Annotated in this window: 55 protein-coding genes (1 of these 55 cut by a window edge); 34 read left to right on the top strand and 21 right to left on the bottom strand. The window is 58.5% G+C overall.

Annotation, left to right across the window (positions count from 1 at the left end; translation table 11 throughout):
- Positions 1-244: 244 nt before the first annotated feature.
- On the top strand, positions 245-1,666 hold the full coding sequence (locus OQ460_RS19510) for an amino acid permease (RefSeq protein WP_410019004.1): 1,422 nt from the start codon (positions 245-247) through the stop codon (positions 1,664-1,666).
- Positions 1,667-1,748: 82 nt separating this feature from the next.
- On the opposite strand, the gene OQ460_RS19505 is transcribed toward OQ460_RS19510, so the two are convergent.
- Both OQ460_RS19505 and OQ460_RS19500 read right to left on the bottom strand, forming a co-directional pair.
- A complete protein-coding gene (locus OQ460_RS19505; protein WP_410019003.1) occupies positions 1,749-2,033 on the bottom strand; it encodes a putative quinol monooxygenase in 285 nt (94 codons plus the stop codon).
- An 834-nt stretch (positions 2,034-2,867) separates the two neighbouring features.
- Positions 2,868-4,487, bottom strand: coding sequence for an FMN-binding glutamate synthase family protein (locus OQ460_RS19500; protein ID WP_410019002.1), 1,620 nt, complete (start codon positions 4,485-4,487; stop codon positions 2,868-2,870).
- A 229-nt stretch (positions 4,488-4,716) separates the two neighbouring features.
- Here OQ460_RS19500 and OQ460_RS19495 point away from each other — a divergent pair, with 229 nt between their 5' ends.
- Positions 4,717-4,992, top strand: a complete 276-nt coding sequence (locus OQ460_RS19495) for a type B 50S ribosomal protein L31 (protein ID WP_410019001.1) — start codon at positions 4,717-4,719, stop codon at positions 4,990-4,992.
- A gap of 124 nt (positions 4,993-5,116) precedes the next feature.
- Here OQ460_RS19495 and OQ460_RS19490 read toward each other — a convergent pair whose 3' ends face one another.
- Positions 5,117-9,301, bottom strand: a complete 4,185-nt coding sequence (locus OQ460_RS19490) for a dermonecrotic toxin domain-containing protein (RefSeq protein WP_410019000.1) — start codon at positions 9,299-9,301, stop codon at positions 5,117-5,119.
- A 189-nt stretch (positions 9,302-9,490) separates the two neighbouring features.
- On the opposite strand from OQ460_RS19490, the gene OQ460_RS19485 reads away from it, so the two are divergent.
- The 3 genes from OQ460_RS19485 to OQ460_RS19475 are packed head-to-tail and all read left to right on the top strand — an operon-like array spanning position 9,491 to position 11,068.
- The gene (locus OQ460_RS19485) at positions 9,491-9,901 is read left to right on the top strand and encodes an NUDIX hydrolase (RefSeq protein WP_410018999.1); all 411 of its coding nucleotides are present in this window, start codon (positions 9,491-9,493) and stop codon (positions 9,899-9,901) included.
- 25 nt (positions 9,902-9,926) lie between these two features.
- On the top strand, positions 9,927-10,565 hold the full coding sequence (locus tag OQ460_RS19480; protein ID WP_410018998.1) for a LysE family translocator: 639 nt from the start codon (positions 9,927-9,929) through the stop codon (positions 10,563-10,565).
- Entirely contained in the window at positions 10,562-11,068 is a 507-nt protein-coding gene (locus tag OQ460_RS19475; RefSeq protein WP_410018997.1) for a GNAT family N-acetyltransferase, read from the top strand. The genes OQ460_RS19480 and OQ460_RS19475 overlap by 4 nt, the downstream gene beginning before the upstream one ends.
- An 8-nt stretch (positions 11,069-11,076) precedes the next feature.
- Here OQ460_RS19475 and metR read toward each other — a convergent pair whose 3' ends face one another.
- Complete coding sequence (gene metR, locus OQ460_RS19470) at positions 11,077-11,994, bottom strand: transcriptional regulator MetR (protein ID WP_410018996.1); 918 nt, start codon at positions 11,992-11,994, stop codon at positions 11,077-11,079.
- Positions 11,995-12,187: 193 nt separating this feature from the next.
- On the opposite strand from metR, the gene OQ460_RS19465 reads away from it, so the two are divergent.
- The 8 genes from OQ460_RS19465 to OQ460_RS19430 all read left to right on the top strand — a co-directional run bounded on the left by OQ460_RS19465 (position 12,188) and on the right by OQ460_RS19430 (position 19,158).
- Entirely contained in the window at positions 12,188-13,207 is a 1,020-nt protein-coding gene (locus OQ460_RS19465) for an alpha/beta fold hydrolase (protein WP_410018995.1), read from the top strand.
- Between the two features lie 61 nt (positions 13,208-13,268).
- Complete coding sequence (locus tag OQ460_RS19460; RefSeq protein ID WP_410018994.1) at positions 13,269-13,922, top strand: DsbA family oxidoreductase; 654 nt, start codon at positions 13,269-13,271, stop codon at positions 13,920-13,922.
- A 275-nt stretch (positions 13,923-14,197) separates the two neighbouring features.
- Positions 14,198-14,923, top strand: a complete 726-nt coding sequence (locus OQ460_RS19455; protein ID WP_410018993.1) for an IclR family transcriptional regulator — start codon at positions 14,198-14,200, stop codon at positions 14,921-14,923.
- A 21-nt stretch (positions 14,924-14,944) separates the two neighbouring features.
- On the top strand, positions 14,945-15,883 hold the full coding sequence (gene hutG / locus OQ460_RS19450) for a formimidoylglutamase (protein ID WP_410018992.1): 939 nt from the start codon (positions 14,945-14,947) through the stop codon (positions 15,881-15,883).
- 58 nt (positions 15,884-15,941) lie between these two features.
- The gene (gltS, locus tag OQ460_RS19445; protein ID WP_410018991.1) at positions 15,942-17,150 is read left to right on the top strand and encodes a sodium/glutamate symporter; all 1,209 of its coding nucleotides are present in this window, start codon (positions 15,942-15,944) and stop codon (positions 17,148-17,150) included.
- A 300-nt stretch (positions 17,151-17,450) separates the two neighbouring features.
- Positions 17,451-18,371: an arginase gene (locus OQ460_RS19440; protein WP_410018990.1), complete on the top strand. Its 921-nt coding sequence runs from the start codon at positions 17,451-17,453 to the stop codon at positions 18,369-18,371.
- Positions 18,368-18,748 (top strand): transporter, encoded by a 381-nt coding sequence (locus OQ460_RS19435; RefSeq protein ID WP_410018989.1) that lies wholly within the window; start codon positions 18,368-18,370, stop codon positions 18,746-18,748. Before OQ460_RS19440 ends, OQ460_RS19435 begins: the two co-directional genes overlap by 4 nt.
- Positions 18,745-19,158 (top strand): EamA family transporter, encoded by a 414-nt coding sequence (locus OQ460_RS19430; protein ID WP_410018988.1) that lies wholly within the window; start codon positions 18,745-18,747, stop codon positions 19,156-19,158. Before OQ460_RS19435 ends, OQ460_RS19430 begins: the two co-directional genes overlap by 4 nt.
- A 46-nt stretch (positions 19,159-19,204) precedes the next feature.
- Here OQ460_RS19430 and OQ460_RS19425 read toward each other — a convergent pair whose 3' ends face one another.
- Complete coding sequence (locus OQ460_RS19425; protein ID WP_410018987.1) at positions 19,205-19,969, bottom strand: MipA/OmpV family protein; 765 nt, start codon at positions 19,967-19,969, stop codon at positions 19,205-19,207.
- Positions 19,970-20,197: 228 nt separating this feature from the next.
- On the opposite strand from OQ460_RS19425, the gene OQ460_RS19420 reads away from it, so the two are divergent.
- From OQ460_RS19420 to OQ460_RS19395, 6 genes are read left to right on the top strand one after another with little or no spacing between them, the layout of a single operon-like run.
- Positions 20,198-20,902 (top strand): MtnX-like HAD-IB family phosphatase, encoded by a 705-nt coding sequence (locus OQ460_RS19420; protein ID WP_410018986.1) that lies wholly within the window; start codon positions 20,198-20,200, stop codon positions 20,900-20,902.
- Positions 20,895-22,289 (top strand): aspartate aminotransferase family protein, encoded by a 1,395-nt coding sequence (locus OQ460_RS19415; protein ID WP_410018985.1) that lies wholly within the window; start codon positions 20,895-20,897, stop codon positions 22,287-22,289. Before OQ460_RS19420 ends, OQ460_RS19415 begins: the two co-directional genes overlap by 8 nt.
- Positions 22,286-23,155, top strand: a complete 870-nt coding sequence (locus OQ460_RS19410; RefSeq protein WP_410018984.1) for an alpha/beta hydrolase — start codon at positions 22,286-22,288, stop codon at positions 23,153-23,155. Before OQ460_RS19415 ends, OQ460_RS19410 begins: the two co-directional genes overlap by 4 nt.
- Positions 23,156-23,198: 43 nt before the next feature.
- On the top strand, positions 23,199-24,323 hold the full coding sequence (locus OQ460_RS19405) for a GNAT family N-acetyltransferase (protein WP_410018983.1): 1,125 nt from the start codon (positions 23,199-23,201) through the stop codon (positions 24,321-24,323).
- Entirely contained in the window at positions 24,323-26,089 is a 1,767-nt protein-coding gene (locus OQ460_RS19400; RefSeq protein ID WP_410018982.1) for a sensor histidine kinase, read from the top strand. Before OQ460_RS19405 ends, OQ460_RS19400 begins: the two co-directional genes overlap by 1 nt.
- A complete protein-coding gene (locus OQ460_RS19395; protein WP_410018981.1) occupies positions 26,079-27,476 on the top strand; it encodes a sigma-54-dependent transcriptional regulator in 1,398 nt (465 codons plus the stop codon). The genes OQ460_RS19400 and OQ460_RS19395 overlap by 11 nt, the downstream gene beginning before the upstream one ends.
- A gap of 27 nt (positions 27,477-27,503) precedes the next feature.
- Here the strand turns inward: OQ460_RS19395 and OQ460_RS19390 are convergent, their stop codons facing one another.
- The 11 genes from OQ460_RS19390 to OQ460_RS19340 all read right to left on the bottom strand — a co-directional run bounded on the left by OQ460_RS19390 (position 27,504) and on the right by OQ460_RS19340 (position 39,943).
- A complete protein-coding gene (locus tag OQ460_RS19390) occupies positions 27,504-27,842 on the bottom strand; it encodes a GlpM family protein (RefSeq protein WP_410018980.1) in 339 nt (112 codons plus the stop codon).
- A gap of 10 nt (positions 27,843-27,852) precedes the next feature.
- The gene (locus OQ460_RS19385) at positions 27,853-29,193 is read right to left on the bottom strand and encodes a sigma-54-dependent transcriptional regulator (RefSeq protein ID WP_410018979.1); all 1,341 of its coding nucleotides are present in this window, start codon (positions 29,191-29,193) and stop codon (positions 27,853-27,855) included.
- Positions 29,190-31,091 (bottom strand): sensor histidine kinase, encoded by a 1,902-nt coding sequence (locus OQ460_RS19380; RefSeq protein WP_410018978.1) that lies wholly within the window; start codon positions 31,089-31,091, stop codon positions 29,190-29,192. Before OQ460_RS19380 ends, OQ460_RS19385 begins: the two co-directional genes overlap by 4 nt.
- A 145-nt stretch (positions 31,092-31,236) precedes the next feature.
- On the bottom strand, positions 31,237-31,971 hold the full coding sequence (locus OQ460_RS19375) for an amino acid ABC transporter ATP-binding protein (protein WP_410018977.1): 735 nt from the start codon (positions 31,969-31,971) through the stop codon (positions 31,237-31,239).
- Positions 31,968-32,639: an amino acid ABC transporter permease gene (locus tag OQ460_RS19370; RefSeq protein WP_410018976.1), complete on the bottom strand. Its 672-nt coding sequence runs from the start codon at positions 32,637-32,639 to the stop codon at positions 31,968-31,970. The genes OQ460_RS19375 and OQ460_RS19370 overlap by 4 nt, the downstream gene beginning before the upstream one ends.
- Positions 32,639-33,385, bottom strand: a complete 747-nt coding sequence (locus OQ460_RS19365; protein ID WP_410018975.1) for an amino acid ABC transporter permease — start codon at positions 33,383-33,385, stop codon at positions 32,639-32,641. Before OQ460_RS19365 ends, OQ460_RS19370 begins: the two co-directional genes overlap by 1 nt.
- Before the next feature lie 191 nt (positions 33,386-33,576).
- A complete protein-coding gene (locus OQ460_RS19360; RefSeq protein WP_410018974.1) occupies positions 33,577-34,509 on the bottom strand; it encodes a glutamate/aspartate ABC transporter substrate-binding protein in 933 nt (310 codons plus the stop codon).
- Between the two features lie 329 nt (positions 34,510-34,838).
- Positions 34,839-36,377: a glycerol-3-phosphate dehydrogenase gene (gene glpD, locus OQ460_RS19355; RefSeq protein ID WP_410018973.1), complete on the bottom strand. Its 1,539-nt coding sequence runs from the start codon at positions 36,375-36,377 to the stop codon at positions 34,839-34,841.
- A 287-nt stretch (positions 36,378-36,664) separates the two neighbouring features.
- Entirely contained in the window at positions 36,665-37,420 is a 756-nt protein-coding gene (locus tag OQ460_RS19350) for a DeoR/GlpR family transcriptional regulator (protein ID WP_076965199.1), read from the bottom strand.
- 84 nt (positions 37,421-37,504) lie between these two features.
- Complete coding sequence (gene glpK / locus OQ460_RS19345) at positions 37,505-39,010, bottom strand: glycerol kinase GlpK (RefSeq protein ID WP_410018972.1); 1,506 nt, start codon at positions 39,008-39,010, stop codon at positions 37,505-37,507.
- Between the two features lie 78 nt (positions 39,011-39,088).
- Positions 39,089-39,943, bottom strand: a complete 855-nt coding sequence (locus OQ460_RS19340; protein WP_410018971.1) for an MIP/aquaporin family protein — start codon at positions 39,941-39,943, stop codon at positions 39,089-39,091.
- A gap of 371 nt (positions 39,944-40,314) precedes the next feature.
- Here OQ460_RS19340 and ybaK point away from each other — a divergent pair, with 371 nt between their 5' ends.
- On the top strand, positions 40,315-40,785 hold the full coding sequence (gene ybaK / locus OQ460_RS19335; RefSeq protein ID WP_410018970.1) for a Cys-tRNA(Pro) deacylase: 471 nt from the start codon (positions 40,315-40,317) through the stop codon (positions 40,783-40,785).
- A gap of 52 nt (positions 40,786-40,837) precedes the next feature.
- Here the strand turns inward: ybaK and OQ460_RS19330 are convergent, their stop codons facing one another.
- Both OQ460_RS19330 and argF read right to left on the bottom strand, forming a co-directional pair.
- The gene (locus OQ460_RS19330) at positions 40,838-41,938 is read right to left on the bottom strand and encodes an ABC transporter ATP-binding protein (RefSeq protein WP_410018969.1); all 1,101 of its coding nucleotides are present in this window, start codon (positions 41,936-41,938) and stop codon (positions 40,838-40,840) included.
- A complete protein-coding gene (argF, locus tag OQ460_RS19325) occupies positions 41,935-42,855 on the bottom strand; it encodes an ornithine carbamoyltransferase (protein WP_410022058.1) in 921 nt (306 codons plus the stop codon). Before argF ends, OQ460_RS19330 begins: the two co-directional genes overlap by 4 nt.
- Before the next feature lie 462 nt (positions 42,856-43,317).
- Between argF and OQ460_RS19320 the strand changes: the two genes are divergently transcribed.
- Positions 43,318-45,426 carry a molybdopterin oxidoreductase family protein gene (locus tag OQ460_RS19320; protein WP_410018968.1) on the top strand — a complete coding sequence of 703 codons (2,109 nt, stop codon included), beginning with the start codon at positions 43,318-43,320 and terminating at the stop codon, positions 45,424-45,426.
- A gap of 102 nt (positions 45,427-45,528) precedes the next feature.
- Positions 45,529-45,867 (top strand): Grx4 family monothiol glutaredoxin, encoded by a 339-nt coding sequence (gene grxD, locus OQ460_RS19315; RefSeq protein WP_410018967.1) that lies wholly within the window; start codon positions 45,529-45,531, stop codon positions 45,865-45,867.
- Between the two features lie 101 nt (positions 45,868-45,968).
- Here grxD and bfr read toward each other — a convergent pair whose 3' ends face one another.
- Both bfr and OQ460_RS19305 read right to left on the bottom strand, forming a co-directional pair.
- Positions 45,969-46,439 (bottom strand): bacterioferritin, encoded by a 471-nt coding sequence (gene bfr, locus OQ460_RS19310; RefSeq protein ID WP_410018966.1) that lies wholly within the window; start codon positions 46,437-46,439, stop codon positions 45,969-45,971.
- 201 nt (positions 46,440-46,640) lie between these two features.
- Positions 46,641-46,859 (bottom strand): bacterioferritin-associated ferredoxin, encoded by a 219-nt coding sequence (locus OQ460_RS19305; RefSeq protein WP_003208706.1) that lies wholly within the window; start codon positions 46,857-46,859, stop codon positions 46,641-46,643.
- Positions 46,860-47,093: 234 nt separating this feature from the next.
- Between OQ460_RS19305 and OQ460_RS19300 the strand changes: the two genes are divergently transcribed.
- The 3 genes from OQ460_RS19300 (at position 47,094) to OQ460_RS19290 (ending at position 48,313) form a co-directional block, all read left to right on the top strand.
- Positions 47,094-47,696: a peroxiredoxin gene (locus OQ460_RS19300; protein WP_410018965.1), complete on the top strand. Its 603-nt coding sequence runs from the start codon at positions 47,094-47,096 to the stop codon at positions 47,694-47,696.
- A 178-nt stretch (positions 47,697-47,874) separates the two neighbouring features.
- Positions 47,875-47,979 carry a transposase domain-containing protein gene (locus OQ460_RS19295; RefSeq protein ID WP_410022057.1) on the top strand — a complete coding sequence of 35 codons (105 nt, stop codon included), beginning with the start codon at positions 47,875-47,877 and terminating at the stop codon, positions 47,977-47,979.
- 13 nt (positions 47,980-47,992) lie between these two features.
- A complete protein-coding gene (locus OQ460_RS19290; protein ID WP_410018964.1) occupies positions 47,993-48,313 on the top strand; it encodes a hypothetical protein in 321 nt (106 codons plus the stop codon).
- Between the two features lie 40 nt (positions 48,314-48,353).
- Here OQ460_RS19290 and suhB read toward each other — a convergent pair whose 3' ends face one another.
- Positions 48,354-49,169, bottom strand: coding sequence for an inositol-phosphate phosphatase (gene suhB, locus OQ460_RS19285; protein WP_003175971.1), 816 nt, complete (start codon positions 49,167-49,169; stop codon positions 48,354-48,356).
- Between the two features lie 145 nt (positions 49,170-49,314).
- On the opposite strand from suhB, the gene trmJ reads away from it, so the two are divergent.
- From trmJ to fdx, 9 genes are all read left to right on the top strand, one after another.
- Positions 49,315-50,085 (top strand): tRNA (cytosine(32)/uridine(32)-2'-O)-methyltransferase TrmJ, encoded by a 771-nt coding sequence (trmJ, locus tag OQ460_RS19280; protein WP_410018963.1) that lies wholly within the window; start codon positions 49,315-49,317, stop codon positions 50,083-50,085.
- Positions 50,086-50,087: 2 nt separating this feature from the next.
- On the top strand, positions 50,088-50,870 hold the full coding sequence (gene cysE, locus OQ460_RS19275; protein WP_410022056.1) for a serine O-acetyltransferase: 783 nt from the start codon (positions 50,088-50,090) through the stop codon (positions 50,868-50,870).
- A 300-nt stretch (positions 50,871-51,170) separates the two neighbouring features.
- Positions 51,171-51,662: a Fe-S cluster assembly transcriptional regulator IscR gene (gene iscR / locus OQ460_RS19270; RefSeq protein ID WP_410018962.1), complete on the top strand. Its 492-nt coding sequence runs from the start codon at positions 51,171-51,173 to the stop codon at positions 51,660-51,662.
- A 49-nt stretch (positions 51,663-51,711) separates the two neighbouring features.
- Complete coding sequence (locus tag OQ460_RS19265; protein WP_410018961.1) at positions 51,712-52,926, top strand: IscS subfamily cysteine desulfurase; 1,215 nt, start codon at positions 51,712-51,714, stop codon at positions 52,924-52,926.
- Between the two features lie 99 nt (positions 52,927-53,025).
- Positions 53,026-53,412 carry a Fe-S cluster assembly scaffold IscU gene (gene iscU / locus OQ460_RS19260; protein WP_003175965.1) on the top strand — a complete coding sequence of 129 codons (387 nt, stop codon included), beginning with the start codon at positions 53,026-53,028 and terminating at the stop codon, positions 53,410-53,412.
- A gap of 29 nt (positions 53,413-53,441) precedes the next feature.
- Complete coding sequence (iscA, locus tag OQ460_RS19255; protein ID WP_410018960.1) at positions 53,442-53,765, top strand: iron-sulfur cluster assembly protein IscA; 324 nt, start codon at positions 53,442-53,444, stop codon at positions 53,763-53,765.
- A gap of 8 nt (positions 53,766-53,773) precedes the next feature.
- Positions 53,774-54,295: a co-chaperone HscB gene (gene hscB, locus OQ460_RS19250; protein ID WP_410018959.1), complete on the top strand. Its 522-nt coding sequence runs from the start codon at positions 53,774-53,776 to the stop codon at positions 54,293-54,295.
- A 51-nt stretch (positions 54,296-54,346) separates the two neighbouring features.
- Positions 54,347-56,209, top strand: coding sequence for a Fe-S protein assembly chaperone HscA (gene hscA / locus OQ460_RS19245; RefSeq protein WP_410018958.1), 1,863 nt, complete (start codon positions 54,347-54,349; stop codon positions 56,207-56,209).
- Between the two features lie 3 nt (positions 56,210-56,212).
- Positions 56,213-56,397, top strand: partial view of an ISC system 2Fe-2S type ferredoxin gene (gene fdx, locus OQ460_RS19240; RefSeq protein WP_410018957.1) — the 5' portion only. Its footprint extends 157 nt past the window's final position; only the first 185 of its 342 coding nucleotides appear in the window; its start codon is at positions 56,213-56,215; its stop codon lies beyond the right edge, outside the window.

The raw sequence follows: 56,397 nt of genomic DNA, 5'->3' as shown, positions 1-56,397 counted from the left end.
GAAGGAGGGGGGTGTCGCTGGTGAGTACCGTCTCTGCACAACCAGCCTCAGCCGGGAGTTCTCGCTGAATATTGTGATTGATAGAGTGAAAAGCCCTACCGCTGGCTTTTTATACTGCACGCCCCGCTGATCTTAATGACGCGCCTGCCCATGAAGCCGGCGCGGTTTCGGCAAGCCAAGGCTTATCAGCCAACGCTTCGACACTCGGTGGTCATACCCAATAACAAAATGAGGTTGTATTCCTATGCCTGTCGGCAATCCACTGCCCCCTGACGGGACCGCTGAAGGCGGCCCGCTCAAACGCGAACTCGGCGAGCGCCACATTCGGCTGATGGCCCTGGGCGCCTGTATCGGTGTCGGCTTGTTTCTCGGTTCGGCCAAGGCCATCGAAATGGCCGGCCCGGCCATCATGCTGTCGTACATCCTGGGCGGCCTGGCGATCCTGGTGATCATGCGTGCCCTGGGCGAGATGGCGGTGCATAACCCGGTCGCCGGTTCGTTCGGCCGCTATGCACAAGACTACCTTGGCCCGCTGGCGGGGTTCCTTACCGGCTGGAACTACTGGTTCCTGTGGCTGGTGACATGCGTCGCGGAAATCACTGCCGTGGCGGTGTACATGGGCGTCTGGTTCCCTGATGTACCCCGCTGGATCTGGGCCCTGGCAGCGCTGGTCAGCATGGGCAGCATCAACCTGATCGCGGTCAAGGCCTTTGGTGAGTTCGAGTTCTGGTTTGCCCTGATCAAGATCGTGACCATCATTGCCATGGTGCTGGGCGGTATCGGCATCATTGCCTTTGGTTTCGGCAACGACGGCGTGGCCCTGGGTATTTCCAACCTGTGGGCCCATGGCGGCTTCATGCCCAACGGTGTGACCGGTGTGTTGATGTCGCTGCAAATGGTGATGTTTGCCTACCTGGGCGTAGAGATGATCGGCCTTACCGCCGGTGAGGCGCGCAACCCGCAGAAGACTATTCCCAACGCCATCGGCTCGGTGTTCTGGCGGATCCTGCTGTTCTATGTCGGCGCCTTGTTCGTGATCCTGTCGATTTATCCATGGAACGAAATCGGCACCCAGGGCAGTCCGTTCGTGATGACCTTCGAGCGCTTGGGCATCAAGACCGCTGCCGGCATCATCAACTTCGTGGTGATCACAGCGGCGTTGTCATCGTGCAACGGCGGCATCTTCAGTACCGGGCGCATGCTCTACAGCCTGGCGCAGAATGGCCAGGCACCGGCGCAGTTCGGCAAGACTTCCAGCAATGGCGTCCCGCGTCGGGCGCTGTTGCTATCGATCTTCGCCCTGCTGCTGGGGGTGCTGCTTAACTATCTGGTGCCGGAAAAAGTCTTCGTTTGGGTAACCTCGATTGCCACCTTCGGCGCCATCTGGACCTGGGTGATGATACTGCTGGCACAGCTCAAATTCCGTAAAAGCCTGAGCCCTGCCGAACAGAAGGCGCTGAAGTACCGGATGTGGTTGTACCCGGTCAGTTCCTACCTCGCGCTGGCGTTCCTGGTGCTGGTGGTAGGCCTGATGGCGTACTTCCCGGATACGCGCATTGCGCTGTATGTCGGGCCGGCGTTCCTGGTGTTGCTGACAGTCCTGTTCTACCTGTTCAAGTTGCAGCCGACCAGTGTGGCTAAAGCATCGTTGTCGTCAGCGTCCTGACCCGCGCCGCTGACGAAAAAGCCCGGCTCCATTTCATATGGGGCCGGGCTTTTTTTATGCAGAGCAGGGCAGGGGATGACGCCTAGAACGCGTCCATCAGCAGCACTTTGCAGGGCTTGGCCTGATGCTCATTGATCTGCGGCACGAGCCGGGTGAAGTGTTCGGTCCGGCAATGGGTATCCAGCGCCGCCTGGTCGGGCCATTGCTCGACAAAGATAAAGTGCCCGGGGTCTTTCTGGTCGATATACAGGTCGTAGGCAATGCATAGCGGTTCTTGCCGGGTTTTTTCCACCAGTTCGGCGTACCAGGGGCGCACGGTGTCCAGGTGTTCGGGTTTGATGAAGTCTTCTGCGATGACTTTGAGCATGAGGTCGGTCCTTGGAGTCAGCTTTTTCAAGGGTTTTGAGAGGTTGGGTGTTGTGTTGGGTTGGGGTACATATCCATTGCTGTGGTTATGGCTGATATTGGTTCCGCCCTTACGGCGGGTCACTTTGGAAAAGCCCCAAAGTAACCAAAGGGCTCTTGCCCCACCACTCGGTGCCTCGCTCAGGCTCGGCATGCCCGCAGTCCGACATTGATTCGGGGGGCCGCCGCGATGGGCCATCCATGGCCCAGCGCGGCTAAACCGGCGTCCTGCCGGTTTACCCCCCAAATCAATATCGGACTGCGGCCAGCGTGGTTTAACGGGGCGCCTAAGATCAAAGTCAAAATCAAAAACAGAGCGAGGCGGCCTGACAGCCGACCTGATCGTGAGCGTACGCGCTGTTGCCTTTACATCCTTATTCGCTGACAACGTCAGCGGTCTGTTGATCTGCTCTGGCTCTGGCTCTGGCTTTTGATTGTGATCTTGATCTTGATCTGAGGCGCCCCGTTAAACCACGCTGGCCGCAGGCAGGTATTGCGCAGTGGGCACCCCGGCAGGATGCCGGGGTAGCTGCCCCCGGCCATGGATGGCCGATGGCAGCGGGCCCACGGAGCAATGCCTGAGTGCGGGCACACCGAGCCTGAGCGAGGTGCCGAGTGGTGGGGCAAGAGCCCTTTGGTTACTTTGGGGCTTTTCCAAAGTGACCCGCCGTAAGGGCGGAACCCATATCAGCCATAACCGCAGCAACGGATATGTACCCCACGCAACCGCTTTCTTCAAAGCCCTCGACAGGTCCGGTCCCCAGAGCGGCACCTCCCACGGTAGCGCATAAGCTACTCAGGCAGCAGCCACTTCATGAGGCTCGAAACTGTCAGCCCGCGCCATCTGCCACATGCGCGAATAAAACTCGCCGTTCACCTCGCCGGTGAGCAATTCCCCAGGTTTGAGGAATACATGCAACTGCGAGAACAACTTGATCTCAGTGGCTGACATGCGACGGACCAGATGTTTGGCCGACAGTTGCGAAGGGTGATCGAGCCCCGCCGCCGCGAGCATTTCCGCCAGGGCCTTGAGGGTGTTGCGGTGGAAGTTGAACACACGCTGGGCCTTGTCCGGCACCACCAGCGCACGCTGGCGCAGGGGATCCTGGGTGGCGACACCGGTCGGGCATTTGTTGGTGTGGCAACTTTGCGACTGGATGCAGCCGATGGCGAACATGAAGCCACGGGCCGAGTTCGCCCAGTCGGCACCGATGGCCAGGACGCTGGCGATGTCGAAGGCGCTGACGATCTTGCCGCTGGCCCCCAGTTTGATCTTGTCCCGCAGGTTCAGGCCAACCAGGGTGTTGTGCACGAACAGCAGGCCTTCACGCAGCGGCACGCCGATATGGTCGGTGAACTCCACGGGCGCCGCGCCGGTGCCGCCTTCCTTGCCATCCACCACGATGAAGTCCGGGAGGATGCCGGTTTCGAGCATGGCCTTGGCAATGCCCATGAATTCCCAAGGGTGGCCCAGGCAGAACTTGAAACCCACCGGTTTCCCGCCGGACAGCTCGCGCAGTTGGGCGATGAAGTGCATCAGTTCGATGGGGGTGGAAAATGCACTGTGGCGCGACGGCGAGATGCAGTCTTCGCCCATCATGATGCCGCGGGTGTCGGCGATTTCCTGGGTGACCTTGTGTTTGGGCAGGATCCCGCCATGACCAGGCTTGGCGCCCTGGCTCATCTTGATTTCGATCATCCGCACTTGTGGGTTCTGCGCCTGCACGGCGAAGCGTTCCGGATCAAAGCGGCCATCGCTGGTGCGGCAGCCGAAATAGCCACTGCCCAGCTCCCACGTCAGGTCGCCACCGTTTTCCCGGTGATAGGGGCTGATGCTGCCTTCGCCGGTGTCATGGGCGAAGTTGCCCAGTTTGGCGCCCTGGTTGAGTGCGCGAATGGCATTGGCACTCAGGGAGCCGAAGCTCATTGCCGAGATATTGAACACCGAGGCCGAATACGGCTGCTTGCACTGCGGGCCGCCGACAATTACCCGAAAGGCGCTCGGATCGCTCAACGGCGCAGGGCGCATGGAGTGACCGATAAACTCGAAACCGGATTGATACACATCGATCAGCGTGCCGAAAGGTTTGTCGGCGGTTTCGTTCTTGGCCCTGGAATATACCAGCGAGCGTTGGGCGCGGGAGAAGGGCAGGGCGTCGCTGTCGGACTCCAGCAGGTATTGGCGGATTTCCGGGCGGATGGCTTCCACCAGGTAGCGAATGTTGCCCAGGATCGGGTAGTTGCGGCGTACCGCGTGAGGGCTTTGCAGCAGGTCGAACACACCGATCAGGCTGAGCACGCCGGTGACCAGGGTGATCGGCCACAGCCATTCGTGTTCGATAAAAGGGAGGCTGGCAAGGGTAAAAATGACGCATACGGCAAAAAACGCATAACGGCTAAGCAAGGACAAGCTCATACGTATTCCTTGGGTTCGGACTCATCAGGACCTGGGTCTTCAGGTGGTTTGCGCCTGTGTCTTGTTATATTTTTCACGGTTTACGCAGGTTTCCAGCTTAAGGGTGATCTCTCGGCGGGGGCAACCGCTATAACGTGGAGCGCTACTCTTATTGCAATCGGTTCTCGTTTGGATGATTTATTATGTTATTGTATAACACTAGAAGATCACCCAAATACCTGGAGGCTTTATGAAAGCTGGTATCCATCCTGATTACCGCACCGTGCTGTTCCATGACACTGCCGCTGATGTGTTTTTCCTGATTGGCTCTACTGCCGACACCGACCGCACCCACAAGCACACGGACGGCAATACGTACCCGTACTTCGCCCTGGACGTGTCCAGTGCTTCCCACCCGATCTATACCGGCCAGCAGCGCAAGACCCAGGCTGAGGGCCGGATTGCCGGGTTCAACAAGCGGTTTGCGTCGTTTGGGTCTTCGGCAAAAAAAGTCGAGGATGAGTGAAACGAGGGTTGAGAGTCGCGTTCACCCTGTTCCCCCGATGGGGTGCCGCGAGCGCTTTGAGACTGAAACAGGCGTAACCCTGTTTCAGGACTAGGCAGCCGCGAAAGCTATTATTGTGTACTTCTCACATCCCCCAAGCTTTTAGCTTGCTGCCGTGATAATCAATGATTCCCCTGAGGAAATAGACATCTTTGCCGTCCTCTTTCCCGTTCTGCTCAAAAGCGGCTCGCCATTTGCCTCGCCCTGCCCCGGTCTCGACTTGTGGCAAATCTACATAGGTGAAGTTGCCTATTTTTTTCCGACTGATCCGACCTGCCTGAATATCCTGAATGATTTCCTCAAGTTTAGTTCTGGCACTGTCTGGCAAGAGGGGGATTTGGGTATCTGCCAAGTCATCTGATTTGACGATGTTGATTACCGGGTCGCGTGTGGTGGTTTGCACTGAAACCGCAGGAGCGCCCGGGGTGGAGGATGGCTTTTCAATTTTGTGTGTTTGAGCCCGTGAGGGACTGAGCTCCAAAGGTGTTGAAAACTGAGAAATGTTTTTTTCAAATTCCGTAATGGTGACGCTGTCAACTATCTTTACGCCAGAGGCCGTATCGGTTTTTTTGCCATACGACAGTGCAATATAAGGGATGCCGGATTTTTTAAAATCTTCGGAAAATGACTCGATGCCTAGTTTTTTTAGGCGGTCCTTAAAACGAACGGTTATGAATGTTTCGTGAGCCTCTTGTATTTCAGGATCTGATAAAAACTTTTCCAGCGCCTGTTCGTGTGTGAGATTGTGGTCGGATGCTATTTTGTTAAGAGTTTGTTGGTGTCCTTTTTCTTTTATGAAAGCATTTGTATCGTCGTTGTGGGAGGTTTTGAGTTTGTGCTTTAGAGAAAATTTGTCAGCGATTTTTTTATGTTTTGTTGTAAAGGCGTAGCCTACGAATTCTGCTTTCGTGTCGGGGTCTGTAATTCTAATTGAAGCGTGGATGTATTTAGAAAAGTCATTGTTTTTTCCCATGAGCCTTATTATTTTTTTATGCAGGCTTGTCTTTTCAGATGCTGAGAGGGGAGTGGATAGGAATTGAGTTGATCGATTGATGTGGAAATAAATATCCGCATCGACATGCAGCCTCAATAAAGTATTACGCAATTCGGTTTCGGTCCGTTGGTTAAAACCCCACGGGGTCGATAACATACGGCGAAACTTAACCTCATTAACCCCAAGTTTTTGTCGCGCGCTATCCAGTATTTGTTGTTTCTGTAATAGGTCAATCTCTTTGATGGTGACTGCAAACTCCTTTACTTCCGCCGCTGTTGAATGAACACGGAATGCTGCGAGAATGTCATCGTCCACTTGCTGTTCTGCCGTACGCAGGCCCAGGAAGCTCATTATGGGGCCTCCACCCATTGCGCTTCTTTCAGAACGTGCCTTCCAGCTTTTCGCATCACCTGGTACCACCATGAAGTCCACTTTGTTGCCTGTCGGATCTTTTACATAGCGCGCGCCGCTCTCCATATAAGACGGGTATAGGTGATAACGGCCGTCTTGATGCCTCATCGCAATAAATTGATTGTTCTGGTTGTCAATAAAGCTGGGCGCGCCCGTCTTGCGCGACAGCTTGAAGTTATGCATCTGGGCGAACGCCTCCACGTCAAATAGTGGGTCAATGGGTGTCGGCAATCGATACTCTACAGCGTTGATCCAGGCGGGCTCCAACGGTCTGATTGAGGTTTTTCCGATTGTGATACTGGCTTTGTTATCCCCGCTGGTTTTCTTGATGAGCCCAGGGAGACCACGTCCTAACTTCTTGGCGTTATTCAATCCTTTAATGATTCCCCGACGTAAAAACGACAGCAGGCGCTTGCCCGGAAGTAGATCCACCAGGAAGTCGGCTGCCTCAACGCCAAACATCAAAGCATTCACCGCCGATTCACGTGCCACCTCTGCGTTGCTCCGTGAACGGAAATCCGCATGTGCAAGTTGAAAGCCCAACTGTGCCGAATACAGGAACTCGTGAAAGTTCCCGGTAATCGGGGTCAAGGTATAACGGTGTACGCTGCGGCTATCGCTGAAGATCTGCGCCAGCTCCTCGGTATCGTTGGTGGCCATCCGCTGGGTAAAATAGGCTTGCCATTCGGGTTTTACCGTCAGGTTGTCCAGTTCTGCCAGCCCGCTGGTCAGCTCCCTGAAAGGCATGCCATCTGGAGCATCCGGTGTATACAAAACACTGACGCCGTCGGGCTTGGTGTTTTTTCGCTGAATGACGGCGACCCCATTGACGACCTGGCCCCCTCGGCCACTTTCCAAGGCACTGCCCAGTACCAAGAGATTGGCCTCGATAACGAATCTGTCGACCGGGGGCCGAGTTGTCGAATCGGGGTGTTCTACTACCGCCTTTATCCAATCCAACCCGCTGCCGGGCGTCTTGAATGTAAACAGGTTGTAGGCGCTGGGATTCACACGGCTCTCATGGGCGTATTTTTTCATTTTCGCCGCATTGGCACGCTGCCACAGCGTGGCAAAGGTGCTTCCCTCGCCGTCCAGCGAGAAGGCTGATTGGAGATACTCCTGATATTTTTTGTCGATGTCGGCTTGCTGGGCGAGCGCGCGCAAGTCTGTGTCGCCGAGCCGACCATGTTTTTTCCCCGATGTATCGATAATGTCGGCCGTGGCGCTGGTCGTTCGGTGTATCTGGTGCACGGACCAAGCCTCGACGTTGCGTCGGGCATAACTTCCCAGGGTGCGCAGATCTACAACGGACTTGGTGTCCCAGGAGCCTTTCGTCAAGTTTTCGCCATCCAGATACTGCGGGATGTCTATCTGCGGGTCCTCGCAGATAAAAACAGTTCCGGTTCTTTCGTTGCGATATCCCGTGACCTTGACGGGCAGAGAGGATGTCACGCGCAGATGCACCAGGCTTTTATAGTGATCAATATCCACATCGGCATATGCGGGTTTCTGTATTTTCAACACTTTATCGGTTTCATCAGCGGCGAAGGATGTCAGTGTCGAAATCTGCTCCAGCAGCGGGATAAGCGCGTTATTGCTGTCAATCATTGCCGTCTCAAGTCGCTTGTACTGAGACTGATCCTGGGAGTTAACTGTTTTCAACCAGTGCGGTTCGCGCAGTTCTACCAAGCGTAGATTACGCGCCGCAAGGGCGCTGGAAAGATCCAGCTGCGGGGTCAAATCCGCCGCCAGATCAAGCTCGCCTGTCATTGGCAACGTCTCTTTGAGCAGGACATCCCGGACACTGAAGTACTGTCTGACCCGAAGTGAATGAATGCTTGTTGTGATTACATCGGCGCCGATCACCGCTGGGTTTTCCGCCAGCACGGGCATGTCGTTCAGCTCTGCGCGAGCCGATGCAGGCAAGCTGCCGACCAGCAGCTTGCCTGCCGATTCGGCCTTGGCTATACGTGCCGCGACGGTTTCATTCAAGCGCGCCAGACTGTCATATTCCTCAAACCCTTCGCCGGGGCTATAGAGCAGCACACTGCCTATGGGGGGTATCTGGTTCGTGGCACTCATGATGAATGCCGCGGCAAACTCACTGCCGTCTTCCAGCGCAAGCCGGTACACGCCGGGTCTGCGGTCAGCGGCGAAGAGCTGTTCCCGAGCCGCCGCAGTCGGGTATTTCAGTACGTTATCTGCCAGCGTTCGTCCCGCCGCCGATAACGTGCCGTCAACTGTGCGCAATGCCAATTGATGGGCCAGGGCCTGACGGCGTAGCGCGACCAATTGCTCCTCTGGGCTGGGCTGTTCGTCCTCCCTGGTTTTCCAGAAATCATTCAGGTTTTTCGTGAAGGCTATTGCCAGCACGCTGGTCAGCGTCACTACCGAACCGATGAAGGAGAGGCGTTTGTCCGCTTCCAGTGTGTCGGCTTCCCGATAGAAGGCGCCGGTCTCTTGCGTCAGATAGTTTTCATTACCTGGTTCCCGCAATTTGCTCAGCAGTGAGCTCAGGAAGTCGGAGGACAGAAGTTGTTTGCGCCCCTCGCTATCCTCACGGTAACGATTGTAAAAAATCTGGTTTGGATTGATGGGATGGGGCAAGTCAGGAAAGGCAGCGGCCAATTGCTGTTGATACACGCTCTCCAGACTTGGCTGCTTTAGCATCAGGTCGCCGATCTGGACATTCAGGTTGCCAAGTTCGCTGATGAGATGTGCCTGTTGTTCGTCAGTCGTTTGATTGGCCGCTGGTATCACAGGCAGTGTCACCGGCAATAAGGGATCAGGGGACACGCGGTTGGCCGAGGGCAGTTGCGGCTCCTCAAGCTGTGGGCCTTGGGAGGGAGGCAATGAAATGTGCATAGTAGAAACCCGTACGAATGGGGCGCTGCGCAGGTGCAGAGCGTCCGATTGAATATGAGTTTTGAGTGTATGGTTGGCGTTCGCGGGCACAGCGGTGCATGTATGTTGGACAAACGCGCGGGCCTTTCGATTGCCTGCGGCGCAGGTGCATGTGATCCTTGCGGCCTTTTAGATTGAGGCGTTTATTCCATGTCCATGACCATCCGCATCGCGGCCGCCCTGTTGATAGGCAACGACGGCCAAACCTTATTGGTGCGCAAGCGTGGCACTCAGGCATTCATGCAGCCGGGCGGCAAGATCGATGCTGGCGAACAACCCGCCGAGGCCCTGGCCCGTGAGCTGTACGAAGAGCTGAACCTGCGCATTGATCCAATCGAGGCTGTCTATCTCGGGCACTTCTCGGCGCCAGCTGCCAACGAGCCGGGTTTTACTGTGGAAGCCGAGCTGTTCCAGGTTTTCATCGATGTGGATGTGTTGCCCGCCGCCGAGATCGAGGAAGTACGCTGGATCGATCCGGCAGGCGACGGTGGCCTGCAATTGGCGCCCTTGACACGTGACCTGATCCTGCCGTTTTATCGCTCATCCCTGGCCACCGCCTGACCTGTCGGGCTCAAAGGACTGAAGCATGATCCCTCTCAATGAATTGCTGATTTTCGCCGCCGCCTCGTTGCTGCTGGTGCTCACTCCGGGCCCGAACATGATCTACCTGATCTCCCGTTCGATCTGCCAGGGACGCAAGGCCGGGGTGGTTTCATTGTTGGGCGTGGTGGCCGGGTTCTTTGTGCATCTGGTCGCCGCCGCAGCGGGGTTGACGGCGGTGTTTCTCGCGGTGCCGATGGCCTACGAAATGCTGAAGTGGGCCGGTGCTGTCTACCTGTTGTGGTTGGCCTGGCAGGCAGTAAAGCCCGGTGCGCGTTCGCCGTTCGAGGCCCGGCAACTGCCGCCGGACTCGACGCGCAAACTGGTGACTATGGGCTTTCTCACCAGTGCGCTGAACCCGAAAATCGCGGTGTTCTACCTCTCGGTTTTCCCGCAATTCATTACCCCGGAACACGGCTCGGTGTTTATCCAGAGCCTGCTGCTTGGTTTCACTCAGATCAGCGTGAGCTTTATGGTCAACCTGCTGATCTCGCTATTCGCCGCCAGCATTGCCGGCTGGTTTATCAACAACCCAGCCTGGCTGTCGGTGCAGCGCTATTTCATGGGCTTCGTATTGGCTGCGTTGGCCGTGCGCCTGATGCTTGAGCAGCGCCGCAGCGCATGATCATCCGCACGCTCAAAGCCAGGGACGCGGAGGCCTATCGGGCGCTGATGCTGGAGGCTTATGGCGCGTATCCCCAGGCGTTTACTTCCAGCGTGACCGAGCGCGCCGCGATGCCGTTGGACTGGTGGGAAAAGCGCCTGGAGAGCCCGCTGGATCACTTGCTCGGCGCGTATGTCGGCGACGAACTGGCCGGCATTGTCGGCCTTGCATTCGAGTCACGGGAACAGTCGCGGCACAAGGTGACTCTGTTCGGCATGTATGTGTCCGACGCCCACCAGCAACAAGGCCTGGGCCTGCGGTTGGTGGAAGCAGCGCTTATCGAGGCGCGCCAACACCTGCACCTCAAAGTGATCCAACTCACAGTCACCGCCGGTAATGACGCAGCCTTTGCGTTGTACCGGCGTTGCGGGTTTATCCAGTACGGCCTGGAACCACTGGCGGTGCGGGTGGGTGTCGATTACTTCGACAAGATCCACATGTGGCGCGAACTTGAGAGCAACTGAGATCGGGCTCAGCGAACTGCACTGACCCCATCCAATGTCGAAAACGACGTGTCCTTGGCCGTCAGCAAAAAATCGCGCATGTAAGGTGCATCCAGCATGTCTGCGCGGATCCCGGCATACAGCGTGGCAAACAAGCCTTTTTCCCCCAGGCGCTTGGCTTTTACATAACCCCGCGAGCTGTACTCGTGCAGCGCCCAATGAGGCATGCCGCAGACCCCGCGACCGCTGGCCACCAGTTGCATCATCATCACTGTCAGTTCAGAGGTGCGAACCTGGGCGGGTTCCACATCGGCCGGTTCCAGGAAACGGGTGAAAATGTCCAGGCGATCGCGTTCCACTGGGTAAGTGATCAAGGTTTCCTTGAGCAGGTCCTCGGGGACGATGTACGGCTTGTTTGCCAGAGCATGCTGGTTGGCCACGGCGAGCATGGCCTCGTAGGTGAACAGCGGCACATAGGTAATGCCCGCCAGTTCCAGAGGGTCGGAGGTCACTACCAGGTCCAGGTCGCCACGTGCCAGGGCCGGCAGGGGGGCGAAGGCAAAACCCGAGGCCAGGTCCAGTTCGACCTCCGGCCAGGCATCGCGGAACTGGTCGATGGTCGGCATCAGCCACTGGAAGCAACTGTGGCATTCGATGGCCATGTGCAGGCGCCCGGCAGTGCCACCGGCCAGCCGCGCGATATCCCGTTCGGCGCCGCGCAGCAAGGGCAGGGTGGCATCCGCCAGTTGCAGCAGGCGCAGGCCGGCGCTGGTAAATCGTACCGGCTTGGTCTTGCGCACGAACAGCGGCATGCCCATGCGCTCTTCCAGCTCCTTGAACTGATGGGACAAGGCGGACTGCGTCAGGTGCAGGCGCTCGGCGGCTTCCACCAGGCTGTCGGCTTCGCGCAATGCGTGCAGGGTCTTGAGGTGACGGATCTCGAGCACGTGCTCTCCATGAATAAAGTTTGTGACAAATTCAGATAGAGTGAGTCTGTCTCATGTTGTGCCTGATGTCGACACGCCGCCGCAAATGACCACTGGGCACCCTTCATCAAACTGTCACGCAACTGTGGCAGCGCGCTTGAACAAACTTCATCAGACTCGCGCTCTACTGGATTTCTGCGTTTCGGTGTTTTTCATGCGTGTGTTGCTTTTATTGGCCGCCCTGCTGTGCGGCCTGCCGTCCTTTGCGGCTTCTCGATGTGATGTCAATGTCCCGACCGAACGGGTCGACCTGGACCAGGTAAGCCTGGCGTACCAGAGCATTGGTCGTGCCTCCGACCCTGCATTGTTGTTGGTGATGGGTCTGGGTGGACAGTTGATCCACTGGCCGGACGAAGTGGTGGTCGCACTGTGCAAGCAAGGTTTGCGGGTTATCCGCTACGACAACCGCGATGTCGGGCTGTCCACCTGGCGCCGGGCGCCCGCAAGCGCCAACCTGACCTTGGAGGTACTGCGCTACAAGCTGGGCCTGCCGGTGGCAGCGCCGTACACCTTGACCGACATGGCTGACGACGGCCTGGGGCTGATGGATGCGCTGCAGGTGCGACAGTTTCATGTATTGGGCGCGAGCATGGGCGGGATGATCGCCCAGCACATGGCAGCCATGGCGCCGCAGCGGGTGGAGAGCCTGACCCTGATCATGACCAGCTCCGGTGCGCAAGGCTTGCCTGCGCCGAATGCGGCGCTGGTGCAATTGCTGTCGCGACGCAGCGCGCCCAACCGCGAAGTTGCCCTGGAGCAGCAGGCGGATCTGCTGGCAGCCCTGGGCAGCCCGCAAATCAAAGATGATCGTCAAGCGCTGTTGCAGCAGGCTGCGCAGTCTTACGACCGGGCTTTCAACCCTGAAGGCGTAAAGCGCCAGATCATGGCGATCCTCGCCGAACCGAGCCGGGTGCCTTTGCTCAATCAACTGCGTGTGCCGACCCTGGTGGTTCATGGCACGGCCGATCCGTTGTTGCCGGTGATGCACGGCGTGCACTTGGCTGCTCATATCAAGGGTAGTCAGTTGCGCCTGATTCCTGGCCTGGCCCATCGTTTTCAGGAGGCGTTCAAGGCGCCGTTGCTGGCGGCGGTGTTGCCGTATCTGCGAGCCCACCGCGAAGAAGCGGCGCATTGGGCGCAGGTTGAGCCCGCGGGACCTTCCAAGGTTTTATGAGGGCGGTCTAGGGGTGTATGGTGCGAACTTTCCGGCGTGTAATGCCTGTGAGGTTGCCTAAATGAGTACTGCCCTGAAAATCGATTTTGTCAGTGACGTGTCTTGCCCCTGGTGCATCATCGGCCTGCGCGGTCTGACCGAAGCCCTGGACCAATTGGGTGTCGAAGTGCAGGCCGAGATTCATTTCCAGCCCTTCGAGTTGAATCCGGAGATGCCTGCCGAAGGGCAGAACATCACCGAGCACATCAGCGAAAAATATGGTTCCAGCGCTGAAGAGTCACAGGCCAATCGTGCGCGTATTCGCGACATGGGTGCCGCGCTGGGATTTGCTTTTCGCACCGATGGACAGAGCCGGATCTACAACACCTTCGATGCTCATCGACTGTTGCACTGGGCCGGGCTCGAGGGGTTGCAGTACAACCTCAAGGAGGCGCTGTTCAAGGCGTACTTTACCGATGGGCAGAACCCTTCCGATCACGCTACCTTGGCGATCATCGCCGAGAGCGTCGGGCTAGATATCAAGCGCGCCGCCGAGATTCTTGCCTCCGATGAATATGCCGCTGAGGTTCGTGAACAGGAGCAACTGTGGATCTCCCGTGGCGTGAGTTCGGTGCCGACCATTGTGTTCAACGATCAGTACGCGGTCAGCGGCGGTCAGCCGGCGGAGGCGTTTGTTGGCGCTATCAGGCAGATCATCCTTGAGGCCAAGGGCTGACAAGTATTGCTGGCGGCACGTCTTTTATCTCGCGGTAACCAACTGCCTGAACTCGGCGCTCTACACCTCCTCGCGGATGGTGTACTCGCTGAGCATGCTGGTGGTGTCGGCTGGCCTGCTTGTGGCACGCCGTCGACGTATTGAGAAGTTGGGTTCAAGGAGCGCGAATAAGCGACCGCTGATCGTTATCTGCGGGGTTTTTCCCACTCAGTGGGAATCATGTTTCAGTTAATGGAAAACTCGGTGCACCATGCCCGCAAGAGCACGAGGCCGATATGAACTACAACACGCCCACTGATCGCTTGCTGCAAATCCTCGTCACCCTGGGGCAATCCGGCGAGGCGATCTCCGCCAAAGAACTGTCCGAGCAACTGGCACAGCCACTGAGCAGCACCTATCGCCATCTCAAGACCCTGCTGCGCTGGGGGCTTGCCGAAGAGAACGGTCAGGGTCGCTATTTGCCGGGGCCAACCTGTTTGCAACTGGCCAAGAAATTCGACCGCGAAGCCGTGTTGGTGACCCTCGCCAAGCCGGAACTCAAGCGCCTGGCCGAGCAAAGCCAGGAAAGCGTGGCATTGATGGTGCCCAGCAATGGCCAGGCGATTTGCATCGAGCTGGTCGACAGCCCGCAACCGCTGCGTTGCTGCTACCAAAAAGGGCTGGCCCAGCCGTTGTTGGTCGGCGCCTCTGCGAGGGTGCTGTTGGCCTACATGGATGAGGCGCAAAGCCTGTCGGCTCTTTTGGCGCAAGGCGTCGAAAGCGAAGAAGTCGCCACATACCAGCGCAGTTTTGCCGAGATCCGCGCTGCCGGTTATGCCGTGAGTGTGAGTGAGATCGACGACGGCATCTGGGGTATCAGCGCGCCGTTGCTCGACAGCCGCAATCGCCTGCTAGGTGCCATCAGCCTCATGGCGCCTACCTCCCGGGCGCACACCCGCAGTGAACGCCTGATCCGCTGGACCCAGGACGTGGCCCTGCGCCTGAGCGCCCGGCTCGACTGAATTTTGACTGGAGTTTCAAGCATGACTGTTGTTTCTGACATGCCCCTGTGGACGGGTCGTATCGACTCTGGCGAAGGGCAGGGCGCGCTGCGCTGGCATCAATGGGTCAAACCCTTGCGCGAGGATCAGCCTGCGGGTGCGGCACTGATTGGGCTGGCCTGTGATGAAGGGGTCAAGCGTAATCAAGGACGCATCGGCGCCCGTCTTGGTCCCTCAGCACTACGCACGGCATTGGCCAACCTGGCGTGGCACGGCCGTGCGCCGCTGTATGACGCGGGCGATGTGAGCTGCACCGACAGCAACCTCGAAGGCGCGCAGCAGATTTACGCGCACCACGTCAGTTATCTGCTCGACCAGAAGCATTTGCCACTGGGGTTGGGTGGCGGCCATGAAATCGCCTTTGCCAGCTTTAGCGGTCTGGCCGATCACTTGCGCCAGGCCACCCCGCATGCGCGGATTGGCGTTCTCAACTTTGATGCCCACTTTGATCTGCGCCATGGCGAACAAAGCAGTTCGGGTACTCCTTTTCGCCAGATAGCCGAGTACTGCCAGCGTGCGCAGATGCCGTTCACCTATTGCTGCCTGGGTGTCAGCCAGTCGAACAACACCCTGGCGCTGTTTGAGCAGGCGCAGCGACTGAATGTGCGTTACCGCCTCGACCGGCAAATGAACAGCTGGGACATACCCGCCTGCGAAGCGTTAATCGATGACTTCTTGCAAGACGTCGATCATCTCTACATGACCATCTGCCTTGATGTCCTACCTGCCAGCCAGGCGCCCGGTGTCAGTGCGCCGTCTGCCCATGGCGTGGACATGCAGATCGTCGAGCATCTAGTCCGTCACGCCAAGGCCAGCGGCAAATTGCGCATGGCCGACATCGCGGAGCTCAACCCCGGGCTGGATCTCGACAACCGAACCGCCCGCATTGGCGCACGCCTGCTCGCCAGCCTGATTGATTGAGTTTTTCCGTAAATTCCTGAAACCGCTTGTTGAATCATAAGAAAAAGAGAAATTCGCCATGCTGACATTCGAACTGGATGCGCTGAGCACCCTTGCTCTCGCGTTGCTCCTGCTGGGCCTGGGTGCCCAACTGAAAAAACGTAGCTACTGGCTGCGGCAACTGTGTGTTCCTGCACCGGTGATTGGAGGGTTTGGTTTTGCCTTAGTGATCTGGCTGTTACGTGATCAGCAACTGCTCAACCTGACCCTCGACACCAGCCTGCAAACCCCGCTGATGGTGGCGTTTTTCACCACTGTCGGTTTGGGCGGCAGCCTCGGCTTGCTGCGCAAGGGCGGCAAATTGCTGTTTATCTACCTGGGTGCGTGCTGGGGCCTGGCGTTGGTGCAAAACGTGGTGGGTGTCAGTGTCGCCAAGCTGCTGGGCATCGACCCGTTGCTGGGGATCATGGCCGGTGCGGTGTCCCTGGAAGGCGGTTTTGGTGCGGCGGCAGCCTTCGGGCCGATTGCTGAAAACCTCGGCGCGGTCGGTGCGACCACTGCAGCGTTGGCAGCCGCAACCTTTGGCATGGTGGCAGGCGGCTTGCTAGGTAGCCCGCTGGCGCGCTGGTTGATCGAGCGCAACAAACTGGTGGTCAAGGCGCAAGCTGTTGGCAGCCTCAAGGCGTTTGAAGAAGTGGTTCACACCCCACCATCCGCGATGGATGCCGCCACCTTGCTGCGTTTGTTGACCTGCATTGTGGTGATCATGGTGATGGGGTTCTGGCTGGGCTCCAGCTTGCAACAGCATCTGGGCATCGTGTTGCCGAGCTATGTGGGCGCCATGTTCGTCGCGATCCTCCTACGCAACCTCAATGACCGTGCCAAGGTTGTCGATATTCCCGACCATGCCGTCAGCACTATTGGCGATGTGTGCCTGGGCATGTTCCTGACCATGGCAATGATGAGTCTGAAGTTTTGGGAACTGGAGAAGCTCGGCTTGCCGCTGCTGGTGATTTTGGTGGTACAGGTGGTGATCATGATTTTGCTGTGCGTGTTCCTCCTTTTCCGCCTGTTTGGCCGCAACTACGACGCGGCAGTTTTGTGCGCGGGCTTCATGGGTCATGGGCTGGGCGCGACGCCTAATGCTGTGGCCAACATGGGCGCCATTTGTGACCACTACAAAGTGTTCTCGTACAAAGCCTTCATCATCGTGCCGCTGTGCGGCGCCGTGCTGATCGACATTGTGGCCATCCCGATGATCACCTGGTTTATCAACGCATTCAGTTGAGGATTACCTGGCTGCTTTATTGCTCAATTGCACCGAAGCCATCGCCGGCAAGACGACTCCTGCAGTGTGGGAGCCGGCTTGCCAGCGATGGTGCGCGCGCGTTCAATCACGTTGAAGCGAAGCCGTAACCGCAGCAACGGATATGCTCTCCAACCCAACCCCATTTCCGCGATCTTCCTGCCCCCCTGAAAATCTCCCTGGCCCATCCCTTGCATTCCTCCCCCAAAGCCCATTCGGCCGGTGTTCATGCGTGATGAATCCGGTGTCTGGATAGGCACAACCAAGGGGAGAAATATCAGCTTGAATATTCTTGACCTCGACCACAGTCTCACCGGTCAGGCGCCGATTGTCCGGCGTTTGGCCAGCGGCCGTGCCACACGCATAGACCTGCTGGACCTGGGCCCGAAGCTGCGCCTGTGGTCCACCGAAAAAACCTGGAAGCGCTTCACCCAACGCCTGGCGCAACGGCCCCTGCCAACCCATTTGCGCCCGGAAATTTTCTTCGTTGGCTCCGGTGACTATCACCACCTCACGCCGGCGTTTCTTGCCGACTTGAAAGAGCCCATCAGCCTGATCCACTTCGATAACCACCCCGATTGGGTACGCTTTGCGCCCAAGCGGCACTGTGGTTCGTGGGTCAATCGCGCGCTGAACATGCCGGCGATCAAGCGCATCGTTACCCTCGGCCCGTGCAGTGACGACCTGCATAACCCGCAACTGCGCGGCGGCAATCTCGGCGCCCTCAAGCGCGGGCAGTTGCAACTGTTTCCCTGGCAGCATCCACCTTCGAAAGTCTGGGGCCGGGTAGGCGATGGCGCCGGCCACCAACAGCAGGAAAATCACCTGCACTGGCGCAACCTGGCGGAGCTGGACTGGGCTGTGTTTCTCGAGCAGATGATCAGCAGCCTGCCCACCGAAGCGATCTGGATCACCATTGATAAAGACGTCCTGGCCTGTGTTGACGCCGCAACCAACTGGGATCAGGGCGGCATGCGCCTGAGCCACCTGTTGCAAGCCCTGCGCGCCTTGGCGGCGAGCAAGCGGATCATCGGCATCGACGTCTGCGGCGAGTTCGCCACACCTGCATTCAGCAATGCTTTCAAACGCTGGGAAGCCAAGTCCGACCAACCGCCGGCCGAGCGCTGGAGCGCTGAGGATTTGCTGCGCAACGCGACGACTAATGAAGCATTGATCAACCTGTTCGAGGAGCTGTTTCCGTGACGTTGACTGTGGTGTTGCTGGTGGCCGTTTCCATCGTGCTCGATGTGATTGGCCAACTGTGTTTCAAACTGGGACTGGACCGTTTGCCGGAGCTGGAAGGCGGATTTCGCTTGAATGCGTTCTGGGGGCAAGTGTTTAACGCGCCCTTGCTCTGGGCGGGCATCGGCGCCTACGTCGTCGAGTTTTTCGTCTGGCTTGAAGCTCTGTCCCGTGCGCCGTTGAGCCTACTGTTTCCTGCGGCTGCGTTGGCATATTGCGGGGTCGTACTCGCCGGCAAGCTGGTGCTTGGGGAGACTGTCAGCCGCCGTCGCTGGTTGGGCACCATGGTGATCACGGCTGGCGTGATGTTGGTGGCTGTTGCGGGGACCCAAACATGAACTCGGAAAATATCGCCCTCCGTCCTGTGGGCTGGCTGCATGGACGCCTGGGAACCGTGGTGTTGTGGGCGCTGCTGATCTGCACCGAAAGCGCCGGCCAGCTCTTTACCAAGGTGGCGGGGGACCAGTTGGGACAGATGGATTTCAATTGGCAGTGGTTGGCAGCTGTGGCGGTTAATCCGGGAGTTCTTGCAGCCATTGCCTGCTACATCGGAGCGTTCTTTGTGTGGATGCTGATCCTGCGACGCAGCAGTCTGTCCCTGGCATTCCCGCTGAGCTCACTGGTGTTTGTGGTGGTGTTGTTGGGGTCCTGGTTAGGGCTGGGGGAGCACATCAGCGTTCTGCATTGGGTGGGCGTGGTGGTAATTATTGGCGGCATTGCACTGCTGGCCGAAGGCGAAGAGAACTGAGGCCCGATTCTGTGGGAGCGAGAAGGGCGATCTCGCTCCAAGGGGTTCAATTGAAGGTGTAGCTGATTGCTGCCTGCACCTGCCCTTGATTCACTTCGCCGGTCTGCCTGACGATGCTGCTGTCTGCCGCCGAGCCCACCAGATGCACCCAACTGGCACTGGTCAGCAATGACCAGTTCGGCGCCAGGGGGATTTGCAAGCTCTGTGTCAGCGTCACGTTCTGAAAGCCCGCGCTGGCGCTGTAGGGCCGAATCCCGGAGGCCGCCGCTTCATGTTCATCCACCCCGAAAAACGTCTGGGTCTGGCGCGCATCGGCAAAGTGTGCCACTAGGCCGCTGCTGCCAATCACCCCGGCGCCCAATGGATAACCCAACTCGCCACCGACCTTGCCCAGCACGCCACTTCGCTCGCGAGCGCCGCCTACGGCCCGACCCAGTTGCGCGTAGATCCGCCAGAAGTCGGCCGGTGCGTACTGGATAAAACCGCCAGCCTCGGCCCTGTCCGAGACATCCCGCAAGCCTTTCAACGAGCCGTTGGCCGTGCGCCCTGGCAGGTAATTGAGGTACGGGCCGACGCTCAGGCCATTGTGGTTGAGCGCGCTCCAGGTCAGGCCGTCATCGGTGTCCAGGCTGACATTTCCCCAGTCCAGGTCGAAGTAGGGCACGGGCAGGGTTTGATAGCGGCTGCCACTGGGTTCGCGAGGCTGATAGCTGATGCCAAGGCCCACGTCCCCAGTAATGCCCTCTGCCAGCGCCGAACCGGCCCACAAGCCAAGTAAACCGGCGAAGACCGCCGTAGTCATCCTGCACATGGTGTTTTTTCCCTCTCTGAACATGCGCGCATGAACGCGCACGCGCAGGGGATCATGCAAGCACTCATGTTGTTTGTAGCGACCTACAAAAATTGTAGCTTCGTCGATGCCTTTTTTGCTGCATATGCCACAAGAGCCCAGTCCTGCTGGGTTTCAGCAAGTTGGCACACTCCCTGCTCTACCTCTGCTAACAGCGCAGATGTGCGCTCATCTCCAAGGTAAACGCAGATGAATGACTGGCATATCGTGTGTGACTTCGACGGGACCATCACGGCCACCGATGTCATCGACAACATCCTCCAACGCTTCGCCAGCGCAGAGTGGGAAACCATCGAACAGCAATGGCTGGATGCTCAAATCGGTTCCCGCGAGTGCCTGAGTCGCCAACTGGCCTTGATCAAGGCAACCCCGGCTGAGCTGTTGGCATATTTCGACAGTGTCGAGATCGATCCGGACTTCCCCGACTTCGTTGATCATGTCATCGGCCTGGGCGCTTCCATCGAAGTGGTCAGCGACGGTATTGAACAAGGTATCGCGCGGATTCTGTCGCGCAACTACGTGACCTTGTTGCCGATCCTCGCCAACCGCCTGCGCCAGGTTGACCAGAACAGCTGGCGCATCGATTTCCCGCATGCCAGCGATGCATGTCGCGCCGCTTCCGGCAATTGCAAATGCAAGTCCACCCCACGCCATCAGCGCGTGTTGGTGATCGGCGATGGCCAGTCCGACATGTGCGTGTCGTCCACCGCCGATTTTGTGTTCGCCAAGGGCCGTCTGGCTGAGTACTGCGAACGCAACCAGATCCCTTACGCACGCTTCGACAGCTTTGCCGAGCTGCCAGCACTGCTGGTCAGTCTGCCCCACGGCGAAGCCGCCAACGCTACCCACTTCAACAGCTCTTCCGACACTCAGGAACTCTTTCACCATGTCTGATATCCGCATCGCTACCGCCGAAGACCAGGTGCTTCTCGACAAAGAAGCCAAGTACTGCTCCTACGGCGACACCGTCCACTACATCGACCCACCGCGTATTTTCAGCCGCTGCGAAGGTTCCTACGTGTGGGACACCGAAGACCAGGCCTACCTCGACCTGCAAATGTGGTACTCGGCAGTCAACTTCGGATACGCCAACCCGCGCTTGAACAACGCATTGAAACAGCAGATCGATACTCTGCCGCAAATCGCCAGCCAATACTTGCACAAGGGCAAGATCGAGCTGTCGGAAATGATCGCGGTGGATGCCAAGAAGAAGTTCGGCCTCGACGGCCGCGTGCACTTCAACGTCGGTGGTTCGCAGTCCATCGAGGACTCGCTGAAAGTGGTGCGTAATGCCTGTAACGGCAAGAGCCTGATGTTCGCCTTCGAAGGCGGCTACCACGGGCGTACCCTCGGCGCCTCGTCGATCACCTCCAGCTATCGCTATCGCCGCCGCTATGGGCACTTCGGTGAGCGCGCCAATTTCATCCCGTTTCCTTACCACTTCCGTGGGCCCAAAGGCATGACCAAGGAAGAATACGGCAGCCACTGCGTGCAGCAATTCGCGCGGTTGTTCGAGACTGAATACAACGGCGTGTGGGACCCGAAAGTCGGCCAGAGCGAATACGCTGCGTTTTACGTCGAGCCGATCCAGGGTACCGGCGGCTACGTGATCCCGCCGATGAACTTCTACAGCGAGCTGAAGCAGGTGCTGGACCAGCACGGCATTCTGATGGTGGTCGATGAAATCCAGATGGGTTTCTGGCGCACCGGCAAGTTGTGGTCCATCGAGCATTTTGATGTGCAGCCGGATGTGATCGTGTTCGGCAAAGCCCTGACCAACGGACTCAACCCCTTGGGCGGCATCTGGGCCAAGGAAGAGTTGATCAACCCGAAACTCTTTCCGCCAGGCTCCACTCACTCTACGTTCGCCTCCAACCCACTGGGTACGGCGGTAGGCCTGGAAATGTTCAAGATGACCAGCGAGGTCGACTACGGCGCGATGGTCATGGCCAAGGGCAAATACTTCCTCGAAGGCCTGCAGGACTTACAGAAGCGTTTCCCGATGATCGGCGACGTCGACGGCCTGGGCCTGGCGCTGCGCTGCGAAATCTGCGGGCCGGACGGCTTCACGCCGGACAAGGCAGCCCTCGATTACATGGTTGAAGAAGGCATGAAGGGCGACATGGTGGTGGACGGCCAGAAACTGGGCCTGATCCTCGACGTGGGCGGTTACTACAAAAACGTGATTACCTTGGCGCCGTCCCTGGAAATCAGCTATCCGGAAATCGATTTGGGCCTCAAGTTGCTCGAGCAACTGCTGACCCGGGCGATGAAGCGGTGAGTCTCGTCGATATCGACCTCGGCGAAGGCGACGCCGGCTTCGTGCTCGGCAACGGTCCGGTCGGGGTCCTCTTGATTCACGGCCTGACCGGCACCCCGACGGAGCTGCGTCGGGTGGCCCAGGGGCTGGCCAAGGTCGGCAATTGCACTGTGTACGTGCCGACCCTGGCCGGGCACTGCGGCGATAACAGCGACCTGCAAGCCACCGGCTGGCGCGACTGGTACGAGGGTGTGCGCAAGACATTTGTCGGTGTGCAGCAACGTCATGAGCAGGTGTTTGTCGGCGGGTTGTCGATGGGCGCGGTGATGTCGATGTACCTGGCTTCGCAGTTTCCGGGCCAGGTGAGCGGCTTGTTGATGTACTCCACCACGTTGAAGTACGACGGTTGGAGCATCAACAAGATGGCCTTCATCACGCCGTTGCTGATCCGGATCCCGTTTGGTGTACGTCTGTTTCGTTTCACCGAGAAACCACCCTATGGCATCAAGAACGAACGCCTGCGGGCCATCGTCGAGCGGCAGATGAAAGAGGGCCAGAGCAGCGAAGCCGGGCTGTTGACCATGGAGGGCGTCACGGTGCGCGAGTTGCACTGGATGAACGCGGTGGTCAAGAAGCACATGCCGTCGATCAAGACCCCGGCGCTGGTGTTGCACTCCATCGAAGACGACATCACCAGCCGCTGGAACGCGGATTACGTGGAACGCCGCCTGGGTGGTCCGGTGACCAAGGTGCTGCTGGACAACTGCTATCACATGATCACCGTCGACCTGCAATACCGGCGGGTCATTGAGCTGAGCGCCGATTTCATCGAGCAGCACACAAGCTGTGTAAAGCGTCTCGATGAACCTGCGTACTGCCTGGCCTGATGCAGCTTCCTGCAGAGGGTGATATCGAGCCTAAGGAAATGCTGTGACGACTACCCAAGCTTTTTCAACTGTCCGAGCCATCGAGCGCGGTGCCTGGAATGACTGTTTCCCCTCGGCCCTGGAAGATTGGGATTACTACGTGGCCGTGGAGAACGCCGGCATCGATGATTTTCAGTGGCGCTACCTGGCGGTGTTTGAAGGTGGGCAGTTGATGGCCGTCGCCCCAGCGTTCATCACTCATTACCGCCTCGATACCACCGTTTCGGGTGTCGGCAAACGCTTAACCCAACGCCTGGAGCAATTATGGCCGGGGGCTTTGCACCTGGGCCTGTACGCCATTGGGTCGCCTGTCGCCGAACAGTGCCATGCCGGTATCGCCAGTCATGTTCCTGCGTCTCGGCGTGGGGCTTTGTTGGCGCACCTGCTTGAGGCCGCGCGTCGGGATGCCGATGAGTTCGGCATTGGTTTGCTGGCGGTCAAGGACGCACCGACGCGGGATCAGGACTGGGCCGATAGCTGCAAGTCGGCCGGCCTGAACAGCATGCCCAGCTTGCCCACCGGGCTGTTGCCCGTGCCTTACGGCTCGGTGGGTGAGTACCTTGGTTCCCTGGGTAAATCTACCCGCAAGGATCTGCGACGCAAACTTCGTGCGCCAGGGCCGCGTGTCGAGTGGCGGCGCAATATCGATGATGTGTTGCCCGACATCATGCGTTTGTACGAAGCGACCCTGGCCCGTGCCGATCTGCAATTCGAACGGCTGCCGGCAGGCTATTTCACCGAGGTCCTCACGCAGCTTGAACAGCGGGCGGTGTGTGTACTTTACTGGGTGGACGAGCAATTGGTGGCATTCAACCTGATCCTGCTGGACCCGCACCGGATGATCGACAAGTTCTTTGCCCATGACCTGGCCCACAGCCGTGAACACAACCTGTACTTTCGCAGTTGGCTGACCAACGTCGACTACTGCATTGAGCACAATATTGCGATGTATGAGTGCGGGCAGGCCGGTTATGCCAGTAAGCTGCGCCTGGGCTGCGAGTTCCAGGGCAACACGCTGTTTTTTCGGCACCGCAATCGGTTGCTCAACCTCGTGCTCAAGGTGGTAAAAGTGTTTATACGTCCGGACCGATCCGACCCTGCCATGGCTGCTGCGCTAAGCGAAACCTGATGATCAACAAGACCCGTCCCAAAGCTCGTCCGTTTGCTATTTCGCGTTGGAGCCTGCAGCGCAAGCTGGTATTGGCGTTCTGGCTGGTGACGGTGATTCCGACGATGATTGCCGCGGAACTGGCGGCAACTACCCTGTCGCAGCTTTTCGACGGCAACGTGCGTATCTGGCTGCAAGAGTCGACCCGCATCGTCAAGGACGAAGTCAGCGATATCCTGCACGACAACGCCCGTGTGGCGCAGATCATCCTGCGGTATGTGCGCCCGCCTGCCAACCCGCAGGCGGTCAGGCATGACCGCTTGATCGCGGACATTGCCAATGCCACTGATATTGATGTGGTGACGCTGATTCGCAGCAGCGACCGCAAAGTGATGTTCAGCACGGTCGGCGACGAGGTAGTGAAGCAAATCAGTCTGGCGCCCAATGCCGTGTTGCAAACCCTGCAGGTCGGCGGGGCGCCCACTGGTGTGGTGATCTCGAGTTTTGAGACCAGCCAGGATGGGGTCGACTACGAACTGTTGGTAGGCACCTATCTGGACAGCAGCTTCCTGACCAGCGTCGCGGAGGTGCATTCCCTCGATTTGCGGTTGTACTTGGCCAACAGCGATGGCTTCTCGGAAATATTCTCAACCCAACGCTTTGAGGACCATCCGGCACGTATCCCGAAAGAGATTGAGTCGCTGCTGCGTAACACCAAGCAGCCCAGTGAGCGGTTCACCGATAATTACAGCGGCTTGTACTGGCCGATCTTCAACGACACCGGCGAACTGCAAGGGGTTATCTTCAGCGGCCTGTTGCGTCACGCAGGCCTGGTGGGGCTGGTGAACCAGAGCAACCTGTTCGTGCTGATCTTTCTGGTCAGTTCAGCCTTGTCCCTGGGCGCCGGCGTGCTGGTGTCCAGGCGTTTGACCCGGCCCCTGCGGGATTTGTCCCAAGGCGTCAGTGCGGTGATCAGCGGCAACTATCAGCACCGCGTGGCTGTCAGCGGTGGCGATGAGTTGGCGCAACTGAGCAGCACGTTCAACCACATGACCGAGCGCCTCGGCGAGTTGCATCACCTGGAAGCCCAGTTGCGCCGACGCGACCGCCTGCACGCCCTGGGCGAAGTGGCGATGGGGCTGGCCCATGAAATCCGCAACCCCTTGGGGATTATCAAAACCGCCACGCAATTGCTGCATCGGCGCGCCGATCTGCCCGAGACCGACAAACGCCACCTGGAATACGTGATCAGCGAAGTCAGCCGGATCAACGACTTGATCACCGACTTTCTCGACTTCGCCAAGCCCGGTACGCCGTTGCGCAGTGTGCATCTGGCGCGGCCGCTGGTGGAGGAGATCCTGGGTTTTTGCGCACCTGAATTGTCCAACCACAGCATTGATGCGCAGATCGAAGACCTGGCTCCCGGCGCGACCCTGTATGCCGATGCCAAACAGATCAAGCAGGCCTGCCTGAACCTGATACTCAACGCGATCGACGCCATGCCCGAGGGGGGGCGACTGACGCTCGGTATCAGCCGCCAGGACGGCAATACCGTGATCAGCATCACCGACACCGGCCAGGGCATCACGACGGATATGCTCGAACGCATCTTCACACCCTTCGTCACCACCAAGGCCTCGGGGACGGGCCTTGGGCTGGCGAAAGTCTTTTCGATCATGGAGAGTCATGATGGCAGTATCGAGTGTCTGAGCGAGAAAGATGCCGGTGCTACCTTCAGCCTGTACATTCCGGCGAACGGTGAAGATGAGGACAGTCATGACGCATAACGTATTAGTGGTGGACGACGAGCCCAAACTCTGCGACCTGCTGTCGTCGGCCCTGAGCCAGAACGGTATCCAGGTATTCACTGCGGGCAATGGTTTGCACGCGCTCAAGGTACTGGAGCAGGAAGACATCGACCTGGTGATCAGCGACTGGCGCATGCCGGGCATGGACGGCCCGCAACTGCTGGCGGAAATCAAGGTGCGTTACCCGCAGGTGCCGGTGATCGTGATGACGGCCTACAGCACGGTGAAAAACGCCGTGCAATCGATGCGCAATGGCGCCTACGACTACATTGCCAAACCCTTCGATATCGATGAGCTCGACATCACTGTAGCCAAGGCCTTGCAGTTTCGCGACATCGTGCGTGACAACGCGCGATTGCGCGCCGAGCTCGATGAGCACGCGCAGATCGACAGTCTGGTGGGTGACAGCCCGGCTTTCCGGCGCGTCCTGCAGTCGGTGGATTCAGTGTGCGAAAGCAATGCAACTATTCTGCTGACCGGCGAAAGCGGCACTGGCAAGGAAATGGTCGCCCGCGCTATCCACAAACACGGCAATCGTGCCGATAAGCCTTTTGTTGCGGTCAATTGCGCGGCGATCCCGGAAGGGTTGCTGGAAAGCGAAATGTTTGGCCATCGCAAAGGCGCGTTTACCGGCGCTGTGGCCGATCGGGTAGGCCGCTTCATGCAGGCCGACAAGGGCACGTTGTTTCTCGATGAAGTGGGCGACATGCCCCTGGCGTTGCAGGCCAAGATCCTGCGTGCCTTGCAGGAGCGGGTGATCGAGCCGGTGGGTGATCCCAGGGAGCGTAAGGTAGACGTACGGGTCATCGCTGCCACCAACAAGAACCTGCTGGAAGCGGTGGCCAACAAGGAATTTCGCGAAGACCTTTATTACCGTCTCAACGTGTTCCCGATCCCGCTGCCGGCGTTGCGTGAGCGCGTGGAAGACATCGCACCCCTGGCCCGGCACTTTGCCCGGACCTTGAGCGCCAATTCGGGTAAACGCATCACCGGTTTCAGCCCCGAAGCCTTGCAGGCCATGGCCGCCTATACCTGGCCGGGAAATATTCGCGAGCTGCAGAATTGCGTGGAACGGGCGACGATTGTTGCGGCCAGTTCGGTGATTGAAGACATTGATCTGCCGGCGTACCTGTTTGCTTCAACGCCTGCCGATCGCGATGTGACGGCGATCCTCAGCGATGGCCCGGGTGTACCCCATGACTTGGATGCGGCGCTGGCGGAGGTGGAAAAAGCCTACATCATGGCGGCGCTGCAGGAGAGCAACGGCGTGCAGGCGGCTGCAGCGCAAAGGATCGGGATATCGGAGCGCAGTTTCTGGTATCGGTTGAAGAAGTTGGGGATTCAGGTGGATAAGATTGTGCGCTGAGGGGCGCCCCTGAAGCCGCGCCCAATTTCAAGCATGTACTCGCACCCAAACACTCACCAACACTGTCGCCGCCATCAACCATGCCACTGCCGCCACGGCCAGCGACGCCTCCAGGCGCATCCGATCCACCATCACATACAACGTCGCCAGGTACACAAAGTACGGAATGATCGACCACATCCCGAACACGATGGTGGTTTTCAGATCCTCCACCGAGCGGCCCTTGCCTACGATGTAATGGGCGATCAGCGCAAAAGTCGGAAACAGCGGCACAAGGCCCGCGATGTAATAGTTTCTGGTCTTGGCCAGCATCGCCAAAATCAGCACCACTGCAGCGCCGAGCGCGGCCTTGAAGACTAAATCCACGTTGCGCTCCTTAGTGGCTCAGGCCGTACTTCTTGACCTTGTCAAACAAGGTGGTCTTGGCCATTCCCAATTCCTGGCTGGCCTGGGTCAGGTTGCCACCGCTGCGTTGCAGGGCGTCACTGAGCAGGTTGCGTTCGAAAGCCTCCACTGCCTCGGTAAAGGCCAGAGCATTGTTACCGCTGCTGGCGCCGCTTCTCTTGAAGGCCGGCAGACCCAGGGCGAAGCGTTCGGCGACGTTGCGCAGTTCACGCACGTTGCCCGGCCAGTCGTGGCTCATCAGGTTGGACAGGGTCTGGTTATCGAGGTCCGGCGCGGTGCGGTCAAAGCGCAAGGACGACTGCTGCAGGAAGTGTTCGAACAGTTGCAGGATATCTTCGCGACGCTCGCGCAGGGGCGGCAGTTCGAGGGTCACGACGTTCAGGCGGTAGTACAGGTCGCTACGAAACTGGCTGGCGCGGCTCAATTCGTCGAGGTCGGACTTGGTGGCGGCAATTACCCGGCAATCCACCGCGACGCTCTGGTTGGAACCCAGCCGTTCGAGGGTACGTTCCTGCAAGACACGCAGCAGTTTGATTTGCAGGTTCATCGGCATGCTTTCCACTTCATCGAGGAACAGCGTGCCTTCGTGGGCATGTTCGATCTTGCCGATACGCCGCTTGCCTGCGCCAGTGAATGCGTTGGCTTCGTGGCCAAAAATCTCGCTTTCGAAGAGGTTTTCCGGCAGGCCGCCGCAGTTCAGGGCGACAAATTGATGAGCGTGGCGTCGACTGAAGTCATGCAGGCAACGGGCGACCAGTTCCTTGCCGGTGCCGGTTTCGCCTTCGATCAGCACGTTGGCCGAGGTATCGGCCACGTTGGCGATCAATTCCCGTAGATTTTGCATGGCCGGTGAGCGACCGATAATCCGACCTTCCAGGGAATCGCGCTCGGCCAGTTGTCGGCGCAGCGACCAGACTTCCCGAGCCAGCCCGCGTTGTTCCAAGGCTCGGCGGGCGACGTCGACCAGGCGCTCAGGGGAAAAGGGTTTCTCCATGAAGTCATAAGCGCCGTTGCGCATCGCACCCACGGCCATGGAAATGTCGCCATGGCCGGTGATCAGTACCACCGGCAGGCTTTTGTCCAGCGCCTTGAGCCGGGTCAGCAAATCCAGGCCGTCCATGCCGGGCAGGCGGATGTCGCTGATGACGATGCCGGCAAAGTTCTCGCTGACCTGCTTGAGCGCCTCTTCGGCGCTGCCCACGCCAACGCTCGGGATATCTTCCAGAGCCAGGGCCTGCTGACAGCCGAGCAATACATGGGGGTCGTCTTCGACGATCAGGACGGTCAGGTCGGTTTTGGGTTCGGTGTTCATGTCGATTCGCCGGGTGGGAGGCCTGTCAGCGGCAGGCTCAAGACAAAGGCTGTACCACCATCGGCCGGGTGTTCGACAGCGAGGTTGCCGCCGGTGGCTGCCGCGAGGCTGGCCGACAGGGTCAGGCCGAGGCCCAGTCCCTGCTCGCCGGGCTTGGTGGTGAAAAAGGGTTCGAACAAATGCTTGCGCGTCTCGGGATCAATCCCATGACCGTTGTCGCGTACCCGCAGGCGATATTTGCCATCGAAGCTGTCGCCTTCCAGCGACAGCTCGGGGGCCGGTTGCGCCTGCATGGCATCCAGTGCATTACCGATCAGGTTGACCAGGATCTGCTCCAGTCGGGTCTGGTCGATCTGCAGGTGCGCAGGGGCAAAGGCGCGGTGCAGGGTCAGTGGCAGGTTATCGAGACGACCTGCGAGGATCTGCAGCGCCGCGTCCACTGCCTTTTCCAGGCTCGCCTCGCCCTGATCATCGCCACGTTTGGCGAAAGAGCGCAGGCTGGCGGTGATACGGCCCATGCGGTCGATCAGTTCATTGATGGTCTTGAGATTGGCACTGGCGGTATCCAGGGCGCCGCGCTCCAGGAAGCGCACGGTATTGCCGGACAAGGTGCGCAGCGCAGCCAACGGCTGGTTGAGTTCGTGGGCGATGCTGGTGGACATCTGGCCGATAGCGGCCAGCTTTCCGGCCTGGACCAGCTCGTCTTGAGCGCGGCGCAGGGTTTCTTCGGCCTGGCGGCGTTCACGGATTTGCGCCTTGAGTCGTTCGTTGCTGGCCCGCAGATCGGTGGTGCGTTCGGCAATCCGCCGTTCCAGTTGGTTGTTGGCTTCTTGCAAGGCTTCCCGGGCGGCCAGGCGTGTGGCGATGACTTTACGTCGTTCATTCCAGGCAATCAGCAAGAAGGCCACCAAGGCAAACGCCACGGCAACCAGGATGCCCTGGTTGATGGCGGCCTGGCGCAGATCATTGAGCGGGGTGAGCAGCGTGAAGTTCCATGGCGTATCGCTCAGGGGACGGGTCTGGGCCAGATAGCTGACCTCCCTCTCGTCGGCCACCACTTCGCTGTTGGCGGGGAAGGTCAGTTTTTCAGCGCCTTCGTTCAGCCGTTCCCGGGCCAAGGGTTGCAGTTCGCTGAGCGTCGCCCAGTAATATTGCAGGCTGCGGGCCAGGCGTTCCTTGGTGTCGTCACTCAGGGCAAGTACGGCCTTGAGTCGGCGGGCCGGGTCGCTGGAGAGAATGATGATGCCGTTCTCGTCACTGACGAAAGCTTCCAGGCGCGCCCGCTGCCAGCGTTCTTCCAGGGCTTCCAGGCGCACCTTGACCACCGCCACGCCGATGATTTTTCCGTGTTCTTCCAGGCCGTGGGCGAGGTAATAACCCGGTTCGCCGTTGGTGCTGCCGATGCCGTAGAAGCGACCGGGATGACCGCGCACGGCGTTCTGGAAATAGGCGCGAAAGGACAGGTCTTCGCCCAGGTAGCTGTCGACGTCGCGCCAGTTGCTGGTGGCCAGGACACGGCCGGTGGTGTCCATCACATAAATAGCCCGACTGCGACTGCGCCGGTTCAGGCCTTCGAGGTAGTCATTGACCGTCTGCCGGTGCTGCGCATCGGGTGCGGCAAGCAGTTTGGAGACGCTGGATTCCAGCTCCAGCAGGCTGGGCAGGTAGGTGTATTTGCTGATCTCACTCTCGACGGTGCGCGCGTGCAGTTCCAGTTGTCGCTCGCCGTTCTCGCTCAGGGCACGTATTCCGTAATACTCGCTGGTCCAGAAACCAATAAAGCCCAGACCGATCATCAGCAGGATGATCAGGGGCGGCAGGAATAATTGGCGGATCAGACGAGGCTTCACGGCAAGTGATGGCGGTGCGGCGCGATAGAGAGTGGGGTCGCATTTCATCACAGATGCCTTGGGTCAGCTAGCAGGTCCGGTGTGGAAGCGGGGTTGCTCGCGATAGCGGTGTGTCATTCAGTATTTATGTGACTGACCCATCGCTATCGCGAGCAAGCCCGCTCCCACATTGGTCCGGCTTTTACAGCAGGGCTTAGTGCTGCAGGATTTTCTCGAGGAAGTGCTGCGCGCGTTCGGAGCGGGCGCTGATATCACCGAAGAACTCTTCTTTAGGGCAGTCTTCGATGATCTTGCCGGCATCCATGAAGATCACGCGGTCGGCCACTTTACGGGCGAAGCCCATTTCGTGGGTCACGCACATCATGGTCATACCTTCCTGGGCCAGTTGCACCATCACGTCCAGTACTTCGTTGACCATTTCCGGGTCCAGGGCCGAGGTCGGTTCGTCGAACAGCATGACGATCGGGTCCATGGCCAGAGCACGGGCAATCGCCACGCGCTGTTGCTGGCCGCCGGACAGTTGGCCCGGGTGCTTGTCCTTGTGCGCCGACAGACCCACACGCTCTAGCAGTTGCAGGCCTTTCTTCTCGGCTTCTGCCTTGCTGCGGCCCAACACCTTGATCTGCGCAACCGTCAGGTTTTCGGTGATGGTCATGTGCGGGAACAGTTCGAAGTGCTGGAACACCATGCCCACGCGTGAGCGCAGTTTCGGCAGGTTGGTCTTCGGGTCGGCAACCGAGGTGCCATCGACCACGACGTCACCTTTCTGGAACGGTTCCAGAGCGTTGACGCACTTGATCAGGGTGGATTTGCCCGAGCCGGATGGCCCGCACACCACGATCACTTCGCCTTTTTTAACTTCGGTGCTGCAATCGGTCAGCACCTGGAAGTCGCCATACCACTTGTTGATATTCTTGATAGAGATCATACGGCAAACCTTTTTTGCAGACGCTTGACCAGCAGCGAGGCGGCGAAGCTGATGATGAAGTAGACGACACCGGCAAAGATCAGGAACTCATTGGAGCGGCCAATGATGTCGCCGTTAGCACGGGCGGAGTTGAGGAAGTCCACCAGACCCACGGTGTACACCAGCGAGGTGTCTTGGAACAGGATGATGCTCTGCTGCAACAGCAGCGGGGTCATCTTGCGAAACGCCTGGGGCAGGATGATCAGGCGCATGGTCTGGCCGTAGGTCATGCCCATGGCTTGCGCCGCGGCCATCTGGCCCTTGGGGATCGACTGCACGCCTGCCCGGACGATTTCGCAGAAGTACGCGGCTTCGAACATCATGAAGGCCACGACGCAGGAGGTGAACGCACCGATCGGCGTGTCTTCACCGGTGATCCAGCGCAGCACGAACGGCACCGCCAGGTAGAACCAGGTGATCACCAGCAGCAGCGGGATCGAGCGGAAGTAGTTCACGTAGGCGCCGGCCACACTGGACAGCAGCTTGTTGGAGGACAGCCGCATCAGCGCCAGGATGGTACCGATGATAATGCCGCCGACCACGCCCATGACCATCAGCTTCAAGGTCATGACCATGCCGTTCCACAAGCCTGGAATGGCCGGGATGATACCGCTGAAATCGAATTCCATTATTTACCCCCCACGGAGATCAGGCCGGGCACAGAGACTTTCTTCTCGACCAGGCGCATCAGCAGCATGAGGCTCATGTTGAGGGTGAAGTAGATCAACGTGGCCAGGGTGAAGGCCTCGAACAGGTTCGCCGAGAATTCGGCGGTCTGCTTGGTCTGTGCCAGCAGTTCCATCAGGCCGATCAAGGACGCCACGGAGGAGTTCTTGAATACGTTGAGGAATTCCGAGGTAAGCGGCGGAATGATGATCCGGTAGGCCTGGGGCAGCAGCACGTTCCAGTAGATCTGCGACAGGCTGAAGCCCATGGCGCGTGCGGCGGCTTCCTGGCCACGGGGCAGCGCCTGGATACCGGTACGCACTTGTTCACATACGCGAGCGGCGGTGAACAGGCCCAGGCACACGACAACGCTCAGGTAGGCCGAGGTGGTCGGGTTCAAGTCTTGTTTGTACCAGTCCTGCAGGTTTTGCGGCAGCAGGTCGGGTACCAGGAAGTACCAGATGAACAGCTGTACCAGCAGTGGCACGTTACGAAACAGTTCCACATAGCAGGTGGCGATGCCGGCTACGAGGCGGTTAGGCATCGTGCGCATCACACCCAGCATCGAGCCCAGCAGCAAGGCGATGATCCACGCCACGATGGCGATGGCGATGGTCCAGCCCAAACCGGAGATGAACCAGTCGAGATAGGTCTCGCTGCCCACGCCAGTGGACTTGAAGAACACGCCCCAGTCCCAGTTGTAATTCATTAGGGTCTCCCCCGAAATCGATCGATGTACAAGCACCCGCTTGGGGAAAGTCCGTTCCCGTCTGACGTTGATCGTCAGACACACCCGATCGGCTCGAAAACCGCCCGGTCGAGTGTTCCAAATAAAGCCAGCAGGTAGTAACAGACGCTTGAGGGAGGGTTGGTCCCTCAAGCGGTAAGGTTAGTTCGCAATCAGGACTTTTTTTCGGCCGTCTTGTCGTCAGCCGCTTTGTCGGTCGGATTGGCGATCAAGGCCTTGAGCTCGTCGCTCATCGGGAACATCAGATTCAGGCCTTTTGGTGGGATCGGCGAGCTGAACCACTTGGTGTAGATGTTGTTGATTTCGCCAGACTTATAGGTGGCGACAATGGCGTCATCCACGGCCTTCTTGAACGGGGCATCGCCTTTGCGAACCATGCAACCGTAGATTTCGAAGGATTGTGGGGTACCGGTCACGGCCCAGTCAGTTGGCTTCTTGGCCTTGGCCATTTCACCTGCCAGCAGTGCGTCGTCCATCATGAAGGCAACGGCGCGACCGCTTTCCAGCATCTGGAAGGACTCGCCGTGGTCTTTGGCGGAGATGACGTTCATACCCATTTGCTTGTCGGCGTTCATGGACTTGAGGATGCGCTCGGACGTGGTGCCGGCGGTGGTGACGACGTTTTTGCCCTTGAGGTCAGCGAAGTCCTTGTAGGTCGAGTCCTTTTTGGACAGCAGGCGAGTACCGATTTCGAAGATACCGACGGAGAAGTCGACTTGCTGCTGACGCTCCACGTTGTTGGTGGTGGAACCACATTCAACGTCCACGGTGCCGTTCTGCACCAGGGGGATACGGGTCTGTGAGGTGACCAGGTTGTATTTGACCTTCAGCTCGCCTTCCTTCATGCCGAGGTCTTTCTCAACGGCTTTGACGATGGCCAGTTGGATGTCGTGGGAGTAGCCCACTGGCTTGCCGGAACCATCCGCGATGTAAGAGAACGGAATGGAGGCGTCGCGGTGGCCCAGAGTGATGGTGCCGGACTCTTTGATTTTCTTCAGTGTGCCGGTGAGTTCGGCGGCGAAAACTGGAGTGCTAATCAGAGCTGCAGCGATAGCTGCGCCCAAAATTTGGGGAACGATGCGCATCAATACTTCCTCGACATTTGTTTTTTTTATGAAGCCTGGACGGCCCTTTTGTAGCGCGAATACCTGTGAACGCTCATGAAGCCTCTCAGGCAATCGCCTCAGAGTGTAGAGCATGAGTCGTGCCAAGCTGGAAACAAAAGCTTAACTATATGATTTATATGAATATTAACTTTATATGACGAGAATGCATGACGTTCTGGATCCGGCAAGCCGAATCGTACGGTGTGGAGCGTTCGGAAATCCGACCGCTTTGCTTGAGGGAGGGGGTCGTATTGGGAGTAATGGCTTAAAAAAAACCCCTGGACCTTTCGGAGCAGGGGCTTGATGAGTCAGGCGGCTTCTATCTTGCTGCGGGCCTGCTCCAGTTGCGTCAGGTAGCGTTGCACGTTTTCCTGTTCCGCCGGTGTGGTGAACAGCCCGAGCTTGCTACGGCGCCAGAGGATATCTTGCGGATGCCGGGCCCATTCTTCGGCGCACAGGTAGTCGACTTCCCGTGTGTAGAGGCCGCCGCCCAGATGCTCACCCAAATCGGCCTGCGTTTGCACGCCTTCGAGCAGGCGCCAGGTACGGCTGCCGTAGGTGGTGGACCAGCGACGGACAATCTCGTTGGGGATCCAGTCGAACTGGCTGCCAATGGCTTCGGCCAACGCCTGCGGCGTGGTCATGTCTTCGCCGCCCGGCAAGGTCGCCTTGGCGGTCCAGCTTGGCTTGATGTCCTTGAAATACGGGGCGAGTTGCGCCAGCGCCGACTCCGCGAGTTTGCGATACGTGGTCAGTTTGCCGCCGAACACCGAGAGCAGGGGAGCTTCATCGGCAGTGCCGGACAGCGCGAGGGTGTAGTCGCGGGTCACAGCTGACGGGTTGTCGGACTCGTCATTGCACAGTGGGCGAACGCCGGAATAGGTGTGGACGATATCGTCGCGGCTCAGCTGTTTCTTGAAGTGGGCGTTGACCACATTGAGCATGTAGTCGGTTTCGCCTTCGGTAATCGCCACGTTCGCCGGATCGCCGGTGTACTCGCGGTCAGTGGTGCCGATGATGGTCAGGTGGTTCAGGTACGGAATGGTGAAGACGATGCGCTGGTCTTCGTTCTGCAGGATGTGCGCGTGGGCGCCTTCATACAGTTTCGGCACGATCAGGTGGCTGCCCTGGATCAGGCGGATGCCGTAGGGCGATTCCAGCTTCAGATCATCCTTGATGAACTTGGCGACCCAGGGGCCGGCCGCATTTACCAATGCCTTGGCGCGGATCGAAAACAGGCTGCCGTCGGCGCGTTCCAGGTGCAGGTGCCACAAGCCCTTGCTGCGACGGGCGCTGACGCAGCGGGTCTGGGTATGAACATGCGCACCTTTTTCCCGGGCGGCCATGGCGTTGAGCACGACCAGGCGGGCGTCATCGACCCAGCAATCGGAATATTCGAAGCCTTTGGTGATTTCACTTTTCAGCGGGCTGTCCGGACCGAACTTGAGGCTCTTGGAGCCCTGGAGTTGTTCCCGCTTGCCGAGGTTGTCATACAGGAACAGGCCGGCGCGGATCATCCAGGCTGGACGCAGGTGTGGACGGTGGGGCAGGACAAAACGCATTTGCTTGACGATGTGTGGCGCCTTGGCCAGCAGTACTTCCCGTTCAGCCAGGGCTTCACGCACCAGGCGAAACTCGTAATGCTCGAGGTAGCGCAGGCCACCATGGATCAGTTTGCTGCTGGCCGACGAGGTGTGGCTGGCCAAGTCGTCCTTTTCGCAAAGGAATACCGACAGACCGCGACCGGCCGCGTCTGCCGCGATGCCTACGCCATTGATCCCGCCACCAATAACGGCGACGTCATAGACTTCGGCAAGCGGTTGGGCAGGCAAGGTAGAAAGGGTCATCGGCTGGCCTCGCGATCTTCTTATCGTATTGGAATTCGAACATTAATGTTCATTTGCGAAAATGGTAGCGCATAAATGCGAGCACAGCCAGTCGACTTCGATTGAAAATACTGATCGAAGGGAGGGAAAAGGAAAATTTGTGAACATGAGCCGTTTGCTGGCTCAAGAGTCGTTGCCCCATAGATCGTCATTGCGGGCAAGCCCGCTCCCACAGTTGATCGCATTCCAATGTGGGAGCGGGCTTGCCCGCGGATGGCGGCGGTATAGGCGCCAGAGATGCCAGAGGGTTACACGACTTCCAGGCGAATCTTGTTCTGATTAAGTAGCTGCACCAGCGCCGGCACTGGCTGCTGATCGGTGACTAAACAATCGATCAGGCTGATAGGTCCCAGGCGAATCATGGCGTTGCGCCCGAATTTGCTGGAGTCTGCTGCCAGGATCACCTTGCGCGCATTGGCGATGATCGCCTGGGAGACCCGCACTTCCTGATAATCGAAATCCAGCAAGCTACCGTCTTCATCGATGCCGCTGATGCCCACCAAGGCGAAGTCGACCTTGAACTGGTTGATGAAATCTACACTCGCCTGGCCCACGACACCACCGTCACGACGCACGTTGCCGCCGGTCAGCAGCACATCGAAGTCGTCTTTGGCGCTGAGCATCATGGCGACGTTGAGGTTGTTGGTGATGATCTTCAGGTGGCTGTGATTGAGCAGCGCCCGTGCGATCGATTCGGTGGTAGTACCGATGTTGATGAACAGCGAGGCATGATCGGGGATCTGTGCTGCAATGGCTTCGCCGATGCGCTGTTTTTCGTCGCGCATCTGATCGGCACGCATGGCGTACTCGGTGTTTTCGACACTTGAGTCATAGGCGGCGCCGCCGTGATAGCGGCGCAACAGGTTGGCTTCAGCCAGTTGATTGATATCGCGGCGGATGGTTTGCGGGGTCACGACGAACAACTGCGCCATTTCCTCGATGCTGACATAGCCGCGCTCGCGGACCAGTTCGAGGATTTGCTGCTGACGGGGAGGCAGATTCATGGGGCGTCCTTTGGGCTGCCGTACAAAAAAGTGGCCCATGATGACGCAGGAATCTGCTCCCTGCCAGTTACAACCGCGCCAGGCTTATTCGGCGCCTTCGTGGGGCTCCCAGTCGCGGGTGCGGCTGACCGCTTTTTTCCAGCCAGCGTAGAGTTTTTCTTTCGCGGGCTCGTCCAGTTGTGGTTCGAATTGGCGTTCGATCACTGCCTTGCCACGCAACTCGTCCAGGCTGCCCCAGAAGCCGCACGCCAAGCCGGCCAGGTACGCTGCGCCCAGTGCTGTGGTTTCACGCATTTGCGGACGCTCTACCTGGGTGCCGAGGATATCGGCCTGGAACTGCATCAAAAAGTTGTTGGCCACGGCGCCGCCATCCACGCGCAAGGACTTCAGGCGTTCGCCGGAGTCTTGTTGCATGGCGTCGAGAACGTCACGGGTCTGATAGGCAATCGACTCAAGGGCTGCGCGAATAATGTGATCCACGCGTACGCCACGGGTCAGGCCGAACAGTGCGCCACGGGCGTACGGGTCCCAGTACGGAGCGCCCAGGCCGGTGAAGGCCGGGACCAGATAGACACCGTTGCTGTCCTTGACCTTGCTGGCAAAGTACTCGGTGTCGTGGGCATCGTTGATGATCTTCAGCTCGTCGCGCAACCATTGCACGGTGGAGCCGCCGTTGAATACCGCACCTTCCAGGGCATAGGCCACTTCGCCACGGGGGCCGCAGGCGATGGTAGTGAGCATACCGTGCTGGGACTTGACCGCCTTGTCGCCGGTATTCATCAGCAGGAAGCAGCCAGTGCCGTAGGTGTTTTTTGCCTGGCCCGGCTCCACGCACATCTGGCCGAACAGCGCTGCTTGCTGGTCACCAGCAATACCGCCAATGGCAATGCCGCTTTTGGTACGGCCGTAGATTTGCGAGGACGACTTCACTTGCGGCAACATTTCCCGCGGGATATTCAGGATATCCAGCATCTTCGCGTCCCACTCCAGGGTGTGGATGTTGAAGAGCATGGTGCGCGAGGCGTTGGTGAAGTCAGTGACGTGGGTCTTGCCACCGGTAAATTTCCAGATCAGCCAGCTATCGATGGTGCCGAACAGCAATTCGCCGTTGCGCGCGCGTTCGCGGCTACCTTCGACGTTATCGAGGATCCACTTGAGCTTGGTGCCCGAGAAGTACGGGTCAGTCACAAGGCCCGTGGTGTCGCTGATGTATTGCTCGTGGCCGTCGCGCTTGAGCTGCTGGCAGATTTCGGTGCTGCGCCGGCATTGCCAGACGATCGCGTTATAGATGGGGCGACCGGTGACTTTGTCCCAGACCACGGTAGTTTCACGCTGGTTGGTGATACCAATGGCGGCGACCTGGTCATGGTGCAGGCCGGCTTGCGCCAGGGCCTCGACCATCACGGCGCTCTGGGTGGCAAAGATCTCCATCGGGTCATGTTCGACCCAGCCGGCTTGCGGGTAATGCTGGACGAATTCGCGCTGGGCGGTGCAGACCACGTTGGCGTCGCGGTCGAAGATGATCGCGCGGGAGCTGGTCGTACCCTGATCGAGGGCAATGATGTAGTTCTTATTCTGTGAGTCGGTCATGTCGATTGCCTTGGACGGAAGAAAGGAATGGATACGTAGCCTGGGTAGTAATAGGCAGCAGGGCCCAGGCTTGTCTGTTCAAGAAGTTCGGGTACTGCCGCTGGTGGCGGATTCAGTTGCATCAGTTGTAGCAGGTGAGGCGCTCGGCAGATGGCGGGCAATCAGCCCGCGATAAGCCGCAGCTCCGAGGCAGGCACCGACAATGGGTGCAAAGATCGGAATCAGGAAATAAGGGATATCGCGCCCGCCGGTAAAAGCCATTTCACCCCAACCGGCAAAAAAGGTCATCAGCTTGGGGCCGAAATCGCGGGCCGGGTTCATCGCAAACCCGGTCAACGGGCCCATGGCGCTGCCGATCACGGCGATCAGCAAGCCAATCAGCAACGGTGCCAGCGGGCCACGGGGCAGGCCGTTGTTGTCGTCGGTCAAGGCCATGATGACGCCCATCAGGATCGCGGTGATGACCATTTCCACCAAAAATGCCTGGGCTGTGGTCAATAGCGCATGGGGATAGGTGGAGAAAACCGACGCCAATTCCAGGCTGGCTTGCGAGCCTCGAATCATCTGGTGGGTTTGTTCGTAATCGAAAAACAGGTTGCTGTACAGGGTGTAGACCAATGCCGCTGAGCAGAACGCGCCGGCAATCTGGGCGATGATATAGAACGGCAATTTGCGCTTGTCGAAATCGGCAAATATGCACAGGGCGATACTGACCGCCGGGTTGAGATGGGCGCCGGAAATGCCGGCGCTCAAATAGATCGCCATGCTGACGCCGATCCCCCAGATAACGCTGATTTCCCACAAGCCGAAGCTGGCGCCTGCGACCTTGAGCGCAGCGACACAGCCAGTGCCAAAGAAGATCAGTAGCGCGGTGCCGAGGAACTCGGCCATGCATTGGCTTGAGAGTGAAGGTTGTTGAAGAGCAGCTGTCATTGAAAACCTCAGTTTTTTTTCTTGTCTGGCGATTGGCCTCAACGGGCAGTTCGCGATTTTCACCGCGGCGAGGATCCCCATCCTTGTCGCGGCTTACTGCTCGGATGCCGCATGATAATTTCAGCGGTATTCGGAAACGAAAAAATATAGACAAGAAACGCTGCTGTCAAAGGTCGAAAGTGAACGGTTAGTCATTTTACAACTATTGGTCTTGTGAATGATCGCGACAAGTCGGGGCGGGAGTCAGCGCAAGTCAGGTTGAAGCTCTATGGGGATTCAGCGCGCAGCGGCTGGTACTAGAGCGTTTTGCCTCGGCTTGGCCTAGAATCGGCGGGTCGTTCTTTTGCGTTTACCTCAAGCCTGGAGCCCTCATGACCCCCGCATTGGACTTGTTGAAAAAAGTTCGCGCCGAACATCGCATTCATAGTTACGAACATGACCCCAAGGCAGCGTCCTATGGCCTGGAGGCCGCAGAAAAGTTGAGTCTCGATCCGACGCAGGTTTTCAAGACTTTGCTGGCCAGCAGTGAGAAAGGCGAATTGCTTGTTGCTGTGGTGCCGGTCGTCGGAAGTCTGGATCTGAAGGCGCTGGCGCAAGCGGCAGGGGTCAAAAAAGTCGAGATGGCAGATCCGGCGGCCGCACAGCGATCAACCGGCTATCTGTTGGGCGGCATCAGCCCGCTGGGGCAGAAGAAGCGGCTGCGCACGTTTATAGATGCGACGGCACAGCCCCTGGCGACCATTTTTGTCAGTGCGGGGCGCCGAGGGTTGGAAGTGGAGTTGGCGCCAGCGGTGTTGGCCGAGCATACCCAGGGCGCATTTGCTCCGATCGGTCGGGGGTAAAAAACGCAGTGCAGGAGCCAGCGTCTCGCGACGCCTGTGCATGACGTTTGCGTCAGCTGTAACGCCGGATGCCGGAGTCCAGTTGTGCAATATGTGCTGCAGTGCTCCCTGACGCCTGGAACAACACCAAATGCTCGGCCGCCACGCGAATGCCTACCTCGGCATCAACCTGGTGGTCCGCATGGCTGGGGAAGATCGATTCCAACTGGGCGCCCGTAGGCAACTGCAAGCGATACAGGGTCGACGCGCCGAGGAATGTCTTGCCGACGATCCGGGCTTTCAAGGCACTGTCCGGGGCATACACGATATCGTCCGGGCGCAGCAATACATCTACCGCACTGCCGGTCGGCCAAGTGTAGGCCCGGTTTCCGCGTAGCTCGCCCAATTCGGTATTGACTGATTCCGGTGTATTCAACTGGCCACGGATGAAGTAACCCTGGCCAATAAAGCTGGCGACGTAGGGTGTAAGCGGTTCGTGGTACAGGTTGTAGGGCGTATCCCATTGCTCCAGGCGGCCTTCCTTGAAAACCCCTACGTGGTCACTCACTGCGAAGGCTTCTTCCTGGTCGTGAGTCACCAGAATCGCACTAGTGCCCCGCGCCTTGAGGATGTCCCGCACTTCATGGCTGAGCTTGCGCCGCAGTTCGCCGTCGAGGTTGGAGAAGGGTTCGTCGAGCAACAGCAATTGTGGTTCCGGTGCCAATGCGCGGGCCAGGGCCACACGTTGTTGCTGGCCGCCGGACAGCTCATGGGGGAAGCGCTTGCCCAGGTTCTTCAGGTTGACCAGTTCCAGCAGTTCTCCCACGACGTGCGCTTTTTTCGGATGCTTGCGGATGCCGAAGGCGATGTTGTCGGCCACGCTGAGGTGCGGGAACAGCGCGTAGTCCTGGAACACCATGCCGATTCGGCGTTTCTCGGGAGCGAGGGTAAAGCCTGCGCTGGAGATGATTTCACCGGCGAGGGAGATTTCCCCTTCGTGTATCGGTTCAAACCCTGCGATCGCCCGCAGGGTCGTAGTCTTGCCGCACCCCGAGGACCCCAGGAGACAGCCGATATCACCGGCGTTGAGGTGCAGGTTGAGGTTCTGCACCACCCGTTGATCCTGATAACCGCATGCCAGATTGCGCAGATTCAGCAGAAGTGGCTGGCTCATGCGTGGTGGTACGCCGGTGGCACCAGGAATTCCAGCAGGGCCTTCTGCGCGTGCAGACGATTTTCCGCCTGATCCCAGGCAACCGAACGTTGATCGTCCAGCAAGTCGAGGCTGATTTCTTCGCCACGATGAGCAGGCAGGCAATGCATGAACAGCACGTCTGGCGCGGCCAGGTCGAGCAGGGCGCGGGTGACCTGGAACGGTGCGAACAGGGCCAGGCGCTTGGCGGTTTCGTCTTCCTGGCCCATGGAGGTCCAGACGTCGGTACTTACCAAGTGGGCGCCGACCACTGCGTCACGTGGGTCACGAAGGACCTGCACGCGACCGTCTGCCTTGGCCAGGAACTCGGTGCTGGGCTCGTAGCCTTCAGGGCAGGCAATTCGCAGGTGGAAGTCGAACTGGATGGCTGCTTCTATATAGCTGTTGCACATGTTGTTGCCATCGCCGATCCAGGCCACGGTTTTGCCCTGGATCGAGCCGCGATGTTCGAGGAACGTCTGCATATCGGCCAGCAACTGGCAGGGATGCAGGTCATCGGACAGGCCATTGATCACCGGTACCCGGGAGTTGGCGGCAAACTCAATGAGGGTACTGTGGGCGAAGGTTCGGATCATCACGGCGTCGAGCATGCGCGACATGACAATCGCGCAATCGCTGATGGGCTCGCCACGGCCAAGTTGAGTATCGCGGGGCGACAGAAAGATGGCCTGGCCGCCGAGCTGGATCATGCCCGCTTCGAAGGATAGGCGGGTGCGGGTGGACGATTTCTCGAAAATCATCCCGAGCACGCGGTTTTTCAGAGGCTCGAACAGTACGCCGCGATTACGCAGGTCCTTAAGCTCAATGCCTCGACGGATCACGCTGACCAGCTCTTCTGGTGTGCAATCCATCAGCGAGAGAAAGTGCCTTGCGCTCATCATTAACTACCTTTTTGCAACGGACCGCAGATCCTCAAAGCCTTGTTTATTGTGACAACGGGCGAGACCTGCGGCGAAAGCCGCACGGGGCGACGAAATAGGGGAAGGCGCGATCTTATAATTAAATGTCGCGTCTTACCAATAGGCTACGGGTTTTTGGGGTGTTCAAAGGAGCGGGGAAAGCGCTTTTGAAGCCTGTTTTCGGATAGCAGCGGGTCATTTGTACACTGGCGCTGCGTCCTTTTGCAATGCGCAAGGGCGGAGGCCGGCCGGCCCGCGTCGGTTTTGGCAGGTGTTGTGGGGGATGGCTGCACGGAAATATTTACTAATGTTTGCCATGCTCCAGCCTGATGCCTCTCGATTCACACGACGAACGTTGCTGGCGCCTTGACCGGTGGCGGGCCATAGTTTTGCGCAACATGATTATCCCGATGACGCTGTATCCCATAAAAGAGACTGGCCATGACCAAGACTCTCCACCACCGTGCCTGCCATCTATGCGAAGCCATCTGCGGCCTGACCCTGGAAACCACTGCCACGCAAGACGGTGGCGTGACGATTACCTCGATCAAGGGGGACTCCCAGGACACCTTCAGTCGCGGCCATATCTGCCCCAAGGCGGTGGCCCTGCAAGATATCCAGAACGATCCGGATCGTCTGCACCAGCCCATGTTGCGAGTAGGCAGCGAATGGCAGCCGCTGCCCTGGGATGAGGCTTTCGCCTTGGTGGCCGAGCGGCTGGCAGGAGTCCAGGCGCGCCACGGGCAGAATGCGGTGGCTGTGTACCAGGGCAATCCCAGCGTACACAACTATGGTTTGATGACTCACAGCAATTATTTTCTCGGGCAGCTGAAAACCCGCAATCGATTTTCTGCCACCTCCGTGGACCAACTGCCCCATCACCTCAGCAGCCACTTGATGTACGGCCATGGCCTGTTGTTGCCGATTCCGGATATCGATTGCACCGACTTCATGTTGATCCTCGGCGGGAATCCGCTGGCATCCAACGGCAGCATCATGACTGTGCCGGATGTAGAGAAGCGCCTGAAAGCGATTCAGGCCCGAGGCGGCAAAGTAGTAGTGGTCGATCCGCGCCGCAGCGAAACGGCGGCCATGGCCGACCAGCACTTGTTTGTACGTCCTGGCGGCGACGCGGCGTTGCTGTTCGGGTTGCTTAACACCTTGTTCAGCGAAAATCTGACCCGCGACAGTCACTTGCCGGTAGATGGGTTGGATGAGGTGCGCCGAGCCATCGCCGGGTTCACCGCCGAAGCCATGAGCCACCAATGCGCGATTCCTGCCGAGCAGATTCGCCAACTGGCGCGGGACTTTGCGGCGGCGGACAAGGCCGTCTGTTACGGGCGCATGGGGGTGTCGACCCAGGCGTTCGGCACGCTATGTCACTGGTTGGTGCAACTGATCAACCTGGTGACGGGAAATCTGGATCGGGTCGGGGGGGCTTTATGCACCGAGCCTGCGGTGGATCTGGTGGCAGCAACATCCGGTGGGCATTTCAATCGTTGGCAGAGTCGGGTGTCCGGGCGGCCCGAGTACAGTGGAGAATTACCCGTCTCGGCTTTGGCTGAAGAAATACTGACCGAAGGTGAAGGACAAATCCGCGCCTTGGTGACGGTGGCGGGCAACCCCGTACTGTCGACGCCCAATGGCCGGCAACTGGAACAGGCGCTGGACGGTCTGGAGTTCATGGTCAGCGTCGACCTCTACATCAACGAAACCACGCGCTACGCCGATCTGATTCTGCCGTCGACCTCGGCCCTGGAAAACGATCACTACGACACCACGTTCAATATGTTTGCGGTGCGTAATGTCACGCGGTTCAACCGCGCGATTCTGCCCAAGCCTGAAGGTGCGTTGCATGACTGGGAGATCTTCGTCGGGCTGGCCCAGGCCTTTGCAAGGCACACCGGCGCTGTGCTGAAGCCGACAATGCCTCCGGCACAGATGATTGACGTCGGCTTGCGGGCCGGTGCTTACGGCGATGCGTCCAGTCACAAGCTGTCGATCGCAGCCTTGGCCGATTATCCTCACGGCCTGGACCTTGGGCCGCTTAAAGCCAACCTGGCCGGACGCCTGAAAACCGCCAATGGCCACGTACAGGCAGCGCCCGAGGTCATTCTGGCAGACCTCGCGCGCTTCGCTGCACAGCCTCAACCTGCGGCAGACGAATTGCTGCTGATCGGCCGCCGCCACGTGCGCAGTAATAACTCATGGATGCATAACTATCATCGCCTGGTGAAGGGCAAGCCTCGGCATCAATTGCTGATGCACCCGGATGACCTTGCCAGTCGCCAACTGAGCGACGGGCAGCGTGTGCGAGTCAGCTCGCGCACCGGCATGATAGAAGTGGAAGTGTTGGCAAGTCTGGAAATGATGCCTGGCGTGGTCAGCCTGCCTCATGGCTGGGGTCATGGGCGCCCAGGTGTACAGATGAGCATTGCCAGCGCGCAGCCTGGGGCGAGCGCCAATGACTTGACGGATGAGCGGCACTTGGACGAGTTGTCGGGGAACGCCGCGCTCAACGGGGTGACCGTCCAGGTAGCGGCGGCGTGACGCAAAGAGTCTGTCGGGGAGTCCGAGCGTCATGCTGGGCTTTACGTTACAATGCGCCACCGTGCCGACCCATGAGTCGGAAAGTTCCAGCCGAGGTGTTCCATGGATATCATCGAAACGATTAAAGAGCAGATTGCCAACAACACCATTCTGCTTTACATGAAGGGCGCACCTAACGCCCCTCAGTGCGGTTTTTCCGCGAAGGCTTCCCAGGCGATCATGGCATGTGGCGAGAAATTCGCTTACGTGGATATCCTGCAAAACCCGGAAATCCGCGCGAACCTGCCCAAGTACGCCAACTGGCCGACTTTCCCGCAATTGTGGGTAGCTGGTGAGCTGGTTGGCGGTAGCGATATCATCACCGAGATGTCGGCTGATGGTTCGTTGCAGGCGCTAATCAAAGACGCAGCAGAAAAAGCTGCTGCAAAGACCGAGGCCTGATCTTCTGGAGCTGGCTTGCCGGCTCCTGCATAAAGCTGGTCAATAAAAAGCCCCGCTTCTCTAAAAGAGAGCGGGGCTTTTTATTGGCCGCGAACTAAGGGTTATTCACCCATCTGCGATTGCAGATAGTTTTCGAGGGTCACTTTGCCGATCAGGCTGACCTGGGTTTCCAGCCAGTCGATATGCTCTTCCTGATCTTCGAGGATGTCTTCGAGCAATTCACGGCTACCGAAGTCGCTGGCCTTTTCGCAGTGAGCGATGGCGGCCTTGAGGTCGGAGAGGCTCTTGCGTTCGAAATTGAGGTCGCAGTCGAGCATTTCTTCGGTGTGCTCGCCGATGTTCAGCTTGCCCAAGTCCTGTACGTTCGGCAGGCCTTCAAGAAACAGAATGCGCTTGATCAGCGCGTCGGCGTCTTTCATGGCCTTGATGGATTCTTTGTATTCACGCTTGCCCAGCTTTTCCAGGCCCCAATCGTCGTACATGCGTGCATGCAGAAAATACTGATTGATCGCGACCAGTTCATTGGCAAGGATTTTGTTGAGTTGCTGGATGACTGAGATGTCGCCTTTCATGACTGGGGTCCTGCCCTGTATTAGCTGTATATAAGGCCGAGTTTGAGCTGCACATTGACCACTGTCAAACCTAAGTTATTGAATAATAAATGAAAATTAATCGGAATAAGAATGTTTGTGTTCCGCGTCTTGGCGCTAACTGATTGAATTGCAGGCATAAAAAAACCGGACACTAAGTCCGGTTCTTTAAAATAGGCTGTTTTAAGCGTGTGTAAATTCTGCAGAGTAGGGGATCGCTGCCTGAGCCGTTTGCAGTTGCGTCAGGGTTTCCCGTACCACTTGCTTGGCCAGGCAGGCACATTTGCCGCATTGGCTGGCGACGCCGGTGGTTTCACGCACTTCTTTGTAGCTGCAGCAACCTTCATAGATTGCTTCGCGGATTTGTCCGTCGGTAACGCCAGTGCAGAGGCAGACATACATAAGGGAGAACCGTCGCGGTTTAGGCTTAAGTGCGATGGATCTTAATGTTAACGAGAATGATTGTCAAAGTAGTTTCTTGCTCTTTGTGCTGAGGCACCTGCTCACTGACGAACGGTTTTTTTCAGGTATGATGCTCGGTCTGTACGAAGCGTGATCGCGTCACGGGCCTGTCGTCATCTCAAAGGCAGACTCAAGCGCGACCCATTTACTTCAATCATCACCAGGAGATATCCAATGAGCGTACTCGTCGGCAAACCAGCACCAGATTTCGACGTACCTGCTGTCCTCGGCAATGGCGAAATCGTAGACAGCTTCAAACTGTCGGAAGCCATCAAAGGCAAATACGGCCTGGTGTTCTTCTACCCGCTGGACTTCACCTTCGTCTGCCCTTCGGAGCTGATCGCTCTGGATCACCGCATGGACGATTTCAAGGCACGTAATGTTGAAGTGGTAGCCGTCTCCATCGACTCTCACTTCACCCACAACGCCTGGCGCAACACGGCCATCAATGATGGTGGCATTGGCCAAGTCAAATACACCATGGCTGCCGACATGAAGCACGACATTGCCAAGGCCTACGATGTTGAGTCCGAAGGCGGCGTGGCTTTCCGTGGCGCGTTCCTGATCGACGACAAGGGCGTTGTTCGCTCGCAGATCATCAATGACCTGCCACTGGGCCGCAACATGGAAGAGCTGATCCGTCTGGTCGACGCCCTGCAGTTCCACGAAGAGCACGGCGAAGTCTGCCCTGCCAACTGGAAAAAAGGCGACAAAGGCATGAACGCTTCGCCAGCAGGCGTTGCGGCTTACCTGACCGAGAATGCTGGCAAGCTGTAAGCCAGTTTAGCGGCATAAAAAACGGCCTCGCAGCCTGATGCCGATCAGTTAAGCTCTCTTGCTTGACCTTTGGCCGCAAGAAATCAAAATCCGATGCCGGTACTGGCATCGGATTTTTTTATGCGTATCGCTCGAGCGCTGGAACTGACCCGCAACATCGTCTCCACCCCCCAATTCAATCGAGGGGCTGGATTCCTTGCTCGATCCTTCTTTGGTCGGGCAAGCCCTTGAGCAGGCTGATGTGGCGACCCTGCGCAAGCGGCGTTTGCCGCTGGATGTGTAGCAAGACGCCCGAGATGATTGAGCAGGAATTGTGGGGTATTTTGCTGGGCTACAACTTGTTGCGTTATCAGATGGTGGAAATGAGTCGTCACTGTCCAGGTATTTACCCGTGTGAAATGAGCTTTAGCGCATGTACCTGGGCGATTTTAGGGTTTATCAACAGCGTCTCGGCCGACCGCTGCGGGAATATCCCCAAGTACCTGGCCGAGCTTCATGCCTCAGTCCCGCACTATGTCCTGCCTCGTCGGCGGGAGGAGCGTATTTATCCTCGCGCCATCCGCCTCAAGTCACCGAAGTATCTGATCAGAAATAAAAATGCCAGTCAGCTTAACTGACTGGCATTAACCCAAAGGGTGCTTTTTGGTGCCTGCTCGCTTAGCGCTTTAGCGAAGCCGGCAGGTGCGGCTGGATCGCCGTCAGTACTGCCTTGAAGCATTTGGTATTACCGGCAACGACGTGGCCCTTCTCCAGGAAGTCGTGACCGCCGGTGAAGTCGCTCACCAGGCCCCCAGCTTCCTGGATCAGCAGTGCGCCTGCGGCCATGTCCCATTCGGACAAGCCTGATTCCCAGAATGCATCAAAGCGACCGGCGGCTACATACGCCAGGTCCAGGCTTGCTGCGCCGGCGCGACGGATGCCTGCAGTCTGGCCAACCAGGGCGCGGAACATGCCCAAGTAGTTTTCCAGGTTGTCCATTTGATCGTCGCGGAACGGGAAGCCGGTACCCAGCAGGGCGCCGTCCAGGCTGGTGCGACCGCTGACACGCAGGCGACGACCGTTGAGCTGGGCGCCACGGCCACGGCTGGCGGTGAATTCTTCCTGGCGAACCGGGTCCAGCACAACGGCGTGTTCCAGGCGGCCACGGTATTTGCAGGCAATGCTCACGGCAAAGTGCGGGATACCGCGCAGGAAGTTGGTGGTGCCATCCAGTGGGTCGATGATCCACAGGTAGTCTTCGCCTTCGCCGCTACCTTTGTGCAGGCCGGTTTCCTCACCGAGGATGCCGTGGGTAGGGTAGGCCTTGCGCAGGGCGTCGATGATTTTCTGTTCGGCGGCGCGATCCACCTCGGATACATAATCCTTGGCGTCTTTTTCGTCGACCTTGATGGTATCCAGGCGCTCGATGGAGCGGAAGATCAATTCACTGGCGCTGCGGGCGGCGCGCAGCGCGATATTCAGCATGGGCTGCATGGATGTGTCACCTAAGGTTGTTAAAGAAAGCCGAGCATTCTAGCAGAAACTTTCTTCAGGTGAAGGATGACGTTCGCTTTCATGGCATAACCCTAGGCTGTTCTGTAAGATTTGCTCCCATTTCCTGTGTCCGAGAGCGCCTTCCGTGCTGCAAAACATTCGTGTCGTGTTGGTCAATACCAGTCATCCCGGCAATATCGGTGGGGTGGCGCGAGCCATGAAAAACATGGGGCTGACGCGCCTGGTGCTGGTTGAGCCGCGCCTGTTTCCGCACCACGAGGCTGACGCCCGTGCATCCGGTGCCAATGACATTCTTGATAAGGCTGAGGTCGTCGCCAGTCTGGAAGATGCCTTGGTCGGCTGTAACCTGGTACTCGGCACCAGTGCCCGCGACCGGCGCATTCCCTGGCCGCTGCTCGATCCCCGCGAGTGCGGGGCCAAAGTGGTGGGAGAGGCGGCTGGCGGTGCTGAAATCGCATTGGTATTCGGTCGTGAAGACTCCGGCTTGACCAATGAAGAGCTGCAACGATGTCATTTCCATGTGCACATTCCATCAGACCCTGAGTTCAGCTCGTTGAACCTTGGGGCGGCGGTGCAGGTGTTGAGCTATGAAGTGCGGATGGCCTGGCTGGCAGCGGAAGGCCAGCCGAGCAAGGTGGAAAAAGATGAGGTCGCATCGACCAAAAGTGGCGAGTTGGCCACCATGGACGAGTTGGAACGGTTCTATGAACACTTGGAGCAAACCCTGGTGGCCATCGAGTTTCTCGACCCTGAAAAACCACGGCACCTGATGGCGCGCCTGCGCAGGCTTTATGGTCGTAGTTCGGTCAGTCGTGCAGAAATGAATATATTGCGTGGCATTCTCACGGAAACCCAGAAGGCGGCCCGTGGCGAGCTTCTTAAGCGGAAGGATTAATGATGTTCGAGCGTTTACGGGAAGATATCCAGAGTGTTTTCCATCGTGATCCGGCGGCACGCAACGCGTTTGAGGTGCTGACCTGCTATCCGGGCATGCATGCGATATGGCTGCATCGCTTGTCGGCTGCCTTGTGGGGCCTGGGTTGGAAGTGGCTGGCGCGACTGGTATCGAACTTTGGTCGCTGGCTGACCGGAATCGAAATCCATCCAGGGGCCAAGGTGGGTCGTCGCTTCTTCATTGACCACGGTATGGGTATCGTCATCGGCGAAACCGCTGAGATTGGCGATGACGTGACGCTGTACCAGGGTGTGACCCTGGGTGGCACCAGTTGGAATAAAGGCAAGCGTCACCCGACCCTGGAAAATGGTGTGGTGGTGGGGGCGGGCGCCAAGGTGCTCGGCCCGTTCACCGTTGGTGCCGGTGCAAAGGTCGGTTCCAATGCTGTGGTGACCAAGGCTGTGCCGCCTGGAGCAACGGTCGTGGGTATCCCTGGCCGAATCATCGTCAAGCCAGAGGTCGGCGACGAGCAAGAGGCTAAGCGCAAAGCTATGGCCGAGAAGATCGGTTTCGATGCCTATGGTGTCAGCGAAGACATGCCTGACCCGGTGGCGCGCGCCATTGGCCAGTTGCTCGACCACCTGCAAGCGGTCGACGGCAAGCTGGAGGGTATGTGTGGTGCGTTGAAGGATTTGGGTAGCCCTTACTGTGCGAAAGATCTGCCTGAGTTGCGTGAAGAGGACTTCGCCGAGATCAAGGATGAAACCTCTACCAAGGCCGGCTGAGATCTCATCATCACCATAGAATCCCTGTGGGAGGGGGCTTGCTCCCGATTGCAGTAGGTCTGCACCTAATTAGGCTGACTGATCCACCGCTATCGGGGGGCAAGCCCCTCCCACATTTGATCTTCATCGCGACTGGCATCGCTGGTTGTCCGCTGCCGCTGTTCGATTCCACCCCGTCCTGCTATGATTCGCGCGCTCTTTTTACGGGTATTCCTGACTAAAGTACTAGGTCTTATAGTTGACTTAAATACTCGGGAATCGCATACTTGCTCCCATTCTGAAACACCTTGGTACTTGTCCATGAGACTGACTACAAAAGGCCGATATGCGGTGACCGCCATGCTCGACCTGGCTTTGCACGCGCAAAATGGACCGGTGTCCCTGGCCGATATCTCCGAGCGCCAAGGCATTTCCCTGTCTTACCTCGAGCAACTGTTCGCCAAGTTGCGCCGCAGCAATCTGGTCTCCAGTGTTCGTGGGCCAGGTGGCGGTTATCAGTTATCCCGCGACATGCAGGGGATTCAGGTCGCACAGGTGATCGACGCGGTCAATGAGTCCGTCGATGCAACCAAATGCCAGGGGCTGGGTGATTGCCATGCTGGCGACACCTGCCTGACTCACCACTTGTGGTGTGACTTGAGCCTGCAGATCCATGAATTCTTGAGTGGTATCAGCTTGGCTGATCTTGTGACTCGCCGTGAGGTGCAAGAAGTAGCCCAGCGTCAGGACCAGCGCCGTTGCAACATCAAGGCGCCGCTTCTGGACAAGATTGAAGCGTCCGCCGTCGAGTGACAGCCGAAGAGCTAACGGCACGCCAGCCAGCCTGATTAGGAGAAAGTCCATGAAATTGCCGATTTACCTTGATTACTCAGCGACCACCCCGGTTGATCCGCGTGTCGCGCAAAAGATGAGCGAATGCCTGCTGGTTGACGGAAACTTCGGTAACCCAGCTTCCCGTTCCCACGTGTTCGGCTGGAAAGCCGAGGAGTCGGTCGAGAACGCTCGTCGCCAAGTCGCCGACCTGGTCAATGCCGATCCACGTGAAATCGTCTGGACCTCTGGCGCTACCGAGTCCGACAACCTGGCAATCAAGGGTGCGGCGCATTTCTACGCCACCAAAGGCAAGCATCTGATCACCACCAAGATTGAGCACAAGGCTGTCCTTGACACCATGCGCCAACTTGAGCGTGAAGGTTTTGAGGTCACCTACCTCGAACCGACCACCGACGGTATCGTCACCCCGGCCATGATCGAAGCCGCGTTGCGTGAAGACACCATCCTGGTTTCCGTGATCCACGTGAACAACGAAATCGGTACCATCAACGACATCGCGGCCATCGGCGAGCTGACGCGCTCCAAAGGTGTGTTGCTGCACGTCGACGCGGCCCAGTCCACCGGCAAGGTCGAGATTGACCTGTCCAAGCTGAAAGTCGACCTGATGTCGTTCTCGGCCCACAAGACCTATGGTCCCAAAGGCATCGGCGCCCTGTACGTGAGCCGCAAGCCACGGGTGCGCATCGAAGCCACCATGCACGGCGGTGGTCACGAGCGCGGCATGCGCTCCGGTACTCTGGCGACCCACCAGATCGTTGGCATGGGCGAAGCTTTCCGTGTGGCCAAGGAAGACATGGCTGCCGAGAACGTACGCATCAAGGCATTGAGCGACCGCTTCTACAAGCAGGTCGAGAACCTTGAAGAGCTGTACGTCAATGGCAGCATGACCGCCCGTGTACCGCACAACCTGAACTTGAGCTTCAACTACGTCGAAGGCGAGTCGCTGATCATGGCGCTCAAGGACCTGGCGGTTTCGTCCGGTTCGGCCTGCACCTCGGCGTCACTTGAGCCGTCCTACGTGCTGCGTGCCCTGGGCCGTAACGACGAACTGGCTCACAGCTCGATCCGCTTTACGTTCGGCCGCTTCACCACCGAAGAACAAATCGACTACGCCGCGCAGAAGGTCTGCGAAGCCGTGAACAAACTGCGTACCCTGTCCCCGCTGTGGGATATGTACAAGGATGGCGTCGATATTTCCAAGATCGAGTGGGCGGCACACTAACTATAGAAGCCGCCACCCCAGCCCTGTAGCAACGTGGCGGACAACGCAAGCGTTTCTACAGGGTTCCAGAGCGGCCCTGATGAGTGAGGATTCAGTACCATGGCTTACAGCGAAAAGGTCATCGACCACTACGAAAACCCGCGCAACGTCGGCAAGATGAACGCGGAAGATCCTGATGTCGGCACCGGCATGGTCGGCGCTCCGGCGTGCGGCGACGTGATGCGCCTGCAGATCAAGGTCAACGATGCTGGCGTTATCGAAGACGCCAAGTTCAAGACTTACGGCTGCGGTTCCGCCATTGCCTCCAGCTCCCTGGCGACTGAGTGGATGAAAGGCAAGACCCTGGATGAGGCTGTCACCATCAGCAACACCCAGCTGGCCGAAGAACTGGCCCTGCCGCCAGTGAAAATCCACTGCTCCGTACTCGCAGAAGACGCCATCAAGGCGGCCGTTCGCGACTATAAGCAGAAGAAAGGCTTGATCTAAGCAATTTGGCGACGAGTAAGGAGTCAACGATGGCTATCAGCATGACAGAAGCGGCTGCGCGGCACGTGCGACGCTCCCTGGATGGGCGCGGTAAAGGTGAGGGGATTCGTCTGGGTGTTCGCACCACGGGCTGTTCCGGCCTTGCCTACGTGCTGGAGTTTGTCGACGAGGTGGTTGAGCAAGACCAGGTGTTCGAAAGTCACGGCGAGAAGGTGATCATCGACCCGAAAAGCCTGACCTACCTGGACGGTACCGAACTCGACTTCGTCAAGGAGGGCTTGAACGAGGGCTTCAAGTTCAACAACCCTAACGTACGCGGTGAATGTGGCTGCGGCGAAAGCTTCAACATCTGAGGCTACTCGTGGGTACTCCTTGTCATTTCGCTTTATTTGAGTTGCAGCCGAGTTTTCGGCTGGACCTCGATCAGCTTGCCGCGCGCTATCGTGAATTGGCGCGTGGGGTGCATCCGGACCGTTTTGCGGACGGCTCCGAGCGCGAGCAGCGCCTGGCGCTGGAGCAATCGGCTAGCCTCAACGAAGCCTATCAGACGCTCAAGAGTCCGCCCAAGCGCGCGCGATATCTGCTCGCGATGAACGGTGGCGAGCTGCCGCTGGAGGTGACGGTACATGATCCCGACTTCCTGATGCAGCAGATGCAGTGGCGTGAAGAGCTGGAAGATTTGCAGGACGAAGCCGATCTGGCGGGCGTCGCGGTCTTCAAGCGTCGTCTGAAAATCGCCCAGGATGAGCTCAACGAAAGCTTCGCAGCCTGTTGGGATGATGCAGCGCAACGTGAGCAGGCCGAACGCCTGATGCGGCGCATGCAGTTCCTCGACAAGCTCACTTACGAAGTGCGCCAGTTAGAAGAGCGCCTCGACGATTAACCCAGTGCTGCCCGTGATGCACGCCTGATAGACAGATAAGACCTGATTACCATGGCCCTACTGCAAATCGCCGAACCCGGCCAAAGTCCTCAACCGCACCAGCGTCGCCTGGCGGTGGGAATTGACTTGGGCACCACCAATTCCCTGGTTGCCGCCTTGCGCAGCGGCCTGTCCGAGCCACTGCCCGATGCTGAAGGCAAGGTCATCCTGCCGTCTGCCGTGCGTTATCACGCCGATCGCATCGAAGTCGGCGAGTCGGCCAAGCTGGCGGCGTCTTCGGACCCGCTGAACACGGTATTGTCGGTCAAGCGCTTGATGGGTCGTGGGTTGTCCGACGTCAAGCAGTTGGGCGATCAACTGCCGTACCGTTTTGTCGGGGGTGAATCCCATATGCCGTTCATTTCCACAGTCCAGGGCCCGAAAAGCCCGGTGGAAGTGTCGGCCGATATCCTTAAGGTCTTGCGCCAGCGCGCCGAGACCACGTTGGGTGGCGAGTTGGTAGGCGCGGTAATCACGGTTCCGGCGTATTTCGATGACGCCCAGCGCCAGGCCACCAAAGACGCGGCTAAGCTCGCCGGCCTGAATGTGTTGCGCCTTCTCAACGAGCCAACCGCTGCCGCCGTTGCCTATGGGCTGGACCAGCACGCCGAAGGCTTGGTCGCCATTTACGATTTGGGCGGCGGGACTTTTGATATTTCAATCCTGCGCCTGACCGGCGGAGTGTTTGAGGTGCTGGCTACCGGCGGCGACAGCGCACTGGGCGGCGACGACTTCGACCACGCCATCGCCGGCTGGATCATCACCAGCGCCGGCTTGTCGGCGGATCTGGATCCGGGGGCGCAGCGCAATCTGCTGCAAGCTGCCTGTGCCGCGAAAGAGGCCCTGACCGAAGCCGCATCCGTTGAAGTTTCCTACGGTACTTGGTCGGCTCAACTGACCCGTGAAGCCTTCGATGCACTGATCGAACCTATGGTTGCCCGTAGCCTCAAGGCTTGCCGCCGTGCTGTGCGTGATTCGGGAGTCGAGCTCGAAGACGTCGCAGCAGTGGTCATGGTTGGTGGTTCGACACGTGTACCGCGAGTTCGCGAAGCTGTGGCCGAAGCCTTTGGTCGCCAGCCGTTGACCGAAATCGACCCGGATCAAGTGGTGGCCATTGGTGCTGCGATCCAGGCTGATACCCTCGCAGGCAACAAGCGCGATGGTGGCGAACTGCTGCTGCTCGACGTCATTCCGTTGTCCCTGGGCCTGGAAACCATGGGTGGCCTGATGGAGAAGGTGATTCCACGTAACACCACTATCCCCGTCGCTCGTGCCCAGGACTTCACCACCTACAAAGATGGTCAGACGGCCATGATGATCCATGTGCTGCAAGGCGAGCGCGAGCTGATCAGCGACTGCCGCTCCCTGGCACGCTTCGAGTTGCGTGGTATCCCGGCGATGGTCGCGGGTGCGGCGAAAATTCGCGTGACCTTCCAGGTTGATGCCGACGGTCTGCTCAGCGTTGCTGCTCGCGAGCTGGCCTCGGGTGTCGAGGCCAGCATCCAGGTCAAGCCGTCCTATGGCTTGACCGACGGCGAGATCGCCAAGATGCTCAAGGATTCGTTCCAGTACGCCGGTGATGACAAGGTCGCGCGCGTGTTACGTGAGCAACAAGTCGATGCCCAGCGCCTGCTCGAAGCGGTACAGGGCGCGCTTGATGCAGACGGCGAGCGCCTGCTGGATGTCGAAGAGCGCATGGTCATCGACCTGCAGATGCAGGAGCTGGCCGAATTGATGAAAGGCAACGATGGTTACGCCATCGAACAACAGACCAAGCGCCTGTCACAAGTTACCGATGCCTTTGCCGCCCGCCGTATGGACCAGACGGTAAAAGCCGCCCTGGCGGGCCGCAACCTGAATGAAATTGAGGAATAACTGATGCCGCAGGTCATTTTTCTGCCACACGCCGAGCATTGCCCGGACGGTATGGTCGTGGAGGCTGAGACCGGCAAGTCCCTTCTCGAAGTCGCCCATGACAACCACATTGAGATCGAAAGTGCTTGTGGCGGCGTTAACGCCTGTACCACCTGCCACTGCATTATCCGCGAAGGATTCGATAGCCT

It is taken from the genome of Pseudomonas imrae, assembly GCF_046352735.2.
In the GTDB taxonomy this organism is placed as follows: domain Bacteria; phylum Pseudomonadota; class Gammaproteobacteria; order Pseudomonadales; family Pseudomonadaceae; genus Aquipseudomonas; species Aquipseudomonas imrae.
This window is presented reverse-complemented; position numbering and strand designations above follow the sequence as displayed.

Bases quoted from the DNA above. Each gene is read 5' to 3' on its own strand.
- OQ460_RS19510 (WP_410019004.1), top strand. From the start codon at position 245: ATGCCTGTCGGCAATCCACTGCCCCCTGACGGGACCGCTGAAGGCGGC.
- OQ460_RS19505 (WP_410019003.1), bottom strand. From the start codon at position 2,033: ATGCTCAAAGTCATCGCAGAAGACTTCATCAAACCCGAACACCTGGAC.
- OQ460_RS19500 (WP_410019002.1), bottom strand. From the start codon at position 4,487: ATGAGCTTGTCCTTGCTTAGCCGTTATGCGTTTTTTGCCGTATGCGTC.
- OQ460_RS19495 (WP_410019001.1), top strand. From the start codon at position 4,717: ATGAAAGCTGGTATCCATCCTGATTACCGCACCGTGCTGTTCCATGAC.
- OQ460_RS19490 (WP_410019000.1), bottom strand. From the start codon at position 9,301: ATGCACATTTCATTGCCTCCCTCCCAAGGCCCACAGCTTGAGGAGCCG.
- OQ460_RS19485 (WP_410018999.1), top strand. From the start codon at position 9,491: ATGTCCATGACCATCCGCATCGCGGCCGCCCTGTTGATAGGCAACGAC.
- OQ460_RS19480 (WP_410018998.1), top strand. From the start codon at position 9,927: ATGATCCCTCTCAATGAATTGCTGATTTTCGCCGCCGCCTCGTTGCTG.
- OQ460_RS19475 (WP_410018997.1), top strand. From the start codon at position 10,562: ATGATCATCCGCACGCTCAAAGCCAGGGACGCGGAGGCCTATCGGGCG.
- OQ460_RS19465 (WP_410018995.1), top strand. From the start codon at position 12,188: ATGCGTGTGTTGCTTTTATTGGCCGCCCTGCTGTGCGGCCTGCCGTCC.
- OQ460_RS19460 (WP_410018994.1), top strand. From the start codon at position 13,269: ATGAGTACTGCCCTGAAAATCGATTTTGTCAGTGACGTGTCTTGCCCC.
- OQ460_RS19455 (WP_410018993.1), top strand. From the start codon at position 14,198: ATGAACTACAACACGCCCACTGATCGCTTGCTGCAAATCCTCGTCACC.
- hutG (WP_410018992.1), top strand. From the start codon at position 14,945: ATGACTGTTGTTTCTGACATGCCCCTGTGGACGGGTCGTATCGACTCT.
- gltS (WP_410018991.1), top strand. From the start codon at position 15,942: ATGCTGACATTCGAACTGGATGCGCTGAGCACCCTTGCTCTCGCGTTG.
- OQ460_RS19430 (WP_410018988.1), top strand. From the start codon at position 18,745: ATGAACTCGGAAAATATCGCCCTCCGTCCTGTGGGCTGGCTGCATGGA.
- OQ460_RS19425 (WP_410018987.1), bottom strand. From the start codon at position 19,969: ATGTGCAGGATGACTACGGCGGTCTTCGCCGGTTTACTTGGCTTGTGG.
- OQ460_RS19420 (WP_410018986.1), top strand. From the start codon at position 20,198: ATGAATGACTGGCATATCGTGTGTGACTTCGACGGGACCATCACGGCC.
- OQ460_RS19415 (WP_410018985.1), top strand. From the start codon at position 20,895: ATGTCTGATATCCGCATCGCTACCGCCGAAGACCAGGTGCTTCTCGAC.
- OQ460_RS19400 (WP_410018982.1), top strand. From the start codon at position 24,323: ATGATCAACAAGACCCGTCCCAAAGCTCGTCCGTTTGCTATTTCGCGT.
- OQ460_RS19395 (WP_410018981.1), top strand. From the start codon at position 26,079: ATGACGCATAACGTATTAGTGGTGGACGACGAGCCCAAACTCTGCGAC.
- OQ460_RS19385 (WP_410018979.1), bottom strand. From the start codon at position 29,193: ATGAACACCGAACCCAAAACCGACCTGACCGTCCTGATCGTCGAAGAC.
- OQ460_RS19380 (WP_410018978.1), bottom strand. From the start codon at position 31,091: ATGAAATGCGACCCCACTCTCTATCGCGCCGCACCGCCATCACTTGCC.
- OQ460_RS19375 (WP_410018977.1), bottom strand. From the start codon at position 31,971: ATGATCTCTATCAAGAATATCAACAAGTGGTATGGCGACTTCCAGGTG.
- OQ460_RS19370 (WP_410018976.1), bottom strand. From the start codon at position 32,639: ATGGAATTCGATTTCAGCGGTATCATCCCGGCCATTCCAGGCTTGTGG.
- OQ460_RS19365 (WP_410018975.1), bottom strand. From the start codon at position 33,385: ATGAATTACAACTGGGACTGGGGCGTGTTCTTCAAGTCCACTGGCGTG.
- OQ460_RS19360 (WP_410018974.1), bottom strand. From the start codon at position 34,509: ATGCGCATCGTTCCCCAAATTTTGGGCGCAGCTATCGCTGCAGCTCTG.
- glpD (WP_410018973.1), bottom strand. From the start codon at position 36,377: ATGACCCTTTCTACCTTGCCTGCCCAACCGCTTGCCGAAGTCTATGAC.
- OQ460_RS19350 (WP_076965199.1), bottom strand. From the start codon at position 37,420: ATGAATCTGCCTCCCCGTCAGCAGCAAATCCTCGAACTGGTCCGCGAG.
- glpK (WP_410018972.1), bottom strand. From the start codon at position 39,010: ATGACCGACTCACAGAATAAGAACTACATCATTGCCCTCGATCAGGGT.
- OQ460_RS19340 (WP_410018971.1), bottom strand. From the start codon at position 39,943: ATGACAGCTGCTCTTCAACAACCTTCACTCTCAAGCCAATGCATGGCC.
- ybaK (WP_410018970.1), top strand. From the start codon at position 40,315: ATGACCCCCGCATTGGACTTGTTGAAAAAAGTTCGCGCCGAACATCGC.
- OQ460_RS19330 (WP_410018969.1), bottom strand. From the start codon at position 41,938: ATGAGCCAGCCACTTCTGCTGAATCTGCGCAATCTGGCATGCGGTTAT.
- argF (WP_410022058.1), bottom strand. From the start codon at position 42,855: ATGAGCGCAAGGCACTTTCTCTCGCTGATGGATTGCACACCAGAAGAG.
- OQ460_RS19320 (WP_410018968.1), top strand. From the start codon at position 43,318: ATGACCAAGACTCTCCACCACCGTGCCTGCCATCTATGCGAAGCCATC.
- grxD (WP_410018967.1), top strand. From the start codon at position 45,529: ATGGATATCATCGAAACGATTAAAGAGCAGATTGCCAACAACACCATT.
- bfr (WP_410018966.1), bottom strand. From the start codon at position 46,439: ATGAAAGGCGACATCTCAGTCATCCAGCAACTCAACAAAATCCTTGCC.
- OQ460_RS19305 (WP_003208706.1), bottom strand. From the start codon at position 46,859: ATGTATGTCTGCCTCTGCACTGGCGTTACCGACGGACAAATCCGCGAA.
- OQ460_RS19300 (WP_410018965.1), top strand. From the start codon at position 47,094: ATGAGCGTACTCGTCGGCAAACCAGCACCAGATTTCGACGTACCTGCT.
- OQ460_RS19290 (WP_410018964.1), top strand. From the start codon at position 47,993: ATGATTGAGCAGGAATTGTGGGGTATTTTGCTGGGCTACAACTTGTTG.
- suhB (WP_003175971.1), bottom strand. From the start codon at position 49,169: ATGCAGCCCATGCTGAATATCGCGCTGCGCGCCGCCCGCAGCGCCAGT.
- cysE (WP_410022056.1), top strand. From the start codon at position 50,088: ATGTTCGAGCGTTTACGGGAAGATATCCAGAGTGTTTTCCATCGTGAT.
- iscR (WP_410018962.1), top strand. From the start codon at position 51,171: ATGAGACTGACTACAAAAGGCCGATATGCGGTGACCGCCATGCTCGAC.
- OQ460_RS19265 (WP_410018961.1), top strand. From the start codon at position 51,712: ATGAAATTGCCGATTTACCTTGATTACTCAGCGACCACCCCGGTTGAT.
- iscU (WP_003175965.1), top strand. From the start codon at position 53,026: ATGGCTTACAGCGAAAAGGTCATCGACCACTACGAAAACCCGCGCAAC.
- iscA (WP_410018960.1), top strand. From the start codon at position 53,442: ATGGCTATCAGCATGACAGAAGCGGCTGCGCGGCACGTGCGACGCTCC.
- hscA (WP_410018958.1), top strand. From the start codon at position 54,347: ATGGCCCTACTGCAAATCGCCGAACCCGGCCAAAGTCCTCAACCGCAC.